The organism is Microbulbifer yueqingensis (assembly GCF_900100355.1).
GTDB lineage: Bacteria > Pseudomonadota > Gammaproteobacteria > Pseudomonadales > Cellvibrionaceae > Microbulbifer > Microbulbifer yueqingensis.
The window spans coordinates 1-56,533 of sequence record NZ_FNFH01000004.1 but is presented as its reverse complement, the minus strand read 5'-3'; the positions used below and the strand labels follow the sequence as shown (position 1 = coordinate 56,533).

The following is a 56,533-nucleotide window of genomic DNA, read 5'->3' as shown; positions in this document are numbered from 1 at the left end:
ACATTCGACGGATCGATATACACTACCGGGCCGATCGCCAAAAACTGCCAGGTGACTGTCACTTTCGAGCTTGCAGCCAGGGCTGTCCCGACAGCCTTCGCAATAGACTTCGTCAACCGAAGGCTGATCGGGCAAGCACCGAGATTTCCCGCCGGCCAAAAAAGGACTAATCCATTTGTCGTATGGGGTCTGGACAATAGTTCTTATGAGATCATTCCTGTTCCAGATGACTTTCCCTACTATGGCCTTTACGCATTTGATGATTCGCGGAATGAGGTGATATTGCCCTCATACCTGGATGGGCACCTTAATCTCACCGCGTTTGATCTGGATTCGAGAGCGCAGCGACTGCTACTGGGATATAGCCTCAACCTGGACCCGACAGAATGGTCAGGTGCCAGGATAACCGACATCAAAATGTCCCCTGATAATACCAGTCTCTATCTGATGCTGATATACGTTTCAGCGACTGGCGATTGGGCAAAAAACAATACTGTCATATTACGCTATGACTTGGCTGCAGACAGAATTAGCACGGTAATAAATGGATATACTCAGTCTGGAGCCAAGGTGTCTGCCAATTCATTTACATTGGCAGACGACGGCTTTTTGGTTATCGGGACCGAAGTGCCTGGCGCTATAGGAGGGGATGGTCGGCTGAGGCTGATTGATTATCAAGGTCAGGATATAAAAGAAGTTTCAGAACCCATAGATCTGCTTCCGGACCGAATCGACATTGCTGAGGGAAGCAGCACGGCCTATGTGGTCGGCTATGATGGTATCGCGAAGGTAAATATCGATAACGGGACCCAGCAGGTTATATCTCTCGAAAAAGAAGAATTGTTTTTCAATGTTGCCCGGCTCGGCGCTGTTTTTCTGGATACTGCCGGTAACCGCCTATTGGTGGGGGATTACGGCTTTGACTATATCTTTGCTATGGACCGGGATACGGGTTCACGAACAGAATTTGCTGCCAGCAGTGTTGGAGAGGGAAAGCGCCTGATATGGCCGAGAGCTATAGAGCTGGATGAGGGTAGCCAGCGGGCGTTCGTGCTAGATGACGGTGGCTACTCTGGCGAGGTTCTTGTTGAGATTGATCTGGTAACCGGGGATCGTACGGTACTAACACGGTTTAATTTGTTTTGCCGTTATGTTGCCCGAGATCTAATTCTGGATTTGGACGGCGGGCGACTGTTCGCAGTGTTCGAAAACGCGGCCTTTGAGGTTTCATTAAATGACGGGAATTTCACGCGGCTTGATTCGTCAGATTCCGGTGCCTGTGGTGGTAGTTACCGATTTGGTGGCGGCAGTCTCGATGCGGCCGCGAACCGCCTGCTATTGACGGACAAAATTACGGATTCTGTGCTCGCATTTGATCTGGCCACTAAAGCTGTGACGAGTATTCATTCGTCAGCGGTGATGGACAATCCGGCAGATGTCGAGTTGGATGTTGCCACGGGGCTGCTCTATATTCTGTCTCAGGGAAATGGAGAGCTGCATTCCTATGACCCGGCAACAGGTATAGCTGCAGTGCTGCTGGATAGCTGCCCTGAGAACGGCGGTGATACCAATATCGACTGGAGCCATGGGCTCGCCTTGGACCCAAGTAACCCATGGATATGGATTTCTGGGAACGAACTCATGCGGTACGACGTAGAGGCAAAGACATGCGAAGTAATGCCTTGGAGATACGTAGATTATGAGCTCGGTTCGAACATACATATCTTGGACGCAAAGGCAACCAATGGCGGACAACTGTACGGGACCAAGATCAACAACGTAGTTCAAATTGATTTCGCTTCCGGGGAATTGATCACGATCTCGCGTTAACCGCCGAAAGTTAAGGCTCGCAGCACGAGCCTCTAGGAGTTGTCTGTCTGGAGTAGTTCCGACAGTAGGGCGGTAGAGAACGCCCCGGCCGTTCACTTCCACATGTGTCTTGGGCGAGCTACCAGAATCAGACCCCCACAATCCGGGCGCGGAATTTGCGCCCTTTTATCTTGCCATCGGCAAGCTTGCCGAGCGCCTTCTTGGCAACCTTGCGCTCCACCGCGACAAAGGTGGAGAAGTCGAATACGCGGATCTTGCCGATCTGTGAGCCGTCGATGCCGCCGTCGCCGGTCAGGGCGCCGACCACGTCACCGGGGCGCACCTTCTGTTTCTTGCCGCCATCGATCTGCAGGGTGGACATGATGGGCCTGGCGGGCGCGAACCCCCGGGGCAGCTCCGGGATTTCCTGCAGGGTTATCGGCTGCCCCATAAGCTCCTCCAGCCGCTCCACCTTGTAGATTTCCTTCTTGCTGACCAGTGTTACCGCCAGGCCCTTCTGCCCCGCGCGGCCGGTGCGGCCGATGCGGTGCACGTGCACCTCCGGGTCGCGGGACAGGTGGTAGTTCACCACCATCGGCAGCTCCTCGATATCCAGCCCCCGGGCGGCAACGTCGGTGGCCACCAGAATGGAGGCGCTGCCATTGGCAAACAGGGCCAGGGTGCGGTCGCGGTCTTTCTGTTCCATGTCCCCGTGCAGCGCCAGCGCGGCGAAGCCGGCGCGCTTCAGCGTCTGCGCGGCCTCGTCGGTTTCCTTCTTGGTATTGCAGAAAACCACCGCGGAGGAAACATCGAAGCTGGCCAGCAGCTGGTACAGCGCCGCCGGCCGCTGTTCGTTGTTCTCCACCCGGTAGTATTTCTGCTCGATCGTGCCCTGGGTATGGCCCGTAGTCACTTCCACCTTCACCGGGTCGCGCAGAACCCGGGTGGCCAGCTGGTCTATGGACCGGGGGTAGGTGGCGGAAAACAGCAGGGTCTGCCGCTGCCGTGGCAGTTCCGCGACTATCTGGTCCAGCACCGCCTGGAAGCCCATATCCAGCATGCGGTCGGCCTCGTCCAGTACCAGGGTCTGTACCTCGCCCAGGTCCAGGTTGCCCTTGCGCAGGTGGTCCTCGATGCGGCCGGGCGTGCCCACCACTATGTGGGCCCCGTGCTTGAGGGAGCCGATCTGCGGCCCGAACGGCATGCCGCCGCACAGTGTCAGAATCTTGATATTGTGGATGGTCCGCGCCAGCTTGCGCAGCTCCTGCGCCACCTGGTCCGCCAGCTCGCGGGTGGGGCACAGCACCAGCGCCTGCACCCGGAACCGCTCCGCCTGCAGCCTGTGCAGCACGCCCAGGCCAAACGCCACGGTCTTGCCCGAGCCGGTCTTGGCCTGGCCGATGACATCCTTGCCGTCCAGGATCGCCGGCAGCGCCGCGGCCTGGATCTCCGTCATCTGGGAAAAACCCAGGTCCTGCAGGTTCCTTAGCAGGGCGGGCTGAAGGGGCAGGGACGGGAAATCGCGGGGGTGGTCAGTATCTGGGGTGGTCACGACGGGCACTCATTGGGGGAATAGCGGCGCATTGTAGGGAAACCGGGGCCAGGTTCCTATCGGAACCGACGGAGTGGTCCTTGCCCGGCTTTCGGCCAATACTGCGATGACAGCACGCGACCGAGCCCGCCCATGAAAAAGCTCACGCTGATCCGCCACGCCAAGTCCAGCTGGGCCGATCCCACCCTGGACGACTTCGACCGCCCCCTCAACAAGCGCGGCGAACGTGACCTGCCGGCCATGGCGCAGCGGGTGCGCGAGCTCGGCCTGGTGCCGGACCGGCTGCTGACCAGCGGTGCGGTCCGGGCACTCACCACGGCCCGGGCAGTCGCCGCTGCGCTGGAACTGGACCCGGACCAGGTAGTGGTGCAGCCGGGACTCTACGCCTGCAGTTACCAGGCAATGTTGCAGCACCTGCAGCAGCAGGACGACCGCTGGCACCACCTGATGGTGGTGGGCCACAACCCTGGGCTGGAAAACCTGGGCTGCTATCTCACCGGCGACCGGCTGGCCAGGTTCCCCACTGCCGCGGTGCTGCATATGCAACTGGGAATTACACGCTGGTGCGAACTGGCAGAATCCTGTGGCAGCGTCGAGCTTTTCGACTACCCGAAGCTGCATAAACAGGACTAATGGTTTTGGCCTGGGGTGGATTAAAGCCTGTGCAGGTTCCGCGCTCCCCCTGTGACCAGCCGCGCATTCTCAGAAATTGCAGTGAGAAACGGACCTCATATTCGGCCAAAAGCCCGGCAGATGAATAGACCGCCAGCCACGCGAGACACTAAGATAGCCGCCAAATCCATTTACCGCAGTATTCCCATGAAACTAAAAATCGCCCTGATTCTTTGCGCAGCAGCCTTTCTGAATGGATGCACAGTTGTTGGCCCCGGTGTCGAACTGAAGCCCGCCAAGGTAAAACTCCCTGGCGTCATTGTCGGCGGAAGCCAGCGGCACTGTCCGCCGGGACAGGCCAAGAAAGGCAATTGCTGATTCTCTGGGGCAGGCGCAGAAGCAGTGCCTGCCCTTGCTCGTCCTCCCCCTCCCCCTCCCCCTGAATTGGTCCGCCCGCAGCTAATGCAGCACGACCAAGCTGAATTCCACGTTCTTCCCCCAGGCGGTCATGCCCTGACCGACGACATCCTCTCCACCCAGAATCGCCGACAGGCCGGCGCGAATCAAAGCTCCCTGGGAATTTTTTAAATCGTCAGCAGCCTGTGTAGCTTCCGATGCCCGTGGTTTGCCAGAGGCCATTAACCTTTTTTAGCATGGTCGTTGAAGTTCCCTCGTAGTGTTCTCTGGAGAGAAAGAGTTCCTGAATGCCGTCGCCATCTATGTCGATATGACCGATATAGGCAGCAGTTCGGGAGACTGCATCGCCACCGCCACCCCAGAAATCTGTGAAATCTACTTCCCAGTTACCCTTTGGGTTACTTAGTAGGTAGAGCGCTGAATAGCCAACCTCTCTTTGTGTGTTCGCCAGGTTGTAGTTGACGACCACTAAGTAATCCTGGCTGTTGTCTGCATCGAGGTCTGCGTGGCCAATGCTCACAATTTCCTGAGATTCCTTGAGCGCCTGAAGCTCCTGTAGAGTCAAATGATCGAGCGCCATCGAGGATAGCTGAGCTTCAAACTTGTTTTTTAGGAGCCCTGAAATATCTCGGATAAGGGTGTCGTCCTGCTCTTGCTGGTACGGAGGGCGCTTGGAATCGGGGATGAAGTTCGCGGCAATACGGGAAGTTGAATCCTTTTCAGGGTTGCCGGAGATGGTCTGCGTGGATGCGGAAGTATCCAGAAGGCAGTTTCCATATTCCGCAAGCCGGCTTGAAGGCGCATCGCGCGAAACCTTCAATTCAGCGGATATTCCTCTATCGCTAAACAGGTGGTACTCGTTACCTTTACGGTGGAAAAACTCCAAGTTATTGCGATAGTTCTCCTCAGATAAGTCAGGATCAAAAAACGCTCCGTCCTTATAGTATGTGAGGGTCTCAACGCCGCTTCCTTTGTAGGCAAAAACCGCCTTCCAGCTTTCGGGATTATTGGCCTCGCCTGAAATTCGAAGAATCTCCTGCCGAATTTTGTTAGCCCTCTTTAATTCTCCCGTGCGGTCCAGCTCATCACCAAGAAGGGCAAGAATATCAGTATTGGTAGGCGCCATGGCTGCCGCTCTCTCTGCCCACTGCAATCGTTCCCCCGGAGCGCTTTGCTCCAGCTTTTTCAGTGCCAGTTCAACGGTGGGCTTTTCGGTGCTGACCAGTGATTCATGAATATAGCCACCGTAACCAGTTTCCGGGTCTGATACTTCAAGCCAGGGAAAGAATGGGCGAATAACTTCAAACCGCGTTGCAATGCCAACCTGCCTCAGGACTTGTGCCGACGGGGTAGGGGATTCCCTCAGATTAGCCCTTGAAGCCAGAACATATACATGCTCTCCAGACACCGCTTCTTGGGCTTTTGGGGCCCTAAAATATTTGCACCCTTCGCGTACGTTAATAAACGTCTCCGAAGCCCTCCAGTCATCATTGTCTTCGCTATAAACTACATCATATTCTTTTGCACTATTGTATGTCCCGGAGGTTATCTGATTGGATATAGCTATTCTTTTGGGCGATAAAATGGTAAGCGTCCAAATGTCGTCGCCTTCTTTCAGCTCCAGTCGGCTTTCAGATACAAACTTTGCCTCGCTAAAATATTCTTTTGGATAGCTCTCGCAGTAGTACTTCAATCGCTGTCCGTAGGAACTAAATATCGAACGCATATTGAATCGCTCATAAAGCTCCCTCGTAGATAGATCCTTAGATGAAGCAAGTCCAGAAATAGAAAAAATAGCAAACAACAATAGAATGGATCTCATTATTTCTCCTAACGCCCAGCGCAGGCGCAGCCAGCGTGGAGCACATTTTGTGTTAATTTTTGAGCGCCAGCGAGTAACACAAAAGGTGCGTAGCGTTGGCTGTCGCTCTGCCGCTGCTTGTTAGCCTGGTTCTGCAGTATACTCCTCTGCGTACTGCGGGCCGCGAACCCCACGGAGACCGGTTGTAATTTCTGCTTTACATGCAGGGCAAGTAAGGTAAATCCAGCCATCTTTATTTTTCGGATTAAGAATTACTTTTTGTCTTTGATGAAAGCAATTTGAACAAACCAGATGAGGAGGCTCGCCTTCAGACTCTGATTTCTTCAAAGCATATGCTTGAGCTGGCCCTCTCCAAGGCGACACCAAATAGTAGCGGCTCTTCTCATTTTCCCAGAAATCAATAGCTTCCAGCTTGCCTTCAAGCTCACGAATTCGTGATTTAAGCTCTTGATTCTCTTCCTGTAGTTCAAGGGCACCTTCTCGTAGACTCATAATTTGCTCTTGAGCTTCGAGTGTCGAGCCTTTTTTAAGTAACTCAACGATATCTTTATATCTTGGAAGCATCCGAATTTCTCTTAAAGGCTAACAGTTTATTCAAAGGACGCGTCTATATATCTCTTTATTCGGCAACAGCGTCTAATTTATTGAACAGAATAGAAGCTTCTTAAAATCAATAGCTTATATAAAGATCGAAATTATTCGACCAGAAATATCAAAACACGTCTATGTATCTTCTGTTATACAGGTGCCATCACTTGATCCTGGCTACGGGGTACTGTGAGACCGGCGCATTATCAGCGCCGGGCGCCTCCACTGTTATCGGTTCAACAATCCCTTAACCGCTTGTGGCAGATCCGCCGGTAAAATCACATTCTTCGCATTGTCCGACTGGGACAGCTCCGACAGTGCACTGATATAGCGCTCCCCCAGCAGGTACATCACTGGCATTTCCTGTTCGCCGATGGCGGAGGAGACGCGTTCGATGGCCTCGCGGCTGGCGTCGGCCAGGACTACCTGGGCCTTGGCGTCGCGCTTGGAGGCTTCCAGGCGGCCGTCGGCTTCCAGGATGGCGGCCTGCTTCTCGCCCTCGGCGCGGGTCACGGTGGCGCGGCGCTGGCGTTCGGCGGCAGCCTGCTCTTCCATGGCGGTCTGCATGGTCTGGGACGGGTTGATGTCCTGGATCTCGACGGTCTTCAGGTTGATGCCCCAGTCGGCGATATCGTCAGAGATACCTTCCTTCAGCTTGGCCTTGATCATGTCGCGGGAGGACAGTGCCGAGTCCAGCGACATTTCGCCGATGATCGAGCGCAGTGCGGTCTGTACCAGGTTCTGGATGGCGATCTCATAGTCCTCCACCCCGTACACCGCCTTCTCCGGCGAGACGATATTGATGTAGGCCACGGCGTTGGCAATGATGGTGGCGTTGTCCTGGGTGATCACTTCCTGCGAGGGAATATCCAGCACTATGTCCTTGGTGGTCACTTTGTAGGGCACCTGGTCGACATAGGGAATCACCACGTTCATGCCCGGGGTGAGGGTGCGGTGGTATTTACCCAGCCGCTGCACGATATGCTTGGAGCCCTGGGGCACGATGCGCACGCCCTTGGCGATGGTGATGACCACAAGCGCCACCAGCGCCAGTACTACATATAAACCTTCCACTTCTGTTTCCCCTCCCCGGGGTCTGTTAAAAAATCAGTTTTTAATTGGTGTTGTTTTCGGTATCGGCGGCGCGGGCTTAGTGGGGCACCACCATCAGCGCGTTGCCGGAAATATCGGTGACGCGCACGCGATCGCCGATGGCCACCTCTGCCGCGCAGATAAAGGTCCACTCGTCCTCACCCAGGATGGGCGCGGGGAACTTGAGCCGGCCGCGGCTCCGGCCGGCGTTGGATTCCAGCACCAGGCCCACCTGCCCCACCAGGGCCTCGTAGGCCATGCCGGCGGTGGTGCGGTCTTTCCAGCGGGGCTTGATGCTCTTCACCCAGATCACCACGAAGGCGACGGAGGCGAAGGCCCACAGGATCAGTTGCAGGGTAAAGGGAATGTCCACGGCCAGGGTCAGCACGCCCATCAGCAGGGCGGCCAGGCCGAACCAGAACAGGACGAAGCCGGAAACGAAGATCTCGGCGGTGACCAGCAGCAGGCCCAGGACGAGCCAGTGCCAGTAGGCGATATGCGCGTTCAGCCATTCCAGCATGATAATGTTCTTCTCTTTGGCGTGATTTGTGCCTCAGATTATGCCAAAAACCGCTTGCTTTGGGACGTTGTTTCGCTTCGGGGCAGGAAAGACAGGTTTGGCTCTGGTGAGGGATGCGGGCAGCGCTCGGGGGATGCCGGTTACGAATCCCGAGTTACGAATCCAGGGAGGGCTTCTTCTCACTGAACAGCTCGCCGGCCAGCCGGTCGATCTCCTCGCGCAGATCCTTCATACGGGCGTTCGCCAGGTCCAGCAGCGGGATCAGCTTGCCGGAGAACTCGCCGCTGCGGGGTGCCAGCAGGCTGCACAGCAGGTGCAGGTCGCGCCAGTCGCCCAGCGCGCGGGACAGGTCCCTGAGCGGCTTGCGCCGCTTCCCCAGCGATTTGTATTTTTTCTTCAGCAGGCGCGTGTGGTACCAGTGGTCTTTCACGCGCTTCCGGAAATCGTGGAAGGTCTCGGCGGATTCATGCTCGAAGGCCTTGTCCATGGCCTTGCGGGCGCGCTTGTAGTAGTCGCGGTAGCCGCGCCGGGCATGTTTCCAGCCCAGCTCATCCAGGGGCCACTCGTCGATGCGCTCCTCGCCCTGCTCGAGCATCGCCCCGGCCTCGGCCATCGCCTCCGGATCGGCATGCTGGTCGGCGCGTTGGTCGAGGAATTCGCGCACTTCGTCGAATTCATTTGCGGGTACGACCTTGAGGAATATGTCGCGCATGGACACGGCGTCGCGGCTGCCGGAAAGGGCGTCCGCCAGGGTGCGGTAGTGGGCGTTCTCGTAGCGGTAGAGGTTCTCGGTGTCCTTGCGCACCAGGCGCAGCAGGGCCCGCAGCTTCTTGCAGTGCTTGCGCACCTCGTGCACGGCCTCCTCCGCGGACAGCTCCTCCAGGGCTGCCTGCGCCGCCGTTACCTCGGCATGGGCCACCCGGCGCAGTGCCTCCGGCAACGGCTTCTTTTTGTCCAGCTTGTAGCCCATCGGGGTGTCTCGCGGCCGGAATTTACCCCTTTAAGTTTAGCGAGCGGCGGTGCCGGAGCGGTCGCACCAATGTACAATGCCGGCATAGTTTGGCAGAGCAGGCACAAGATGAAGGATCGCAAGACCACCCACTTCGGCTACCAGGAAGTCCCGGTGGAGGAGAAGGCCGGCCGCGTGGCGGACGTGTTCCACTCGGTGGCGGCGCGCTACGACGTGATGAACGACCTGATGTCCGGCGGTATCCACCGGCTGTGGAAGCGTTTCACCATCGAGATGTCCGCCGCCCGCCCGGGCCAGACGATCCTGGATATTGCCGGCGGCACCGGCGACCTGACCGCGCGCTTCTCGCGCATCGTGGGCCCCGAGGGCACCGTGGTGCTGGCGGACATCAACGAGTCCATGCTGAAGGTGGGCCGCGACCGGCTGCTGGACCGGGGCATCGCCGGCAACGTGGAGCCGGTGCAGGCGGACGCCCAGTACCTGCCGTTCCCCGATAACACCTTCGACTGCATCACCATCGCCTTCGGCCTGCGCAACGTCACCGACAAGGACCTGGCCCTGCGCTCCATGCTGCGGGTGCTGAAGCCCGGCGGCCGCCTGCTGGTGCTGGAGTTCTCCAAGCCCGAGTCAAAGCTACTGGAGAAGGTCTACGACCAGTACTCCTTCCGCCTGCTGCCGTTCATGGGCAAGCTGGTGGCCAACGACGCCGACAGCTACCGTTACCTGGCCGAGAGCATCCGCATGCACCCGGACCAGGAGACCCTCAAGCAGATGATGGCCGACGCCGGCTTTGTCGACTGCGAGTACCACAATATGACCGGTGGCGTCGTCGCCCTGCACAAGGGCATCAAGCCCTGATCCCGCGCTAGCGCCCGGCGGCCCCGCCGTCGGGACCAGGAAAACCATCACAGGGAATCAACGGGAGAGTCGCAGCCTTGGATCCCACATTTCGCGCCGGCTTTGACGCCGCGCTGGAAACCGCCATCAACGCCGCCCTGGAGTACGACCCGGGCACCCGCGCGCGCCTGGCAAAGCTCGACGGCCGCACGCTGGCGCTGGACATCACCGCCCCGTCGCTGACGCTGGTGCTGTGTATAGAGGGCGACCGGGTCGGCGTGCGCCGCCACTGGGACGGTGAAATCACCACCCGCCTGCACGGCTCCGCCATCTCGCTGCTGCGGCTGCTGCGCGACGCCGATGCCACCCCGGCTGGTCTTGGCGTGAGCATCACCGGTTCCAGCGGCTTCCTGGCAGAGCTGCAATCCATCATGCGCGACCTGGATATCGACTGGGAGGCGCCGCTGGCGCAGCTGCTGGGCGACGTACCGGCCCACTCCATCGGCGGCGCCCTGCGCTCCGCCGGGCGGTGGCTGCGCGACAGCCTGGACACGGCGCCCCGGGCCGCCGCCGAGGCGGTGAGCGAGGAGTGGCGGCTGACCCCACCGCGCGCCCAGTTCGAGGCCTTCGCCGAGGACGTGGCCGACCTGGCCCTGGCCACCGACCGGCTGGAAGCCCGGATGGCACTGCTGCAGCAGAGACTCGCGCGGGGGGACGACTGACCGTGCCGGTAATGCGCACTTTCACCATCCTGCGGGTCTCCATGCGCTATCGCCTGGATACCCTGGTGCCTGCCGAGCGCCGCCCCGTCTGGCTGCGGGTGCTGTGGGCACCGCTGGCGCTGCTGCCTGCGCCGAAGGCTTCCCGCGGCGAGCGGCTGCGGCGCGCGCTGGAGGAGCTGGGGCCGATCTTCGTCAAGTTCGGCCAGCTGCTCTCCACCCGGCCCGACCTGCTGCCCCCGGACATGGTCGAGGAGCTCGACCACCTGCAGGACAATGTGCCGCCCTTCCCGGTGGACCGCTGCATCGCATTGATCGAGGAGGCCCTGGGGGCGAAGGTCGACGACCTGTTCGCCGGGTTCGAGCGGCAGCCGCTGGCGTCGGCCTCGGTGGCGCAGGTGCACGGCGCGCGCCTGTTTGCCCGCGACGGCAAGCCCGGCGCCTCGGTAGTGGTAAAAGTGCTGCGGCCCGGCATCGAGGAGGTGATCGAGCAGGACCTGCGCCTGCTGCGGGTGGTCGCCGGCTGGATCGAGAAGATGGGCCCCGAGGGGCGTCGGCTGCGGCCGGTGGAGGTGGTCGATGACTATCGCCACACCATCGAGGGGGAGCTGGACCTGGTGCGCGAGGGTGCCAACGCCACCCAGCTGAAGCGCAACTTCGCCCACTCGCCGCTGCTGTACGTGCCGGACGTCTACTGGGACTACACCCGCGAGAATGTACTGGTGCTGGAGCGTATCGACGGCATTCCGGTTACCGACCTGCAACAACTGCATGCGCAGAATACCAACATGCCGCTGCTGGCCGAGCGCGGCGTGGAGATCTTCTTCAAGCAGGTGTTCGAGCACAACTTCTTCCACGCCGACATGCACCCGGGCAATATCTTCGTGTCGCGGAAGAAGCCGGACAAGCCGCAGTACATCGCCATCGATACGGCCATCGTCGGCAGCCTGAGCCGCGAGGACCAGTACTACCTGGCGCGCAACCTGCTGGCCATGTTCCGCCGCGACTACCGCATGGTGGCGGAGCTGCACGTGCAGAGCGGCTGGGTGCGCCGCGACACGCCCATCAGCACCTTCGAGGCGGCGATCCGGGCGGTGTGCGAGCCGATCTTCGAGAAGCCGCTGGGGGAGATCTCCTTCGCGCGGGTGCTGATCAGCCTGTTCCAGACCGCGCGGCGCTTCGACATGACGGTGCAGCCGCAGCTGGTACTACTGCAGAAGACCCTGCTCAACATCGAGGGCCTGGGGCGGCAGCTTTATCCACAGCTGGATCTGTGGAAGACTGCCCATCCATTCCTGGAAGGCTGGATGCGCGACCGGGTACACCCGCGCACCATCTGGCGCGAGGTGCAGCGCTACGGTCCCGAGTGGCTGGAGAAATTCCCGCAGATGCCGCAGCTGGTCTATTCCGCGCTGGAGCAGTCCCGCGAGGTGACCCCGCGGCTGGAGGCGATCGGCGACGAGCTGGCGCGCACCAACCGGGTGGGCCGGCGCCGCTACCTGAGGCGCGTGGCCGGAGTGCTGCTCGGCGCCGGCGCGGTGGCCCTGGCCGCGCCCCAGCTGGCCACCCAGATGCCACCGGCCGCCTGGGGCCTGGCGCTGGCGGCGGCGGCACTGCTGCTGTGGCCCTGAGCCACAACCGACAGCGGCGGCGAACCTACACTGGAAGAGTGAAAGAAGGGACAACGGATTGAGCGAGAACAGCGACAGCACCCATAGCACCCATAGCAGCGACAGCGAAATCCTGGCGCAGGTCAGCTGGAACAGCGACGGGCTGGTGCCCGCCATCGCCCAGGACGCCACCAGCGGGCGGGTGCTGATGATGGCGTGGATGAACCGGGAGTCCCTGCAGCTTACCCTGGAGGGCGGCCGTGCGGTCTACTGGTCGCGCTCGCGGGGCAAGCTGTGGCGCAAGGGCGAGTCCTCCGGGCACGAGCAGCTGGTGCGGGAGATCCGCCTCGACTGCGACGGCGACACGGTGCTGCTGCTGGTGGAGCAGAAGGGCGGTATCGCCTGCCACACCGGCCGCACCAGCTGTTTCTATCGCGTACTGGACGACAGCCAGTGGCGCGAGCGCGACCCGGTGATCCGGGACCCGGAAGCCATTTACAAGTGAATACCTATGAGTGACCTGCTGCGAGAACTGGATGCGGTGCTCGAGAGCCGCAAGCGCGACGCCGATGCCGGCGACTCCTACGTTGCCAGCCTGCACGCGAAGGGCCTGAACAAGATCCTGGAGAAGGTTGGCGAGGAGGCCACCGAGGTGATCCTGGCCGCGAAGGATGCCGAGCGCGACGGCGAGCGCCAGGCGCTGGTCGCCGAGACCGCCGACCTGTGGTTCCATTCGCTGGTGATGCTGTCCCACCTGGGCGCGGACTCGCAGGATGTGCTGCGCGAACTCGGCCGGCGCTTTGGCCTGTCGGGCCTCGAGGAGAAGGCCGCCCGCGGCACCTCCCAGCGCGGTACCTCCCAGTAGGTATAGAGAGAGGTCGCGAAAGTGGCTATAAGGCGGGGGCGCCTTCTGGCAACCGTAAGAATAGAATAACCATAGGGACGGCCGCCGCCGTCCACCACAGAAACCCGCACCGGAACAGCTGGCCCGGTAGCACAGTGATTATCAGGAGAAAATTATGGGTTTTGGCGGAATTAGTATCTGGCAGTTGCTGATTATTCTGGTAATCGTGCTGCTGCTGTTCGGCACCAAGCGGCTCAAGAACCTCGGTGGGGACCTGGGCGGTGCCATCAAGGGCTTCAAGAAAGCGATCAAGGACGAGGACAAGAAGGACGAGGACTTCGACGAGGAGTCGAAGGAGCCCGGTCGCCTCGGCCAGAACGAGAAGGAGCCGGCATCCGGCGAGTCCGTGAAGGACAAGGACAAGCAGTCCCGGGACAAGTAATCCGCGGACAACTAATCCGAGGACAAGTAAGGGGAGCACCGGCGCGTGTTTGATATCGGCTTTTTTGAACTCCTGCTGGTTGGCGTAGTGGGCCTGCTGGTAGTTGGGCCCGAGCGCCTGCCCGATGCCATCCGCACCACGGCACGCTGGTGGTCAGGGTTGAAGCGCACCCTGCAGAATGCGAAGGATGAGCTGGAGCGCGAGGTGGGCGCCGACGATATCCGCCGCGAGCTGCACAACGAGCGCATCATGCGCGAGCTGGAGGAGAGCCGGCGCGAGGTGGAGGAATCACTGCGCGAGCCGTCCCCGGCGGCTACCAGGCCGGAGCCCCAGCCGGTGGCGGAAACTGTCGAGTACAACCCCTCCCATCCCAGCGATGATGCCGAGGACTACCTGCCGGAGCAGGACGAGGACGCCGAAGACCTGCAGGACCCGGAGTATCCCGAGCACTGGCATGACTACGGCGACCCGGACCTGGTGGAGGACCACCCGGACAACCTGGCCCGGGCAGAGCGGGAAGAGGCTGCGGACAGCGCCGGGAACAAGGACAAAGACAGCCACTCATGAGTGACGAGCAATCGAACCAGCCATTCATCGACCACCTGATCGAGCTGCGCAATCGCCTGCTGAAAATCTTCGTGGTGGTAGTGGCGATCTTCGCCTGCATGGTGCCTTTCGCCGCAGAGATCTACGACTTTGTGGCCGATCCCCTGCAGGCGCGCCTGACCGAGGGCGCCGGCATGATCGCCACCGAGGTGACCTCCACTTTCCTCACCCCGTTCAAGACCACCTTCGTGCTGGCCTTCTTCATCGCGGTGCCCTTCGTGCTCTACCAGGCGTGGGCCTTTATTGCCCCGGGCCTGTACCGCAACGAGAAGCGGCTGGCGATACCCATCCTGGTCAGCAGTATCATCCTGTTCTATGCCGGGATGGCCTTCGCCTACTACGTGGTGTTCCCCATCCTGTTCGATTTCTTCATTGGTACCGCGCACGCCGACATCAAGGTGATGCCGGACATGCGCGCCTACCTGGACCTGGTACTGAAACTGTTCTTCGCCTTCGGCTTTGCGTTCGAGATCCCCATCGCCACCCTGCTGCTGATTGCGAGCGGCGCGGTGGACGCCGCCACACTGGCGCGCAAGCGTCCCTACGTGATCGTGGGCTGCTTCCTGGTGGGCATGCTGCTGACACCGCCGGATGTGATCTCCCAGTCGCTGCTGGCAGTCCCCATGTGGCTGCTGTTCGAGGTGGGGGTATTCTTCGGCCGCTGGGTCAAGGGCCGCGAATGGGAAGAAAATGCCTGAGGCGCCTGGCGCCGGCATCCCTCTCCCCGCCCGCGCGGGCCCCGCGGCCTGCCTCATCCCTCTTCTCCTGTTTCTGTCAGCCCTGCTGCCCCGCCCGGCAGTGGCCGGTCCCGAGTGCGTAATCCTGCTGCACGGGCTCACCAAGGATGCCGCCAGCATGGTACCCCTGCAGCAGCGCCTGGCAGCGGCGGGTTTCCATACCGTGAATATCGACTACCCCTCCCGCAAGGGGCCGATACAGGAGCTGGCGGTCGAGGCTGTGGAGGCCGGGCTGGCGCGCTGCGCGCAGGCCGGCGCGGCGCCGGTGAATTTTGTCACCCACTCCATGGGCGGCCTGCTGGTGCGCTACTACTACCGCAACAGGTCCGTGGCAGGGCTGGGGCGGGTGGTGATGCTGGCGCCCCCGAACCAGGGCAGCCGCGTGGGTGACTGGCTGGACCACATCCCCTGGATCAAGGATGTGAATGGCCCTGCCGGCCGCCAGATGGGCACGGGCGAGGGCAGCCTGCCCCTGCAGATGGGGCCGGTACGGTTCGAGCTGGGGGTAATTACCGGTGACCGCAGCCGCAACCCCTTCGCCTCGGCCATACTCGAGGGCCCGGACGACGGCCGGATCCGGGTGGAGAGCGCGAAAGTCGAGGGCATGTGCGCCTTCTATGTGGTGCCGCTGACCCACGGCAGGATCATGCTGGACGCCGATGTGATCGAGCAGTCGCTGCGGTTCCTGTGGCGGGGATATTTTGTCGGGGAGACGGCCAGGGAGTACGCCTGCGGGCACTGACCGGGGTGTCAGGGCGCGGTGCACTCGCCCAGCAGCACCTCGCCCTCGCCGTTGCCGGACCGGTGCAGGACCAGGGTGCCGCTGCGCCCCTTGGTGTGCCAGCGGTAGTCAGGGAAGCCCTTGTCGGCGACGAACAGCACACCCGAAGCCGCCGGCTCCTGGTGCATGGAGATAAGCTTGTTGCCGTAAGTCATGGTGGCCGCGGCGGGCCCCTGGGCGGGGATGAGGTATTTTACCTCCAGCTGGTCACCGCTCTCGCACCGGTAGACCCGCGTCTCGACGGCGCCGCCGCTCTTTCCGGTGCCGGAATCACAGGCGGCCGGGACCAGGATGGCACAAGCGGTCAGGGCAGCGAGGGCGCGATTCATGACGGTGGTTTCCCGATTACAGCAATGCTCTCTTGGAGCCCCCGGATCGGGAAAAATTCCGTCGCCCGCCGAATTCCTGTTTGCCGTTACGCGTCCCGGCCGTGCCCCGGGTTTACTGGCCCTCGTCCATTTTGCGCAGGGCAAACCGGGTCAGGTAGGCGCCCATCAGCAGGATGAAGCCGACGATGCCGAGGCTCAGCAGGCCGGAGAAGCTGGTGAACAGGTCGATCAGTGCGTCCATCTCTGGTTCCTCAAATCTTGTCTTACCTGCAGCAAGTGTAAGATCGGGCCAGGGAGCGGAATTGACCTGTATCAAGGGGTGGGTATTTTGGCACTTTGCCCGCCGGGGTCGGGTCGGGGTGGGATCAGAAAACGATAGCTATGCTGGAGAAGATCACTGCCGCCAGCACCAGCAGGAACAACTCGCGCTCCTCGCGCCAGCGGGGCGCCATGAAAACCAGGGCCAGTGGCGGCAGCAGTACCGCCACCAGCCCCAGCGCGGGGTGCTCCCGAAAGCATACCGCCAACAGCCGCAGCCAGCCGAGTGCGGCAAAGACGATGCCGAATACTGTCATTACCGCAGCGACGGGCTCCATGTCACTGTCCTCGGTCGCACTACAGGGATAGGGGTATAGCTGAGTGTATATCAGTCTCCGCCACAACCTTCGCCGCCTTTACCACCGGCTTTCCCGCGCCGCGCTGTGCGGTGTGGCCGGTGTGGCGCTGCTGGCCGCCGCGCTGCTCAGCGGCTGCGAGACCGCCAGCTACTATACCCAGGCCGCTACCGGCCAGCTGCGCATCCTGGCTGCGCGCCAGCCGCTGGAGCGGGTGATCGACGCAGACGACACCGACGTCGCGCTGCAAGAGCGGTTGCGACTGGTGCAGGCTATCCGCGGTTACGCCAGCGGCGAACTGAAGCTACCGGTAGGTGATGCTTACGGCGCCTACGTGAAGCTGGCCAGCGACTACCCCCTGTGGAATGTGCTGGCAGCGCCCGAGTTTTCCCTGGAGCCGAAGCGCTGGTGTTATCCCGTCGCCGGCTGCGCCAGCTACCGGGGGTACTTTGACAGGGAGGATGCGGTCGCGAAGGGCCGGCAACTGACGGAGGAAGGTTTCGACGTCTACCTGGGGCCGGTGCCGGCGTACAGTACCCTGGGCTGGTTCGACGACCCGGTGCTGTCCAGTTTCGTCAACTGGCCGGAGGATCGCCTGGCCGGCCTGCTGTTTCACGAGCTGGCCCACCGGCGTGTGTATATCGCCAACGACACGAAGTTCAACGAGAGCTTCGCCACCGCCGTGTCCCGCCTGGCACTGCCGGACTGGCGCCGGCGCCAGGGTATGACCGGACCTGCCCCGGACCGCACCGCCCAGGCACAGGCGGTGCGCCAGCTGATGGCCAGCGCCCGCAAACGCCTCGAAGTAATCTACGACTCGGGCATGGAAGAGCACATCATGCGCGCCCGCAAGCAGGAAGTGCTGGCCCGCCTGCGCGCCTGTTACCGCAAGATGTCGGCCGGCTGGCCCAACCCCACCCGCTACCAGGCCTATATCGACAAGACCAATAACGCCACGCTGGCGCTGGCATCGGAGTATGAGTCGCGGGTCCCGGCATTCGAGGAACTCTATCGCCGGTCGGGCAGCTGGGAGGCCTTCTACGAGGCCACCGAGCGGCTCGGCAAGCTGGAAAAGGAGGAGCGCAACCTCGAGCTGAATGCGCTGGCTGCCGGGAATCAGCTTTCCAGCAGGAAGGTCACCGGGCCGTCGTTCGACAGCGAGACCTGCATGTCGGCCGCGAACATGCCACTGGCAACCGCCGGCAGCAGGTCGCGGGCCCGCTCGACGAAATAATCGTAGAGCTCCTCAGCCTGCTGCGGGTTGGCGCCGCGGCTGAAACTGGGGCGCAGCCCCCTGGCAGTGTCGGCCACCAGGGTGAACTGGCTGACCACCAGCAGCCCGCCGCCCGCCTGCTGCACATTCAGGTTCATGCGCCCCTGCTCGTCGCCGAATACGCGGTAGTGCAGCACCTTGTGCAGCAGTTTGTCGGCGCTGGCGCGGTCGTCGACTGCCTCGACACCCAGCAACAGCAGCAGGCCGTGGTCGATGGCCCCAACGACCTCACCCTCGACTTCTACTTTTGCGTGGCTTACCCGCTGGATCAGGCCCTTCATTGCGCTCTATCTCCTGCTACTGTCGATAAATCTGAGGGGCCATAGGTTAGCCGACTGTCGGAGTGGAAAAAAGTTGAGGCGGAATTCGTGAGACAGGGGTTAATGAAGGGGCGTCCCCGCCCCTGACGGGGCGGGTCAATTGGGGGATCAGGGTTCTACCGAGAAGCGATCGATATAACTCGAGATCCAAACATCTGTGCCAGGCTCCTGACCGAACCGCTTTGAGTTATCCCTCTCCTGGTAGGTCCGCATAAAGTAGCCACCATTATCCCCCGCCAGTGGTTCAAACTCCCGGAATGACCACTCTACGCAATCGGGCTCACCCTCCGTGCATGTTGGTGGGGCAGTGTTGCCAGACCCGTCTACGAAGTAGCGCAGGTCCAGATAGCTGTCTTGCTGGGTCCATTTGAAACCTGACGTGCGTACATACGTGCCAGACATGCGGAAAAGCTGGTAGCCGGTATTGTCAGCCAGGAAATCGAACCCGAACCCGTATTCATAATAAGCAGAAGAGGTATCGCCGATAGCGAATATCGCATGGTCCAGCAACAGTTTCGAGGGCAGTGGCAAGGTAGGGGTGCTGCTAATCGGCACGATGAAATCACCACCCACAGATGCCGCGGAACCATCAGCGCGCTTCAGGACGCCGCGCACCCGGAGTGCGACACCATCCATTCCCAGGGGGACGTATTCTATGTAATCCCCCCTGTTCATATTGAGCGCCATACGTTCCCGCGGATAGGTGATGGCGCCGTTATCGGTATAGCCGCTATTGAAATCGAATCGCTGGGTTACCGAGCCGCTTGAATTTGGTTGCACGATCACCGCCTGCCAGAGATCAGAATTACCGTAGACCGTGGGATCCTTGTGGAGATAGGTGCCGATGGCAAAACTGTTCTGGGTGACGGACCGGATATCGCCCGAAGTGAAAGCGTTTACCTGGGCAAAAGAACGGTCGGTTTCAAAAGCCCCGTTGGTAGTGTCGCAGCTATAGATATCCACTATCTCGTATGCAGAGAAAGTGGCGCTATCAATGTACTTTCGGAGCACTTTGCCCGTCCGGGTTGCCGAATACTGTCCGTACTCGTTCGGGGCGCAGACTTCCCGGTTATCGTTAAACGTCTCGGATGTGTAGACTCCAGTCGTATCGACCAGTGTCTCCAGGCCTGACAGATGGAACGTAACAGAGTTGTCGTCCGTTTTGGCCATCAGACTTGTGGCTAGGTAGCCATTCCCACTGGTGCCACCTGATAACTGGACCACGAAGCCCCCGGGTCGGTTGAGCTCGGGATAGCTCTGTATAAAGAGCAGTTCCGCCTGATCGTAGCCGGCTACCGGTATCGCCTGGTTTTCGTCTTCAACTATGGCTGACAGATACGCTTCATACTTTGCGGAATCCTGGTCGCGCAGCGACTCGCCGATAAGGATCCCGGTGGGATAATCCTTGAGCAGGCCATAGGTATCCTGTTGGGTGAAAGTTTCCCATTTATCACCGGCGAGGATGGATTTGATTGCCACCGCGCCCTCAATAATGAGTTGCTGGGGCAGCATCTGGGAAGCGCCGATCAGTTCGCCAGCTACCTCCGGGATGCCGCCCGCCGCACGCTCGATAGCAGCGGCCACGCTGGTTGTGGCAGCTGAAACATAGAGGCCCGCTGCCTCCTTTTCGGTGACCTTGCCAGTGACGGCCAGCTCACTGAGCTTGGACGCGATGCCCGCGAACGACTTCAGCACGATCGGCTTGCCGATGTCGGTTTGTGAAAACTGTGCGTTTACGCTGACCACATCATCCGGTGAAGTGTCGGGAATTACCGCCGAGAAGCGATTGCCCTCGAGCCTGGCTGGGTAGGCTTGCCCTCCCACCGTAACAGTCACGGTGCCGGCTCCAGAGACCGCCTCACCGATCAGGCCGGAAACCGTAATATCCGCGCGAATGGTGACAGATACTGTCGCACTGGCCTCCTCCGCTCCATCACTGATGGTGTAGGTAAACTCATCTGTCCCGATGAAATCTGCAGGCAGGCCATAGCGGATCATGCCATTCTCGATAACCGGAGTGACTCCCCGGGCTGAATTACCAACCGAGGTGATGGTCAGCGTATCGCCGTCGCTGTCGGAGTCATTAGCGAGGACGTCGATGGCTAACTCCCCGGCCTTGTGGGAGATGGCAACCGCATCATCCATTGCAGACGGGGCAGAATTGGCCGGCGGTTGCTGGCCGGGATCTTGGTTATCACCACCGCCGCTATCGCCGCCTCCGCCACAGGCCGCTATGGCCAGGCAGAGCGGTAGGAAAGACAGGTTTTTAAGTAGCTTCTGTACTTGGATGAAAGGCAAGGTAAACTCCCCTATTCGAATTATTTTTGGTATTTTTGATAGGTCGGTGCGCAGCGAGGTTTAATGGAGTCGATCACGTACCGTCGTGCCAGAAATATATCGGATAGAACAGGTGGGCGATAGCAAATGAAATGCCCTGTAATCCTGTTGTTGGAAAACTGTGCGTCCGGTCAAACTATCTTTCCGAATTTATGACGAGTACTCTCGAATGATCCTTGCTGTATGGCCGGGTGGTATCGCTGGCGGCGCCGGGTAAGATGGCTGCCCGATCTGGCAGATCGACAACGACTAACCGCGAGAGCTTGAAAATGCACGCATTTGTCACCGGCGGCACCGGCTTTCTCGGTGCCAACCTGATCGAGCAGCTGCTGGCAGAAGGCTGGCAGGTGACCGCCATGCATCGCCCCGGCTCCGATACGCGCCTGCTCGACCGCCCCGGCGTCGCGCCGGTCGAGGCCTCGCTCGACGACATCGACTCGCTCCGCGCGGTGCTGCCCGCGGGCGTGGACGCGGTGTTCCATGTGGCCGGGAACACCAGCATGTGGCGCGGCGGCAATGCTCGGCAGTGGCGCGACAACGTGGTGGGCTCGGCCAACGTTGCCCGCGTTGCCCGCGAGAAAGGCGCCGGGCGCATGGTAGTGACCAGTTCCATTTCCGCCTACGGCTACCACACAGAGCTCATCACCGAAGAGAGCCCGCAGCTGGCCGATGACCCGCGCCACCACTACCTGTACACCAAGAAGCGAGCGGAGCAGGCCGTACGCGAGGAGATCGGGCAGGGCCTGGATGCGGTATTCCTGAACCCTTGCGCTATCGTGGGCAAATACGATACCGGCAGCTGGGCGCAGGCTTTCTACATGATCGCCGGGGACCGCCTGCCGGGGGTGCCGCCCGGTGCGGGCTCTTTTTGCCACGCGGCGGAAGTAGCGCGTGCGCACATCAGCGCGTTCCACCGCGGCCGTAGCGGGGAGAACTATATCCTGGCCGGAACGGACGCGACCTTCCTGGAGTTCTTTGCCACCATTGCCCGCCTGGTGGGCAAGCCGGCACCGCGGCGGACCACGCCTGCCCTGGCCATTCGCGCACTGGCGCGGATGAATGATTGGGTCTCGCGCCTCACCGGGCGCGAGCCCGCAGTGACGCCGGAGAAAGCGGCGATAATCACCCGGCGCGTAACGGCCAGCAGCGCAAAAGCTAGCCGTGAGCTGGGTTACCGGACTGATGTCGAGCTTGAGCAGATGCTGGCCGAGAGCCGCGACTGGCTTTTGGAACAGGGATTGCTGTCGGTGCCACAGGCAGGTGCGGCAACAGGGGACTTATGAATCGCAACAATATTGTCTTTATCCTGGTAATGGCGCTGCTGGTGCTGCAACTTATCCAGCACTATTTCTTCACCGGGACCCAGTAACTCCGCCCCGGCTAGTGTCCGGCTGTAGGAGCGGGCCATGCCCGCGATTCGCCCGCGGTCGTGCACGCCGAAGCCGGGGCCGACCGACAGATTTTTTTGAAGGCACGAGAACCATGGAAGAGAAACGCTGCGACTGGTGCCTCTCCACTCCCCTCTACCGGGAATACCACGACCGGGAGTGGGGCCGGCCCCTTATTGATGATCGCCAGCTATTCGAGTTCCTGGTTCTCGAGGGTGCCCAGGCGGGGCTGTCCTGGATCACCGTACTGAACAAGCGGGAAAACTACCGCACCGCCTTCGACGGCTTCGATCCGGAGAAGATTGCACGCTACGACGAGCAGAAAATTGAAGTGCTGCTGCAGGACCCGGGCATTATCCGCAATCGTCGCAAGGTGGAGGGTGCGGTAAAGAATGCCCGCGCCTACCTGGCGCTGCGCGAGCGCGGTGAGAGCCTGGCCGGGTTCCTGTGGCGATTCACCGACGGCCGCGTGCTGGTGAACGAATTCCGCAGCCTGGCGGAGGTGCCGGCCACCACCCCGGAATCCGATGCCATGAGCCAGGCGCTGAAGAGGGCGGGCTTCGCGTTCGTGGGTTCCACCATCATGTACGCCCATATGCAGGCCACTGGTATGGTGAACGACCACCTGCTCGGCTGCCCCGCGCGTGATCCGTGCCTGGAGCAGGCGCGGCAGATGGGCCTGCTCTGAGACATAGTGAAACGTGCAGCCTGAACAGGGTTTGCCGTATGCTGTGGCCCTGAGCTGATTTTTCCAGTGGAGAAATGGGAAGATGGATTTCAACCAACTCGTCGATGAGTACTGGCCGCAGCTGATGGCACTGGCTATTAATATCGCTGAAGCCATCCTGGTGCTGGTGGTTACCTTCATTGCCGCGCGACTCACGCGCCGCGGCGTGCGCAGGCTATCCGGCCGCCTGGACGCGACGCTGATACCGGTACTCGCCAATATGGCGGTGTGGGCTGTCTACATTGTGGGCCTGCTGGTGATCCTGGATCGCTTTGGGGTGAATACCACCAGCCTGGTTGCCCTGCTCGGCGCCGCCGGTATCGCTGTCGGCCTGGCCCTCAAGGACACGCTGCAGAACATTGCCGCGGGCTTTATCGTGCTGGGGCTGCGGCCGTTCCGCGTTGGTGACTTTATCCAGTTTGGCGACACCCTCGGCACCGTGCGGGAGGTGGGCCTGTTCACCACCCAGCTCGATACGGTTGACGGGCTGTATATCTCCGCGCCCAACGCCAACGTCTGGGGCCAGACGCTTACCAATTTCAGTCGCAATCCCACCCGCCGGATCGAGATTGTGGCCAGCATCGCCTACGGCGACAGTATCGGCACCGGTATCAGAGTGCTGCAGCAGCTGGTTGCAGAAGACGAGCGGATCCTGCCGGAGCCGCAGCCGGCCTTTGCCGTGCGCGCCCTGGCGGACAGTTCCGTCAACCTGCACCTGCGCGCCTGGACTCGCACCGACCAGTACTGGGATGTCTACTGGTCCCTGATGGAGAAGCTGAAGCCGGCGCTGGAGGCCGAGGGGCTTACCATCCCGTTCCCGCAACGGGAGCTGCATATCGTCAACCAGCCGGCGAAGCTGCCGCAAGAGAAGACCGAACATGAGTGAGTGGCTGACCATCGCCCCGTTGACGTGGGGCGGTGTGATAACGGCGATGTTGTGCGCCGGGGCCATCGGCCTGGAGCGACAGCTGCGCGGCAAGCCGGTCGGTATGCGTACCTCCATACTGATTGTGCTGGGCACCTACGCCTTCACCGCGCTGGCCGGCTCCCTGGGCGGCGGTGCCGACCAGGCGCGGGTACTGGGCCAGGTCATCACCGGCATCGGCTTCCTCGGCGCCGGTGTCATGCTGGCGCGCGATGGAGTTGTGGTGGGGGTGACCTCCGCGGCCACCATCTGGGTCCAGGCATCGATTGGTGCGCTGATCGGTTTTGGCGTTCCCGGGACTGCCGTCCTGCTCGCTGGGCTGGTGCTGTTCGTGCTGCTGGGGGTGGATATCCTCGAGAACTACTCGTCACTCATGACCCGCGGCGTGCACACGCGCTACAAGCGCTGGCGCCGCCGTAGGGACGCCGGCAGTGAGGCCGATCCCAGCGGCGGCTGACCCGGGCATTGCTCGCAGGCTGCTCTGCTGAAACTGTTACCCGTTCGTCGACTCTCGGGGCATTTCGTGTCAAAGTAGCCGCCGTTTAATCGCTGTATACAAATTGATCGAGGCAACGAGATGCGAACCAGACTGCATAGCCCCTTTATCCCCACCCTGCTGGCCCTTGCCATCCTCGGCGGTTGCCAGGGCGACGACAAGACCGCGGTAGCGCCCGAGCAGGCGCAGGGCCCCCAGGCCACCGAAACCGCAACCACTTCTGCCGACGCAGTTGCGGAGACGCAGCGCCTCACCGAGTGGTTCAACGAGCGCTACGAAGAGCAGCTGCAGTTCAGCCCCATCCAGCTCAGCTACCTGGGCCGCAAGGAGCTGTACGACCAGATCGACGACATGAGCGAGGCCGCGGACGAGAAGGAGCTGGCCTGGAAGGCCGAGACGGTGCGCGAACTCAAGGAGCAGTTTGATTACGACAAGCTGACCACCGCCGGCAAGGAATCCTACGACCTGTGGGTATTCCAGTACGAGCAGGCGAAGGCCAACAAGCCCTTCTGGGGCCATTCCTACTTTGCCAGCGAGCTGTATGGACCGGAAGCTTCCCTGCCCACCTTCCTGATCAACCAGCACAAGGTGGACACCGTCGAGGACATGCAGGCCTATATCGCCCGTATCGGCGGCGTCAGCCGGGCCATGAAGCAGCTGCTCGAGCGTGCCCAGCGTTCAGCGCAGGAAGGCATCCGCCCGCCGCGCTTCGCCTATGACCTGGCCGTGGAGCGGGCGCAGAAGGTCATCACCGGCCAGCCCTTCGGCGGTGAAGAGGATTCACCGCTGCTGGCCGACGCCAGGGGCAAGATCAAGTCGCTGCAGGAAGACGGCAAGATCGACGAGAAACAGGCCGGGGAAATGCTGGCCAAAGTCGAGAAGAGCCTCAACGAGGAATTCAAGCCTGCGTACGAGGCCTACATTGCCTGGGTGCAGGAAGATAGCGCCAATGCCAGCGAAGAGCCGAAGGGCGCCTCCAGCCTGCCGAATGGCGAGGCCTACTACAACAACCGCCTGGCCAACTACACCACCCTTGAGCTGACCGCCGACCAGGTGCACCAGATCGGCCTGGATGAGGTTGCCCGGATCCGCAAGGAGATGGAAGGCATCAAGGACCAGGTGAACTTCGACGGCACCCTCCAGGAGTTCTTCACTTTCATCCGCACCGACGACCAGTTCTACTACCCCAACACCGACGAGGGTCGCGAGGGCTACCTGGCCGAGACCCGTGGCTTCCTCGACGACATCGAGAAAAAACTGCCGCAATACTTCGGCATCCTGCCCAAGGCGGGCCTGGAGGTTAAGCGGGTCGAGGCTTTCCGCGAGGTGCCGGGCGGTGCCCAGCACTACCAGTCCGGAACCCCGGACGGTTCGCGCCCCGGTGTCTACTACGTGCACATGTCCGACATGAGCGCGCTGTCCACCACCGATATGGAGACGGTGACCTACCACGAGGGCAGCCCGGGTCACCATATGCAGATCTCCATCGCCCAGGAGCTGGAGAATATCCCTAAATTCCGCACCCAGGCCCACTTCACTCCCTACATCGAGGGCTGGGCGCTGTACTCGGAGAAGCTCGCCAAGGAAATGGGCCAGTTCGAGGATCCCTACAAGGACTTCGGCCGCCTGACTGCCGAGATGTGGCGGGCTATCCGCCTGGTGGTGGACACCGGCATGCACGCCAAGGGCTGGAGCCAGGACCAGGCAGTGGAGTACTTCCTGGAAAACTCCGCCATCCCGGAAGGCGCCGTACGCTCCGAGGTGCGCCGTTACCTGACCCTGCCGGGCCAGGCCACCTCCTACAAGATCGGCATGCTGAAAATCCTCGAGCTGCGCGAGAAGGCGAAGGAAACCCTCGGCGAGAAGTTCGATATCCGCGGATTCCACGACACCATCCTCGGTGGCGGCGCCCTGCCCCTGCCGATGCTGGAGAAGCGGGTGAACCGCTGGATCGAAGGGGTCCAGCAATCCTGATCACCATGATCGGATGAGAAAAAGCCGGGCAAAGCCCGGCTTTTTTGTGTCCGCCATAGCGGAGGCCCACTTCCCCGCTATTGGAATTTTGTGTTCTCCGGGCGCGCGCAGTAGCATCTGCGGACCGGGAAATTCCGTGAGGAGAGAAAAATGAAATACCTGTCGATGGTGGCAGCCCGCCTCGGATTGACGATGGCTCTATGTGTGACTATCGCTGGCCACGTCTCTGCTGCCGAGGTCGTCGAAAAGCGTATCGAGAGCGAGAAACACGACTTCCGCATCGTGAAGGTGGCCGGGGGGCTGCATCACCCCTGGGCCGTGACCCGGTTACCCGACGGACGATTCCTGGTTACCGAGCGTCGCGGGAAACTGGCGCTGGTCGATGACGGCGAGGTTAAGTATCTGGGCGGCACGCCGGAAGTTTCCGCCCTCGGCCAGGGCGGGCTGCTGGACGTGGCGCTGCACCCGCAGTACGGCGATGGCGAGCACGACTGGATCTACCTGACCTATTCAAAGCCCGGCGATGGCGGCACTGCCACTGCGCTGGCCCGCGCCCGCCTCGGTGACGGGCGGCTGGAAAAGGTCGAGGAGATTTTCGTACAGGACCGCTTCTCCTCGCCCGGCCGCCACTATGGTTCGCGCCTGGCCTGGCGCGATGACGGCACCCTGTTGATGACTATCGGTGACCGCGGCGTGGACCGTTCCCGCGCCCAGGACATCACCGACCACGCGGGCAGCGTGTTACGCCTGACGGAAACCGGCGCCGCACCTGAAGACAACCCTTTCGCCGGTGACAAGAAGGGCCTGGCTGAGATCTTCAGCTACGGCAATCGCAATATCCAGGGCCTGGTGGTTGCGGAAGACGGACGCATCTGGGCCAGTGAGCACGCCGCCCGAACCGGTGATGAGCTGAACCTGATCGAGCCCGGAGTGAACTATGGTTGGCCCAGGGCCACCCGCTCGAAAGAGTACAGCCGGGACGAGGCGATTGGCGCGAAGACGGCGCCCGGTACCCGCGACGCCGTGCACTACTACGAAGGCCGTTTTGCGCCCTCCGGGCTGGCCTATGTAAACAGCGCTATCTTTCCCAACTGGCAGGGAAACCTGCTCGCCGGTGGCCTTGGCAGCGAAAAGCTGTTGCGTATCGAGCTCGACGGGGACAAGGTGAAAGCTACAGAGACCCTTTTTGCAGGTAAGCTTGGCCGCATCCGCGATGTCTACCAGGCCCCTGACGGTTATATCTATTTACTCAATGACACTTCGGACGGCGGCCTGTTCCGCCTCGAGCCCGCAGGTCGTTGATCGCCATGGCACAGGGAGGAGGTATGTTGATGAAACCGGCAATGAAGATATTCGCGGTATTCGGTGTCGCGCTGCTCACGCTCGCGGGAGATATCGCCGCGGTACAGGCCGAGCCAACTGAGCTGGTGGTCCGCGCCAGGGCGAAGGATGCAAAATTTATCGGCACCTCCATCGGCGGTGCCAGGGTGATTGTGCGCGAAGCGGCCTCGGGGCGCATCCTTGCCGAGGGAATGACCAGTGGCAGTACCGGCAATACCGAGGTGATCATGAAGCAGCCCCACCGGCGCCACCAGCCGATTGCCGAAGGGGCTGCCGCCTTCCGTACCTCGCTGGAGCTGGACGAACCGAAACTCGTCACGGTCGAGGTGCTGGCACCCTACATCAAGAGGCAGGCGCGGGTGCTGGCCACCACACAGACCTGGCTCGTGCCGGGCAAGGATATCGACGGCGACGGGCTCGTCATCGAAATTCCGGGCATGGTCGTGGATGTCCTGAGCCCGCAGACCCATCGCTACGCGTCGCTCAGCGAGGGCCCATTCGAGATCAGGGCGAATGTGGTGATGATGTGCGGTTGTCCTGTTACGGACGGCGGACTCTGGGACGGCAGCAAGATGGAAGTGGCGGCCGTGGTCAAGAAAGACGGCGAAGACTTCAAGACAATTCCACTGAAGTTGACCGACGACAATACCTTCAGCGCCTCGCTGGAACCGACCCAGCCGGGTGTATACGAGCTGCTCGTATACGCTTTCGATGACCGCACCGGCAACACCGGCGTGGACCAGGTCAGCTTTATCGTACGCAAGTAGATAACCTCCCCGCATCCCGTCCCTGGTGAGCTCAACGGCTCGCCGGGGATATTTCCCCGCGACAATAACCGGGCCATGAGCGCCGGTTGACATAATTTCTGGAAAACCGGTAGATTTCCCCGCCCGGACTGGCCCGTGCACTCGCAGTGTTTCTTTTCTTTGCGGCGCGACCCAAGCGCGGCAACCCCGCCCCGGTGCCAGTCACTATTCTACCGGGCCCGTCCCCGTGACCGGCTCGATTCAGGGCGCAATTCCCGCGGGGGCCAGTACTTGATCCTGCCGGCACCCATAATGGCGGCTTGCGCCAACACATCAACCTGCACATTTTCGAAAGGAGGATAAGAGCCTATGAATGATGATCTGTACCCTTCCCGAGTCGGGGGCAGGGAACAAATCATCCCCAGACAAGACCCGGTCGTTTACCACCGCGAGCTGCCGCATGGCTTAGACCCGCTGGATCAGGAGGATCTGCGCCACTACGAGGAAAACGGCTACCTGGTTTTCCCGGACTTTTTGCCGGAAATGGTGGAGCCGATCCGCACCGAGGTGGAAGTTATGCGCACTGAACTGGCGGGCCGCCAGGAGCTGGTGCGCGAGCCACAGAGCAACGAACTGCGAACAATCTTCAACCCCTGCCGATTCAGCACCACGGTGGCCAACCTATTCCGCCATCCGCGCGTGCTGCCGATCGTGCGTCAGCTGCTCGGCTCCGATGTCTATATGATGCAGTCGCGGGTGAACAACAAGCCCGCCTTCACCGGCAAGTCCTTCGCGTGGCATTCCGATTTTGAGACCTGGCACGTTGAGGACGGCTTGCCGCGTATGCGCGCGCTTACCGCCTGGCTCATGCTGACGGAAAACCACGAGCGCAACGGCCCGCTCTATGTGATTCCCGGTTCACATCACCTGTATGTCTCCTGCCGCGGCCGTACCGGAGCCGACAATTACAGGACGTCGCTGCGCGAGCAGAAACTGGGCGTACCAGAGCCCGATACCATGCACGACATCCTGAACGAGCGGGAGATTCACGCCATTACCGGAGCGCCGGGTACGCTCGTGATACACGAATGCAACCTGCTGCATGGCTCCCCTGACAATATCTCCAACGAGCCCCGCCAGGTGGCTATGTGTGTCTATAACAGCGTGCACAATCGCCCGGTGGCGCCATTCGGCGGCCAGAAACCGCGCCCGGATTTCCTCAGCAGCCGCGACACAGCACCGGTCTCGGTGGCTATGGACTCTGCCAGTCCGTGTGACTGGAAAGAGGCGGTCTAAACTGCGGTAAGGGCGGCAAGCCGGCCAAACACTCGCAGGGAGCAAGAGATGGAAAATCAGGGCAGGGAAGCCCTGCGCCACCAACATCGGCCAGAAAATATCGCGCGCCGGCTACAGCAGAAGCCGCGTCCCCCCAAGCTCGCGGATTTCGTGCTGGGGGCCATCGATGGCTGTGTCACCACCTTTGCCATCGTCTCCGGTGCCTTTGGCGCTGGCTTCCCGTCGGTGGTGGTAATCATCATGGGTTTTTCCAACCTGTTGGCCGATGGCTTCAGTATGGCGGTCAGTAATTACGAGTCAGTGCATACACAGCTGGAGCATGCCCGTGCCGCCCGCCGCACCGAAGAACGGCACATCGACCTGGTGCCAGAGGGCGAGCGGGAGGAGATCCGCCAGATTTTCGCCGCAAAGGGGTTTAGCGACGATACGCTCGAAGAGGTGGTGGCGACCATCTGTAGTGACCGGCGCCTGTGGGTCGATACCATGCTCGCCGAGGAGTACGGTATCAGTTCCGTACCGGCCAAGCCGGTAGTCTCCGGACTGGTCACGTTTCTGGCCTTTGTCCTGATCGGGGCCTTTCCGCTACTGCCCTACCTGCTGCAGGCGGGGCCGGTGGACGCGAAGTTCTACCTGAGCTGTGCCCTGGCCGCGGTTACCTTTTTTGCCATTGGTCTCTGCAAGGGCTGGGTGAACGGCAATCCTCTGCTGCGGGCCGGCGCCAGGACGCTGCTGCTGGGTGGCAGTGCGGCGATGCTCGCTTTCCTGGTGGGCTTTCTGTTGCGGGGCCTGGTGCCGGTCAGCTGAATGCAGCAATGCGCGTGTGGACGTCGTTTTCAGCCCCTCGGGTGTAACCATTATGGATGAAGAAGGCAGCGTGCTCGCCTACCAACTGAGGGGTGGCGTCAACCTGGCGCTCACTGCGCAGCTGGAAATATACAGCGGCCTCCGCTGGCGACAGACAGACGATATGCAAGTGGCTGCCAGCCTCTTCCCGGCAGAATTCGAGCTGGCGGCGGACAGCCTGCTGGCAGAGATCGCGACGCGCTGGCAGTTCTGATGTGCATATCTCCGTCCCGCACCGGGCCCCGGCAAACGGGGGCTAACTGGCGCGGAATGAATCCTGAAAAATTATATTCAACGACTGGAGGAAAAGCGGCTGAGAGATCTATCGTTATTCATGATGCGTGTAAAAAGTTTCCTCCCTAAAGCATCGTCCGGCGTATCGGGCCATCTATCGGGAAAAAATTTCGCGCATTTACACGGAAGTAAGCGCGGGTGGAGGTCCGCAGTAAGCCTCACTGCGTAAATACCCCTGCGAATGGTCAATTACAGGATGTAATCATGTTCAGCAGCAAACTCATGATCGCGGCTGCAATGGCAGCCATGGCCTCTGTTTCCGCCCATGCGGAAAACTTCTATATAAGCGGCTCTGCCAGCTGGAACGACATGGATGATGTCGATACAGACGGACGCTTCAACAGTAACTTTGTCACCGGTGAGGGTGTTGTTATTCCAGCCGGTGTAGTCATTCCTGCCGGTACCCGCCTGCAGTGGGACACCGATGTTGATAACAGCTGGGGTGTCCAGCTGGCTCTGGGCTGGCGCATGGAAGACTGGCGTTTCGAGGCAGAGTACGCCTGGGCCGAGCACGATGTGGAGGGCCACAAGAATGTGCGCGTCGACGGTCTCAATATCGACGGCGTCGATGCCGCTGTATTGCTGAGCGGGGTGTTGACGCCGCTTGGCTTTACTGTGGGCGAGATAGTTGATGGTGGTCAAGGGGATATCAGCGCCGACTATCTCTTTTTCAACGCCTATTACGATTTCGATACCGGTACCCAGTGGCAGCCATATGTCGGTGCGGGTATTGGCAACGCCTGGGTGGACGTGGACTACAAGCCTTCCGATGTACGCATTGTCGATGACGACGACAGCGTGTTCGCGTGGCAGGTCATGGCGGGCCTCAACTACCTGTGCAGCGATGAGCTGACATTCTTCGGCGGCCTGCGGTGGCGCGAGGCTAATGATGCCGAAGTCGATTCCCGGTTGCTGCCGGCTGAATTCGACATCGAGACCGAGAGCCTGATTGTGGAGCTCGGTGTCCGCTGGAACTTCACCATGTATTGATTCGCACGGACGCTGGAACTCAGGCCGTAACCACCCGGTTACGGCCTGAGTGCTTGGCGCGATACATGCGTGCGTCAGCTTCGGCCAGCAGCTCGGACTGGGTGCGGTCGTCGTCCCCGGCTCCGGCCACACCGAAACTGATGGAGAGGCGCGCCGGTGGATCGTAATTCTGGCCGAGCCGTTCCACACGCTCCCTCAGTTTCTCGGCGAGTACTGCTCCCCCCGCCGCGTCGGTATTTGGCAGCAGGACAAGGAACTCCTCGCCACCCCAGCGGGCCACCAGGTCCCCCGAGCGCGTATTGCGGCGCAGCACCTTGCCCACATCCTTCAACACGCGGTCGCCAAAATTATGGCCGCGCGTGTCATTGAGCGACTTGAAATGGTCCAGGTCGCCAACCAGCACTGTGTAGCCGAGTCCGGCGCGCTCCAGCTCCTGTAGCGCGCGGTAGGCCTCACGCCGGTTTGCGAGCCCGGTCAGGGCGTCAGTGCTGGCGTGGTTTTCGAGTTCAACGGTCAGTGTATTGAGCAGTTTCTGTGCCTCGTCACGACTGCTGTCGAGCAGTGCCGTGAGCGCGGTCAACGCGCCGAATACCGCGACGAAGCGCGCGCGATAGGCCAGGTCGTATTCGGCCTTCAGGCCCGGGAAGTCGGGGTAGAAGAGTGCCAGGGCAGTGGCGGCACCCACCGCCATCAGTATGAGAGTGCCGTTACGGTAGCCGAACAGGTTGATGAACCCCGGCACCAGCATGACGGCCCACATCAGGCCGGTATTGTTCACACCCCCGGAGAGCAGAAGGTAGAAGTAGAGGATCAGCAGCAGGCAAGTCACAGCCGCCGGGGTCTTGCTGCTCGGTCCCAGCAGGTTGATGCCGATATAGGTAACGAGGATCAGGACGGTAACCCCGGACAGGGTCAGGGCCTGCCATATCGCGCCGTCGGTCAGTGCCAGCACTGCCATGGCTGCAGTAATGGCCAGCGAGAATATCAACATATATCCCGAGGCCTGGACCCGGCGGCGCAGGTCCAGTTCGGCCGCCCTGATGCTCGGATTTTGCGCGCTGCTGAACTGGTGCCCTGAGCCCATTGGTAGTTCCTGGAAGACGGACCAGCTACTCCATCGGTCCGCGACCCCGGCAGAACCCGGGTGTCGAATGGTTAACGCTTTCCGTGCGCCCTGTATCACCAAAACTGCCGGGACGAGTGGCGCGCTATTTGAAATATTTAAAACAGCCGCCAAGTATATTGCGAATTGTTGTGGTGCCAAAGCGATGGCTATAGTTTTAGGGAAAATTGAACAGGGAGTCCCGGACTCTTGGAACCGTTAAGGCTGACTTGCGGAAATATCCTGACATTGCGTGCCGGTGGACTGGTATGTCCGGCGCACAAGCACCTGGTGCGCGGCCGCGGGCTCTCGGCGCAGATCTATGAGCTTGGCGGCCCGCAACTGGCCGCGGACTGTAAAAATCTGCCAGAGTGCGGTATTGGCGAGGCGCGGATCACCCGGGCATACAACCTGCCGGCGGAATATCTGTTGCACACGGTAACCCCCCAGTGGAGCAGCGGCGACCAGTGGGGCGCTGAGGCATTGGTGCAGCTGCGCCGGTGCTACCAGAGCGTACTCGACCTGGCGCGCAGCAAGGGGATCGGTACGCTGCTGTTTCCCGCGCTGGGCGCCGGTACCAATCGCTTTCCTCACAGTATTGCGGCGCACCAGGCACTTGAAGTGCTGACCAAACGGGCGGGAGAATTCCAGCAGCTTACGGTATGCCTGCACACGCCTGCCGCCCTGGCAGAATGGCGCAGGGTGAAAGAAGATTTTTTCCCTGACGCCTAGCACCGGCGCCGGATATTCAGCGCGTCAGCACATCCGCCATGGACAGCATTATCAACAGCGCAATCCACAGCAGGCCGGCCACGGCCACAAGGCGCAGCATCTGGCCCGCAGAGCGAAGGCGCATGAAAACGATCATCACCAGCGCCGCCATCGCCACTGCGCACGACAGGTGCAGGGTATAGCGCAACGCGGTATTACCGAGCATGGCTGCCGCCAGGGTGGCTGCGAGCAGCGCCAGCAGGGCCAGCCAGCAAAGAATTGCAGAGCGATAGTTCACGTCAGGCTCGCAGTAGATAAAAACAGGTGAAAATAAAGATCCAGACCACGTCGATAAACGCCCAGTAGAGGCCGGCAATTCGCAACTGGCGATCAAGCCGGTCGGGCCGGCGCCATCCCCTTACCAGTACCAGCATCACAGCCAGCACGCCGAGCCCGATCAGCATATGGGCGGCGTGCAGGCCGGTGGCCACGAAATACAGGTTGAAGAAAAGCTCGGCCAGCTGGGGCTCTTCACCCGGGTAGACAAACGGCAGGCCCAGAACCGGCATCAGTTGCTCTTTGTATTCGCCGTACCACTCGACGCCCTTGAGCACCAGGAACGCCGTCCCGAGCGCGGCGGTGGCCAGCAACCACCAGATGGTGGGTCCGCGTCGCCGCGCGCCGGCGGCAAGTTCGGCCAGCACCATGGTCAGTCCGCTGGTGAAGAGCAGTGCGGTGTTAACCGCAGCCAGTACAAGGTCCAGGTGCTCCGCCGCCCCCGCAAAGGCGTCTGCATACCTGAGGCGGCAAATTACAAATGCTGCGAGCAGGCCGCCGAACAGCAGTACCTCGGTCAACAGGAACACCCACATGCCCAGCAGTCCTGCGTGTTGCTGCTGCTCGATATCGTCGAAGTGATCGGCGGGGGGCGTAGGGTCCGGGATATTACTCTCTGTATTCATAGGGCCCCCCGGTGACAACCGGCGTCTCCTTGAAGTTGTGCACGGGCGGTGGCGACATGGTCTGCCACTCGAGGCCCCGCGCATCCCAGGGGTTCGGTGGCGCCGGTTCGCCCCGGCGCAGGGACCAGGACAGGTATATGAGCGGCAGCAGGTAACCGATTGCCAGCACGCCCGCCCCCAGGCTGGACAGGACATGCAGGATCGCAAAATCGTCCGGATACGAATGGTAACGCCGCGGCATACCCGCGTAGCCCAGCAGGAACTGCGGATAAAAGGTCAGGTTGAGGCCGATCAGCAGTGCCACCGCGGCGGTACTCGCCCAGGCGCGTGAAAACATGCGCCCGGTCAGTTTCGGCCACCAGAAATGCAGCCCGCCCATATAGGCGGTGACGGCGCCGCCGACCATGATGTAGTGGAAATGTGCGGTTACAAAATAGGAATCGTGCACATGGACATCCAGCGCCAGCGCGGCGAGGAAGATGCCGGTGAGCCCTCCCACCGTGAACAGCTCCAGGAAGGACAGGGCGTAGATCATCGGCGCCGTGAACGAGATGCGGCCGCGGAACAGCGTTGCGGTCCAGTTCAGCGTCTTGATCGCCGAGGGCACCGCGACCAGGAAGCTGAAAAAGGAAAAGAGAATGCCGGCATACATGCTCTGGCCCGACACGAACATATGGTGTCCCCAGACCACGAAGCCGAACAGCGTGATCGCCATGATGGAAATGACCATGCCGGTATATCCGAACACCGGGTTACGCGAGAAGCAGGAGATGATTTCCGATATCACACCCATCGCCGGCAGGATCATGATGTACACCGCCGGATGGGAATAAAACCAGAACAGGTGCTGGAACAGCAGCGGGTCGCCGCCCAGCGCGGGGTCAAAAATGCCGATGCCGAGCCCGCGTTCCAGGCCCACCAGCAGTAACAGGGTCGCCAGCACGGGGGTGGCCAGGATCATGATCAGCGCCGTGGCGTAATTGGCCCAGACGAACAACGGCAGCCGCATCCAGGTCAGGCCCGGCGCACGCATGGTGTGTACGGTGACAACAAAATTAAGCCCGGTGAGGATCGACGAGAAACCGACAATAAATATGCCCACCGCCGCCGCCAGCACTGCCGAGTTGGAGAACAGCGTTGAATAGGGCGTGTAGAAGGTCCAGCCGGTATCGACGCCGCCGGCGATCACCGCGGCAAGGGTAAACAGCCCACCAAGGGAGTAGATGTACCAGGACAGCAGGTTGAGCTTGGGGAATGCCATATCCCGTGCACCCACCATCAGCGGAATGAGGAAATTACCCAGGGTGGCGGGAATGGACGGGATCAGGAAGAACCAGACCATCACTATGCCGTGCAGGGAAAACAGCCGGTTGTACTCCTCCGCGCTGAACAGGTCTCCTGCGGGCGTGATCAGCTCAAGGCGTATCAGCAGCGCGGCGGCGCTGCCGAAGAAGAAAAATACGGTAATCGACACGGCGTAGAGCCAGGCGATGCGCTTGTGGTCGACGGTGAGCAGCCACGAGCGGATACTCCAGCCGCCGCTGAGGTAATCGTCTGTACATGCCTCGCCGGCAACGGTCGGTGATTCAGCCACACTAGTCATTCTTTCCCCCATTCCCGAGTGACTGGATGTAGGAAATCAACTGCATGATCTCCTCTTCCGACACCTGTCCGGAAAAGCTCGGCATGATCGGCTGGTAGCCCGCCACCAGCTGCTTCTGCGGCTCGATGATCGAGTCGCGGATATAGGCCTCGTCGACCACAACCTCGCTGCCGTCGGCAAGCTCTGTGGTGCTGCCCATCAGGCCCTCCAGGGCTGGCGCCAGCTCACTGCTGCCGGGCTTGTGGCAGCCACTGCAGCCGAGGCGCTGGAACAGTTGCCCGCCCTCCTGCGCGCGGCTGGCGCCGGCGGCGCCACCGGCCAGCCATTGCTGGTAGTCGGCGCGGCTGAGCACCACTACCTTGCCGCGCATGCGCGCGTGATCGGTGCCGCAGTACTCGGCACAGAAGAGGCGGAAGGTGCCGGTCTGCGTCGGCGTGAATTGCGCACTGGTGTACATGCCGGGTACTGCGTCGCGCTTCAGGCGGAACGCCGGCAGCCACAGGCTGTGGATTACATCCTGGGAGGTGATGCGCAGCGCCACCGCTTCGCCCTGCGGTACATGCAGGGTATTGATCTCGCGGGTGCCGTCCGGGTGCTGGACTTTCCACATCCACTGCTTGGCCACCACGTCGATGGTGATATCCGGATCCGCCGGCGTGTACAGGTCCACATACAGTTCCGTGGCCCAGTAGAAAAGCCCCAGGAAAGAGAGGGTCAGCGGCAGCACGAAGCCAATCTCCAGGCGTCGCTCCCTGCTCTCCGCCAGCCCCGGGCCCCGCTCGCGCCTCACCCCGTGCCAGAAGCGCACGGCGAACACCACCACCAGCCCGAACAGCAGCGCCAGCAACAGTCCCGATACGCCGAGCAGGGCAAAATACAGGTAATCCACTGCGGCGGCGTACTCGGAGGCCTGGTCGGGAATCAGCTGCAGGCCAAGATCGGGATCCTCGATCGCCGGCGGCTTCGGGTCGGGTTCACTCATGGAGACCTCCTGCGCTTCAGGCCGAGCAGGTATGCCGCCAGGCCGAGCACGAACAGGCTGCCGAATACCTGCAGCAGCCGTGTCACCGCGAGGGTGTAGCGGCCGCTGTGCGGATCGAATTGATAGCAGCGCAACAGCAGCTGGTCCACGGGGCTGCCGAGGCGCCCGCGGCCGGCATCCACCAGTGCCAGACGCAGGTCGGGCGCCAGTGCGTCCAGCCGCAGCAGGTAGCTGTTGACCGTGCCGCCGGGAGCGACAACCACCAGCCCCGCCGGGTGGGCATAAGTGTCCCGCTCGGCGTCGTACACATAGCGGAAGCCCACCGCGTCCGCCAGTGCCCGGATCCCCCCGGCACTGCCCGACAGGAAGTACCAGCCTGACAGCGGCTCGCCATGGCGGCGCGCCAGCCTGCGGGCCAGCGCGGCCCCGCTGGGGGCCCCGGCGCGCGGGTCTATGTTGACCACGGCAACGCGGTAGTCGGTAGCGGGAAAGGGCAGTGCCGCGGTGGCCGCCGCCAGCTGGTCCAGCAGCGTCGGGCACAGGTGCGGGCAGTCGAACCACGCCAGTACCAGCAGTAGTGGCCGCCCGTCGGCGAGCCGCGCCAGTTCGACCACCCTGCCCTGCGCGTCGCGGAAGGCCGCCGAGGGGGGCAGTGACTGGCCAATACGCTGGTCGAACGCCACCTGGTCGAGGATGCGCTGCTGGGGGCTGTCTGCCGCGCGGGGTTCGGCCTGCGCAGCCGTGAGGGCCAGCAGGAAAACCAGCGGCGACAATGAGCGCAGCACCCTCACGGCTCACCCTCCACCGCGGACTCATCTGGCGCCGGCGTCTCGTCCGATGCCGCCTCCTCGTCGGTTGTCGGCGGGGCGGACGGCAGGCCCCGCTCGAGCAGCAGCGTCATGGCGCGCTCGATGGGGATGTGCACCACCCCTGCCTGGCGGTCCACCCACCCCGCGCTGTGCAGGCGTCGCTCGATCCGCTCGCGGTATGCCTGCATATCCGCGGGCGGGTTTTGCTGCAGGCGCGCCTGTCCCGGCGGGTCCGGCTGTGGTTCGAAGATCGGTGGCGGCACCTTCGGCCGCCAGCTCTGGTATGCCTGCCACAGCGGCCATGCGCTCACCAACACGACCGCGAGGGTAAACAGCATCGCGTAGACCACCAGTTTCACCGATGCCAGGTCCGGCTCGTGACTGCGCTGCTCAGCCATAGCGCACCTCCCGGGCGGCGCGTCCCTGGTCGCGGTGACGCCGCCGGTAAAGCGCAAAGAACAGCGCACCGCTCAGCGCGGTCAGCAGGCAAAGTAGCAGCAGCTGCCATAACCCGTCGTGGTCGAAAGCCGGCAACAGCAGCCAGCCGATCTGCAGCACATGCCCGAGCAGGCAGCTGGCCGCGGCGAGCATCAACCAGCCCGGCCGGCCCTTGGCGTGCCCGGAAAGCAGGATCAAAAACGGCAACAGGAAAAACAGGCCGAACGAAACAACGCTGACGGGGCGCCACACGCCCGCGCTGCGATGGATGTACCAGAGAATTTCATCGGGCAGGTTCGCCGACCAGACGACGATGTACTGGGAGTAGGCAAACAGAACCCAGCTCAGCAGGACCCCCAGCCAGATATTGGCGATATCGCGCCGCGCAGCAGCCTCCATCTCGCGCGCACCCAGTAACAGGATCCAGGCGAACGCGGCGGCGACCATGTTGGCACCCAGCATCAGGCCGTAGACGTCGGAATAGAATTCCGGCTCCAGCGACATGAACCAGTCGAATGAGAAAAAGGTCACCGCCAGCAGCCACAGCACCAGTCCGCCTGCATGCATACCCTCGCCGCGGGCCCGCCGTGCCGACAGCAGGTAGGCCAGCCAGAGCCACAGGGCGCAGTAGGCGAGGGTGCGCAGGATGAAAAACGTCGGGTTCAGGTAGGCCAGCTTGTTGCGCACCAGGTGAGACAGTTCCTCCGCGGGCAGGGTCCAGGCAAACAGCGCCGGCAAGCCCAGTAGCAGGGGCAGCAGTGCCGCCACCAGCAGCGGCAGCGTCGCCAGCACGGCCAGCAACAGCGGCCGGCCCTGCTCGCCCCAGCGGCCACCGGTAAGGCCGTGCACCATCAGTATCGGCAGTGCGCCCAGCGGCAGGGAGCCCCACACCAATACAGCAGCGAGCCAGGTGGATGCCGCGAGCTGCCCGACCAGCAGGGTGGCTGCCGCCGCCAGCGCCAGCAGTGCGATCCCGCCGAGCAGCAGTCTGTCCGGCTTCACGGCTGCTTCTCCAGGGCCTTGCGCTCGCCGGGCGCCAGGTCGTCGACGGTTGCGTGCTGCGACAGCTGCAGCGCGCGGATATAGACGGCAATGGCCCAGCGGTCCTGCGGTGGTACGCGCGCACCGTAGGCGTACATCCTGCCGATGCCCCCGGAGATCACGTCGTAGTAGTGCCGCAACGGCGCCGCGCGCAGGCGCTCGCTGTGCAGCGAGGGCGGTGCGGGAAAGCCCCGCTGTACCACCATGCCGTCGCCGTGGCCGCTACCGCCGTGGCAGGGGCTGCAGAAAATTCCGTAACGCTCGCGGCCGCGCTCGAGCTGTGCGCGGCTGAGTGCGGTGGGGGGTGACTGCGGGTCTGGGGCCATGCTGTCGTCCCGCGCCACCGTACCCTCCGGTGGCACACGCGCGGATTGATTGTGGGGCCAGCCCTGTGCTGCCGACAGGGGGTCGTAGCGTGGCTGGTCGCGCATGCTATCCCCACAGGCCGCGACAGCCATGAGTGCCACGATTACCGCTGGCATTCCCGCTTTCATGGCTGCAGCTCCCGCACAGATCGGGCGCCGCAACGTTGCAGCAGTTCCTCTGCCGCGCCCGGCTCGTCGCTGTGGACCACCAGGAAAAAACCGTCTGTGGAGGACTCGGAAAACTCCTTTTCGTCGAACAGCGGGTGGTGGAAACGGGGCAGGCGATTTTTCACCAGCATGGTAATGGCCGTGGCCATCACCGCATTGAAAATACCCACCTTGAAGGTTACCGGCAGGAACGCCGGCCAGCTGTTCAGCGGCTTGCCGCCGACGACAATGGGATAGTCGATCACCGCGCTGTACCACTGCATGAGAAAGGCAATGCCGGCGGTGATCGTGGCTGCCAGCAACGCGATGCGCGGGATGCCGTACTCGCGGTATTCCAGTACCTCCGCCAGGCCCGGCACGGGAAACGGGGCGTGGGCGTCCAGGCGGTGATGGCCGGCCGCGCGAAGCCGGCGGGTCGCCGCCAGCAGTTTGTCGCCGCTATCGAAGCGGGCGATCAGGCCGTGGTGCCCGCTCTCGCCGACCGTCATTCCCCGTCCTCCCGCTGTTTCTTTTGCTGCTCTTGTTGCTGCTCCTTTCGTTGTTCTTCCCGCCGGTGAATGGCGCTGCGCATATCGTGCATCGAGACCACCGGCGCCAGCCGCACGAAAGCGAGCAGGAAAAATGCGAACAATCCCAGGGAGGCGAGCGCCAGCAGCCCGTCCCATACCGTGGGTAGCGGCGTGCGCCAGTTGGCGGGAATGAAGTCGGCATGGGTACTGGTGAACAGGATCTGGTAGCGCTCCAGCCACATACCCACGTTGCTGGTGATCGCCAGCGCGAACAGCGCCCAGGGCGAGCGGCGCACGCGCCGGAACCACAGGAACTGCAGCAGCACCACGTTGCAGAAGATCATCGCCCACCAGGCGGGTGCATAGGGGCCGGTCCAGCGGTCGAGGTAAACCGCGCGCATATAGATATCACCCGAGTACCAGGCGGTGAATATCTCCTGGCTGTAGGAGTAATTCACGATCAACCCGAATAGCAGCATCATTCGCCCGAGATAGTCCAGGTGCCTGCGGGTGATCAGGTCCTGCAGGCCATAAAAGGAGCGGGTAACCACCGCCAGCAGGGCCACAGTGGCGAATCCGGAGAACAGCGCCCCGGCGACGAAATAGGGCGGGAAAATGGGGAAGTGGAAGCCCGGCACCAGCGACACGGCCAGGTCCAGGGAAATGATGCCGGTGACCGATACCACGATCGGCGCGGCCACCGCTGCCAGCACCCCGTTTGCCTGTTCGTAGCGCGCCCAGTGCAGCGCCGAGTTGCGCCAGCCCAGTGCCAGCACGCCATAAAATATCTGCTGCCAGCGGGAGCGCGCGCGGTCGCGCAGGGTGGCGAAATCCGGCAGCAGGCTGAAGTAAAGGAAGCCCAGGGTGAAGACGAAATAGGTGGAAATCGCAAAGAAGTCCCAGACCAGCGGGCTGCGCCACTGGGGCCAGAGGCCCATGGTGTTCGGGTAGGGCAGCAGGAAATGCATCAGCTGCGGCCGGCCCAGGTGCACGATGGCGTAGAAGCCGGCACAGACGATGGCGAACATCGCCATCGCCTCGGCCAGGCGCGCCACCGGCGCCCGCCAGGGCTGGCGTGTCAGCAGCAGCACGGCCGAGATCAGCGTGCCGGCATGGGCGATACCGATCCACCAGATGGTGTTCACGATCGGGAAGCCCCAGGCTACCGGGATATTGATGCCAAACAGGCCGACACCGGTAGCGAAGACGATCACCAGGCAGAGCACGAACAACAGTGCCAGCACCGCGGACACCAGGAAGGCCAGCAACCAGCGGCCGCGCGAGCGCGGCGCCAGCACCAGGCCGGCGATGCGCTCGGTCATGCTCGCGTGGGTCAGGTCCGCCGGCAGCAGGTTCTCCTGCGGATTCTCTGCCATGTCCTAGTCCTTGGCATCCTCGTCCTGTAACGCGGGATTGGGGTTGTGCACCGCGGCCAGGTAAGTGGTGCGCGGGCGGGTGTTGCGATCTTCAAGCATGGCATAGTTGAGCGGGTTGCCCCGCAGCCGCCTGACTTCACTGTCCGGCCGTGCCAGGTCACCGAAGACGATGGCCTGCGTGGGGCAGGCTTGCTGGCAGGCGGTCTGCAATTCCCCCTCGGCAATATCCCGCTGCTCGCCCTCCGCCTGCCGGCGCGCACCGACAATCCGCTGTACACAGTAGGTGCATTTCTCCATTACCCCCCGGGCGCGCACGGTGACGTCCGGGTTGTGCACCGCCGGTGGCGCGGGGTAGCGGGCCCCCTCGCCGGTGAAGTCGAACCAGTTGAAGCGGCGCACCTTGTAGGGACAGTTCTGCGAGCAGTAGCGGGTGCCGACGCAGCGCGGGTAGACCATCTGGTTGAGCCCGTCACCGGAATGCAGGGTTGCCCCCACCGGGCATACATACTCGCAGGGTGCGTTCTCGCACTGCATGCAGGGTACCGGCTGGAAAGTGGTGCGCGGCTGCAGTGCGGTGGGCGCAAAATACCGGTCTACCCGCAGCCAGTGCATCTGGCGCCCACGGGAGACTTCCTGCGCCCCCACCACCGGGATATTGTTTTCCGCCTGGCAGGCGGTCACGCAGGCATTGCAGCCGATGCAGGCCGACAGGTCTATGGCCATGGCCCAGGCATGGCGCCCCTCGCCGATGCCCGCAGGCTCCGGTTCCGGATAGAGCGATGCCTCCGGCGCATGCCCCCGGGCGAATCCCGGGTTGCGCCGGTATTCGCCCAGGTCCGCGGCGCGCACCAGGTCGCGGCCCTCCATGCTGTCGTGGACCTGGGTCAGCGCCAGGGTCTGTTCGGCGCCGCTGGGGGTGATGGTGGCGGCCGCGGCCCAGGGGTTGCCGCTCATGCGCAAGCGGTAGGCACTGACGCCCACCCCGGTGCCCACGCGCCCCGCCGCGGCGCGGCCGTAACCCAGGTGCAGGGTGAGCGCGGTCTCGGGCTGGCCCGGCAGCGGCAGCACAGGCACGGTGAGGCTGCGTCCGCCACTGGTGACCCTGACCAGGCTACCCACCTCCAGTCCCTCGCGCTCGGCGAGGCTGGGGCTCACCAGCAGCGCGTTGTCCCAGGTGAGTGCGGTGAGGGGGCGCGGCATCTCCTGCAGCCAGCCGTTGTTGGCATAGCGCCCGTCCCAGAGGGCGGCGTCCGGACGGAATTGCAGGGTGAGCCCGTTGGCTGCCGGCCGGGGGGCGGGCAGGCTGCTGCGCCAGTCCGCGCGCGGTGAGGCCTCTACCGGCGTGGCCGCGCTGCCGGACACCAGGCCCTTGCGCAGGGTGGTGCGCCAGAAGGTCTCGAAGTCCCCGCCCTCGCCCCGCTGCGTGAATTCCTCTTGCCAGTAATCCCGCACCAGCTTGCGCGCTTCCTCTTCGCCGTCCTGCCCGAGTGCGTGCAGGAACTGCAGCGCCGACCTGCCGCCGCGCAGCGGCCGGATCAGCGGCTGCAGCGGCGCCGTGCTGCCGTCGAAAGCACGCGTATCGCCCCAGCTCTCCAGCGGGTGCGCGGCGGGAATGTGCCACTGGCAGAGCCGTGCGGTTTCGTCCAGGTACTCGCCCCAGTGCAGCCGCCAGGGCACCCGCTCCAGTGCCTGCACGAAGTCGAGGTCCGCGGGGGCGGTGTAAACGGGATTGGTATCGAACAGCACCAGGCTGTCGATCTCGCCGGCGTTGATGGCAGTAATCAGGTCTGCCAGCGGCCGCGCCTGCTCGTCGAATCCCACCGGCGTCATCCATTCCACCGCAGCTGACCCAAAGGCACCCAGCTTGTGGTTGATGGCCTGCGCCAGGGCATGCACCGCCGCCGGCTGCTGGTCGCCGGGCACCACCAGCGCGGCACCGGCGTGGTCCTGCAGATCCCGCGCCAGCGCCTCTATCCAGTGCGCGGGTACCGGGGCCTGGAGGGGCGGCGGGATATCGATGCCCAGCGCAATGGCCAGCTGGCGCGCGGCGTCCTCCACCTGCGGGTAGGGCAGGGCCAGGCGGTGGTCGGCACTGGCGCCGGTGACACTGGGGGTGGATTCCAGCGCATACAGGCGGGCGAGCTTTTTCGCTCCCGGCGCATCTTTGCCAAGCCGCGGTGAGCGGCGCGCGGTGAAGTCACGCGCGTAGCGCAGGAAGCCCGGCTGTGCCTGCATGAAGTCCGCATCCAGCGACACCGCCACCGCCACCCGGTCGAACCGGTAGCGCGGCTCCAGGGCGCGGCCGAACAGCATTTCGCTGCCGGCGAAGACTCCTTCCCGGTCAACCGGCTCATGCACGAACCAGCGGGCCTGGGGCCAGCGCTCGCGCAGCGCGTCGATGCGTGCACGCTGGCTGGGTGAGGCTACCGTGCCGCTGACAAACGCCAGGCCGCCGCCGCGTCGCGCATTCCACTGCTGCCGCCGGTCGCCCAGCTCCCGCTGGAAATCGCCGTAGCTGGCAATCTCGCCGCGGTTGCGCACCGAGGCGGAGCGGTCTGGATCATAGAGCGACAGCACCGAGGCCTGGCTGATGGCGTCGCAGGCGCCGAGACTCGCGGGGTGGTGCGGGTTGCCCTCCAGCTTGATCGGCCGGCCCTCGTGGCTCTCCGCCAGCACGCCGTGGGCGTAGCCACCGACGAAGGCCGCGCTGGCGTAATAGCGCGGCAGGCCGGGGACCAGCTGCTCCGGCTGCTCTACGTAGGGCACCAGTACCTCGCGCGGTTCGCGGGTACAGCCGGGCAGCCCGGCCAGGGCCATGCTGGCGCCGAGCAGCTTGAGCAGGTTGCGCCGGCTGATGGTTTGGCTGTCGCCATCGCTGCACAGCAGCCGCTCCTCGCGCGTGGCGAGCTCGGTGAGGCGGCGCCAGTAACCGGCGCCGCGCTTGCCCTCGAGCCCGTCCGGTTCGCCGGCGCCATCTTGCGCTTCACCACGCTCTATCGGTGGCATGTTATGCACTCGGTCAGTCGGTTCGTGTGGATGGCATACTGCTTCAACAGCGTATGTCCGCTGGTGGCGGCCCGGGCTTCCGACGCCGGCTCGATACCCATGGCGGTGATCTGTCCCGGTGGGCGCAGGGAGGGCCCGGGATTGCGGTGGCAGTCCAGGCACCACTGCATGGTCAGCGGCGCCGCCTGGCGCATCAGCGGCATGCGGTCCACGCGGCCGTGGCAGCTTTCGCAGCCGATGCCGTTGGTCACGTGCACCCGATGATTAAAGTAGACAAAATCGGCCAGCTTGTGGACGCGGATCCAGCGCAGGGGAATATCGCGCTCGAGGCTGTCGCGCACCGGCGCGAGCATCTGCGCATTGGTCCACAGCTGTGAGTGGCAGGACATGCAGGTGTGGGTATCGGGCAGCCCGGCAAACGGGGATTTCTCCACCCCGGTATGGCAGTAGCGGCAGTCGATGCCCAGGCCCGCCACATGGTGCTGGTGGCTGAAGGGCACCGGCTGTTCCGGTACCGCGCCCTGGCCGGTGAGGTAGGGGGACCGGTCGATGAAATAGGCCACCACCGCCAGCGCCACAATGGCCAGGCCGCCGCTGGCGAGCAGTATGCGCACCAGCCCGTCCGTTCTGCGGTGGAATATCTGTGGCATGGAGTCCTTTCGCGCGGCGGGTCCCTTTTCCGGTACTAGCAGACTAGCGCATCTGGCGGCGGGCGGTTTGCGGCGGCGGTGGCGGCGGGCAAATACCGGGCACAAAAAAAGGCGGGCACCTGGCCCGCCTTTTTCTGTGGTTGCTGAGCGCTTACTTCTTGGCGCGCTTGCGCATGTTCTCCTGCAGGATCTTCTTGCGCAGGCGCAGGTGGTTCGGGGTCACCTCCACCAGCTCGTCGTCCTCGATGAACTCCAGCGCCTGCTCCAGGGTGTGGCGGATCGGCGGGGTGAGGGTCAGGGCCTCGTCCGTGCCGGCAGCGCGCACGTTGGTCAGCTGCTTGGCCTTGGTGGGGTTTACCACCAGGTCATTGTTGCGTGAGTGAATACCCACTATCTGGCCCTCGTAGACCTCCTCACCGTGACCCAGGAACAGGCGGCCGCGGTCCTGCAGGGCGTACAGGGCGTAAGCCAGGGTCTTGCCCTTGACCATGGAGACCATTACGCCATTGATACGCTTGCCCACGTCGCCCATCTTCACCGGACCGTAGTGGTCGAAGATGCTGGTCATGATGCCGGAGCCGCTGGTCATGGTCAGGAACTGCGAGCGGAAGCCGATCATGCCGCGCGACGGCACGATAAAGGTCAGCCGCACGCGGCCCTTGCCATCCGGTTCCATGTTCTTGAGTTCCGCCTTGCGCAGGCCCAGCTCTTCCATCACCGCGCCCTGGTGCTGCTCCTCGACGTCGGCCACCACCTCTTCAAAGGGTTCCTGGATTTCGCCGTCGACTTCTTTCTGCACCACTTCCGGGCGGGAAACACCCAGCTCGAAACCTTCCCGGCGCATGGTCTCGATCAGCACCGACAGGTGCAGTTCACCGCGGCCGGAAACCTTGAATTTCTCCGGGGAGTCGCCCTGCTCCACCCGCAGCGCCACGTTGTGGATCAGCTCCTGTTCCAGGCGCTCCTTGATATTGCGCGAGGTGACGAACTTGCCGTCCTGGCCGGCGAAGGGCGAGTCGTTGACCTGGAAGGTCATGCTCACGGTGGGCTCGTCCACGGAGAGGGCCGGCAGCGCCTCGGGGTTTTCCGGGTCGCACAGGGTGTCGGAGATGTTCAGTTCGCCCACACCGGTGATGCAGACGATATCGCCGGCGCTGGCCTGTTCCACTTCCACCCGCTCCAGGCCCAGGTAACCCATCACCTGCAGTACCTTGGCCTTGCGCTGGTTGCCCTCGCGGTCCAGTACTACCACCTGCTGGTTGGGCTTGAGGGTGCCGCGGGTAATGCGGCCCACACCGATTACGCCCACATAGCTGTTGTAGTCCAGTGCGGAGATCTGCATCTGGAAGGGACCCTTCTCGTCGACCCTAGGCGCTTCCACCTTGTCCACGATCATCTGGAACAGGGGCGTCATGTCGTCCGCCATATCGGTGTCGTCCAGGCCAGCGATGCCGTTCAGGGCGGAGGCGTAGACCACCGGGAAGTCCAGCTGCTCGTCGGTGGCGCCGAGGCTGTCGAACAGGTCGAATACCTGGTCCATGACCCAGTCCGGGCGCGCGCCCGGACGGTCGATCTTGTTGATCACCACGATCGGGTTGAGACCCTGCTCGAAGGCCTTCTGGGTCACGAAGCGGGTCTGCGGCATGGGGCCGTCAACGGCATCCACCAGTAGCAGTACCGAGTCGACCATGGACAGCACCCGCTCCACCTCGCCGCCGAAGTCGGCGTGCCCGGGGGTATCGACGATGTTGATGCGGTAGTCGTGCCAGCGGATGGCGGTGTTCTTGGCCAGGATGGTGATGCCGCGCTCACGCTCCTGGTCGTTGGAGTCCATCACACGCTCCGCGCCCTCGTCGCGGCGGTCCAGGGTGCCGGACTGCTGCAGCAGCTTGTCCACCAGGGTGGTCTTGCCGTGGTCTACGTGGGCGATGATCGCAATATTGCGCAGGTTGTCTATCACTATGAACCTCTGAGGGGTAAAGCGCGCAGTCCCCTGACTGTCGCGTCAAATGTATCGGGGCGGGGGCTGACGGGCAGCGGCTCTCCGGCCAAAGGCGGCGATTATAGTGGCCAAGCGTGACAACTGCGAGCAAAGATCGCGTAAAAATTCACCAATTTGGCCGGGAGGGCGCCCGGATAACCCGCTCCGGGGGAGCGGGGGTGGGAAATCAGTCGGGCCGATGCGGCAGGTGCGGGCGCAGCACGGCCACGTTGCGGTAGCCGGCGTCCAGCAGGTGTGAGGCGTGCAGCTTGCTCATCACGCCGCGGCTGCAGTACAGCAGGTACTTCTTCTCCGGGTCCAGCTGGGCGAAGGCGTTGTTGAGCCGGTAGAAGGGAATGGTCTCCACTTCGCTGCCCTCCAGCTCCAGCGGGTCTACCTCTTCCTCGTCCGGATGGCGGATATCGATCACTACCGCATCGCCCGGCTCCTCGACCACCTCCACGTCGGGCGTGCCCTCGGCGACCTCTTCCATCACCCGGTCGATGTTCTGCAGCTCGCGCTCGCTGATGGCGCGGTCCAGCACGCTGAAATCGAAGTGATTCTCCACTTCCAGCACCCGCTCCATCTTAGCGCGGGTGGTGGGCTTGACCGAGATGACGCCGCAGTACTCGGGCATGTTGGCCGCGAACTCCTCGGTGCCGATCGCGCGGGCGGTGCGGATGATGTCGCTCTTGTCGCTGGTAATCAGCGGGCGCAGTACCAGGGTGTCGGTGACGCTGTCGATGACCTTCAGGTTCTTGAGGGTCTGGCTGGAGACCTGGGCGATGGCCTCGCCGGTCACCACCGCATCCACCTCCAGCTCGTTGGCGATGGCGGTGGCAGCGCGCAGCATCATGCGCTTCAGCACCACGCCCATATAGGAGTCGTCCACATTCTCCAGGATCTCTGCCACCACGCCCTCGAAGGGCACGGTGACGAACTTCACCCGGTGGGAAGAGCCGTAGCGGTTCCACAGGTAGTAGGCCACCTCCTTCACGCCCAGCTCGTGCTCGCGCCCGCCCAGGTTGAAGAACAGGTAGTGGGTGCGGATGCCGCGCTTGATGGTCAGGTAGCTGGCCACGGTGGAATCGAAGCCGCCGGACACCAGTGACAGCAGCGGGTCCTGGGTGCCCAGCGGGAAGCCGCCGAGGCCAGTGTGCTGCTGCTCCACCACATTCAGCTTGTCGTGGCGTATCTCCAGCCTGACGGTCACGTCCGGGTTCTTCAGTTTCACCCCGGCAGCATTGGTGTTCTTGTTCAGGCCGCCGCCCACATACTGTTCCACGTCCAGCGACTGGAAGTCGTGCTTGCCGCTGCGCTTCACCCGCACGCAGAAGGTCTTGCCGTCCAGTTTGTCGCCCCACACCGACAGCGTCTTCTCGTAGATGTCGTGCAGGTCGCCGAGCGGGTACTGGCGCACGCGGGCGAAATTGGCGATGCCGGGGGTGTGCGCCAGCACCTCCTCGATGCGGTCGGACAGGTGGGCCACCGCGTCCGGCGCGATCACCTCGATTTTCTCCCAGTCCTTCAGCACCTTGATGCGGTCATCCAGGCGGTGCAGCAGGATGCGCAGGTTGTCCTTGAGCTGCCGGGACATGCGCTTGCGCACCGGGTTGCTCTTGATGGTGATCTCGGGGAAAAACTTGACGACAAAATGCATATTGGGCTGCTGACCGGGTACCGCGGGTTGATGATGAGCACGGAATTATAAACAGTCTGGCTGTAAATTCACCGGGCGATGAGCGCGCACCCGGTGGCGCTGGCGACATGTTGATTGATGTGCTGCACTGGATTTGTGCGACACGGCGCGATTGCGCGCCATTTTGGTGCGTTCGTCGGTGGCCGGCGCTGGAATTTCCATCTAACCTGCTTCAATCGGCACCGCCACCGGGCACCGTGCAGCGGCAGCCGTGGCCCCGGCGCCATTGCCCCAATTTGGCACACTCCTTGCTTCAGTACTGACCACGAACAGTACGCCGTCGCTCGAGAGTCGAGCCTCACCAAGGGCTAACGTTCAGCGACCTACAACCTTTCAAGACCTGGAGGACAGCAATGTCAGCTAAAACGCTCGGTTTGATCAAAGAGAGTGAAGCCAAATGGGTGGACCTGCGCTTCACCGATTCCAAGGGTAAGGAGCAGCACGTCTCCCTGCCGGTTTCCGAAGTCGACGGCGAGTTTTTCGAAGAGGGCAAGATGTTCGACGGCTCCTCCATCGCCGGCTGGAAGGGCATCAACGAGTCCGACATGATCCTGATGCCGGATGACGAGTCCTCCTTCCTGGACCCCTTCACCGACGAGCCGACCGTGATCGTACGCTGTAACATCGTCGAGCCGTCCACCGGCCAGGGTTACGAGCGCGACCCGCGTTCCATCGCCCTGCGCGCCGAGGAATACCTGAAGTCCACCGGCCTGGGCGACACCGCACTGTTCGGTCCGGAGCCCGAGTTCTTCGTATTCGACGACATCACCTGGGGTGCCGAGATGGGCGGCGCCTTCTACAAGATCAACTCCGAGGAAGCGGCCTGGTCCTCCGGCATGAACCTGCCGGAAGGCAACATCGGTCACCGCCCGGGCGTGAAGGGTGGCTACTTCCCGGTACCGCCGGTCGACTCCCTGCACGACATTCGTGCCGCCATGTGTTCCGCCATGGAGCAGATGGGCCTGCAGATTGAAGTGCACCACCACGAAGTGGGCACCGCCGGCCAGTGCGAGATCGGCGTCGGCGCCAACACCCTGACCAAGAAGGCGGACGAGGTGCAGATCCTGAAGTACGCGGTGCACAATGTGGCCCACGCCTACGGCAAGACTGCCACCTTCATGCCCAAGCCGCTGGTGGGCGACAACGGTTCCGGCATGCACATCCACATGTCCTTCAGCAAGGACGGCGTGAACCAGTTTGCCGGTGACGGCTACTCCGGCCTGTCTGACACCGCCCTGTACTACATCGGCGGTATCATCAAGCACGCGCGTGCCATCAACGCCTTCGCCAATGCCTCCACCAACTCGTACAAGCGACTGGTGCCGGGCTTCGAGGCGCCGGTGATCCTGGCCTACTCCGCGCGCAACCGTTCCGCTTCCATCCGCATCCCGTATGTGGCGAGCCCGAAGGGCAAGCGCATCGAGGCCCGCTTCCCGGACCCGACCGCCAACCCTTACCTGGTGTTCGCCGCCATGCTGATGGCCGGCCTGGACGGTATCAAGAACAAGATCCACCCGGGCGACCCGGCCGACAAGGACCTGTACGACCTGCCGGCGGAAGAAGTGGCCGAGTACCCGACCGTTGCCTCCAGCCTGGAAATGGCCCTGGACGCGCTGGACGAGGACCGCGCCTTCCTGACCGAGGGTGGCGTGTTCTCCGACGACGCCATCGACGCCTACATCGAGCTGAAGCGCGCGGAAGTAGAGCGCCTGAACATGACCACCCACCCGGTCGAGTTCGACATGTACTATTCCGTGTAAAAACGCTGGTCCATGTAAGCACGCCCGCGTGAACAGAAAGCCCGCACCGTCTGGTGCGGGCTTTTTTATTGCGGGTAAACTAGCCTTTTAGCTAGCGGTATCCGCGGCAAGCCGAGCGGCATGCGGCAAAGCCACGGCGGAACCGCCACCGAGGCAGGAGTGCCTATGTATACACACCAGATCATCACCGCAGCCCTGGTTGCGCTGCTGTCGGCAGTCGCGCTGGCCGGGGATTCCGGCGAGTCTTCCGACGCCGATGCGGGTGCCGAGCGCGCTGCCGGCAGTTCTATCTACCGTGTGGTGGGGCCGGACGGCAAGGTCACCTTCACCGACGTGCCGCCAAAAGACGGCAAGGCCCAGCGCGTGGAGGTAGGCCCCACCAATATCCAGCCCATCGCCCGCCCGCGCCCGCTGCCGACGCGCAAGCTGTCTCCCCGCGACCAGGAAGACCGGGAGCGCCAGAGGCCGCTGGGCCCCATCAATTTTGCGATCGTCAGCCCCCAGAGCGGCGCCACCATACCGCCGGGACAGCGTCTGATCGTGCTGCGGGTGGCCATCGACCCGGTACCGGTAGGCGGCTACCAGTTCTTTGCCGTGGTGGACGGCCAGCGCTGGCTGGGCAGCTCTTCCGGCACCAGCCTCGACCTGTCGGCGCTGGAGCGCGGCACTCACGATATCCAGGCGGTGCTGACCGACCTGGCCGGCCGGGTGCTGGCCCGCTCCCAGCCGATCACCATCTTCGTAAAGCGCCCGGGCGCCACCCTGCCCGATGCCCCTGCGCCCCAGGCCAAGCCCGCGCCCCAGGCGCCGGCAGCTCCGGGAGTACCCCAGCCCAAGCAGCAGCGCCGCTCGCGTAACTGATCCCCCTGTCCTCCTGTCCCCGGGGCGACCCGGGGGACACCAAAATAAGGCATCCCCGCTGGCTATTTTTCACTCAGTGCACCATAATGGTGCGCTCGGGCAGGCCGCGCAGTGCCCCTGCCCCCCGGAACCCCCCGCGTTCCCCTTTGTGCGCCATTTTGGTTTGCTTTTTGCACTGTCATAAACAGTGCTGACTTGGCGCGACACCTGCCGGTAACCGGCAGTCGTCGCCGCCCGCCGATTCATCCTGGGAAATTTGCATGCTGAATGACCGCCAGTTGCGTCAGCTATTGGACAACCTGTCATCCGCAGTGCTGGTGCTCGATGAGCACCTGGCGCTCTGCTACCTGAATTCTGCCGCCGAGGACCTGCTGGCCGCGTCCAGCACGCGGGTGAGCGGCCAGCCGCTGGAAGAGGTGGTGCGCGAATCCGATGCCGCCCAGCGGGCCATGCGCGGCGCGCTGGCCAGCGGGCAGAAGTACACCGTGCGCCGGGCCACCTGGCGGCTGCACAACCTGGAGACCTGTACCGTCGATTACTCGGTGAGCCCGGTACAGGAGCTGGGCCTGCTGCTGGTGGAAGTGCAGACCATGGACCGGCTGCTGCGCATCGCCCGCGAGGATGCGCTGATCGACGCCCAGGAGACCACCCGCAACCTGGTGCGCGGCATGGCCCACGAGGTGAAGAACCCGCTGGGTGGTATTCGCGGCGCGGCCCAGCTGTTACAGCGGGAGCTGCCGGACCCGGATCTGGCGGAGTACACGCAGATCATCATCGACGAGGCGGACCGCCTGCGGAACCTGGTCGATCGCCTGCTGGGCCCGCACCAGCCGGCCAACATGCGGCCCACCAACGTGCACGAGGTGCTCGAGCGGGTGGCGCAGCTGATCGACGCCGAGTGCGATGGCGAGCTGGCGATCCGCCGCGACTACGATCCCTCGATTCCGGACCTGCCGGCAGACAAGGAGCAGCTGATACAGGCGCTGCTGAATATCGCCCGCAACGCCATGCAGGCCATCGACGAGAGCATCGGCCTGCCCGAGGGCCGGATAGTGCTGCGTACACGCATCCAGCGGCAGTTCACCATCGGCAAGCGCCACTGCCCGCTGGTGTGCCGTATCGAGATCGAGGACAACGGACCGGGAATCCCGGAGGACATCCGCGAGCGGATCTTCTTCCCGATGATCTCCGGGCGCGCCGAGGGCTCCGGGCTGGGGCTCTCCATATCCCAGAACATCATCAACCAGCACCGCGGACTGATTAAGTGCGACAGCCAGTCGGGGCAGAGCGTATTCCAGGTTTACCTGCCGCTCGATACCGAATAAACGTTTGAATATTGGACCGAGACATGAGTAATCGCGTTTGGATTATTGACGACGACCGATCGATTCGCTGGGTACTGGAGCGGGCACTGGGCCGCGCCGGTATCGAGACCAAGAGCTATGAGAGCGGCGACCGCGCGCTCGACGATTTCTACAGCGACTCACCCGACGTGGTGATCAGCGATATCCGCATGCCCGGCTCCGACGGCTTCAAGCTGCTGCAACGCTTCCAGAGCGAGCGCCCCTCCCTGCCGATCATCATCATGACGGCCCATTCCGACCTGGACAGCGCGGTTGCCGCCTACCAGGGCGGTGCCTTCGAGTACCTGCCCAAACCCTTCGATGTGGACGAGGCAGTGGCGGTCACCCGCCGCGCCCTGGCCCATGCCAGCGAGCAGCAGGCCGGCGAACAGGCCAGTGTCGAGAGCGCCAACGGCAGCAAGGAAATCATCGGCGAGGCGCCGGCAATGCAGGAGGTGTTCCGCGCGATCGGCCGCCTGTCCCATTCCAACATCACCGTGCTGATCAACGGTGAGTCGGGTACCGGCAAGGAGCTGGTGGCCCAGGCCCTGCACAATCACAGCCCCCGCAGTAGCAAGCCCTTCATCGCGCTCAACATGGCCGCCATCCCCAGGGACCTGATGGAATCCGAGCTGTTCGGCCACGAGAAGGGCGCCTTTACCGGCGCCACTGCCCAGCGCGCCGGGCGCTTCGAGCAGGCCGATGGAGGCACCCTGTTCCTGGACGAGATCGGCGATATGCCGCCGGAGACCCAGACCCGCCTGCTGCGCGTGCTGGCCGATGGCGAGTTCTACCGCGTCGGTGGCCACACCCCGGTCAAGGTGGATGTGCGCATCATTGCCGCCACCCACCAGGACCTGGAACAACTGGTGGAAAAACACCAGTTCCGCGAGGACCTGTTCCACCGCCTGAACGTCATCCGCATCCATATCCCGCGCCTGGCCGACCGCCGGGAGGACATCCCGCGCCTGGTGCGCCACTTCTTCAACAGCGCCGCCGAGGACCTGGGAGTGGAGCCCAAGATCCTGCTCAAGGAAACCGAGGAATACCTGGCCGGCCTCGACTGGCCCGGCAACGTGCGCCAGCTGGAGAACACCTGCCGCTGGATCACCGTGATGGCATCGGGGCGCGAGGTCCACATCGAGGACCTGCCGCAGGAGCTGCACCAGCAGACCGCCGGCGCCCAGGCACCGCAGGACTGGCAGAAGGCCCTGCGCCTGTGGGCCGACCAGGCGCTGGCCGACGGCCGCCGTGAAATCCTCAGCGAGGCCGTACCGCAGTTCGAGCGCGCCCTGATCGAGATCGCCCTCAAGCACACCGCGGGGCGCAAGCGCGACGCCGCCGAGCTGCTGGGCTGGGGCCGCAACACCCTGACCCGCAAGCTCAAGGAGCTGGGCATGAACGGTGATACCGAATAGCGCCCATGGAACAGCCGTGATGCTGTAACCTGAATAAAAAGCCGCTCCCGAGAGCGGCTTTTTATTTCGCTGTTGCCGTGCGTACTCGTGCGCTGCCTCCGGTCACCAATTACATCCAATTCCTACCCCGACTTAATCCCGGCATGCCGCCAGAACAACGTGCCACCGCACATATCTGTCGGTACAGCCCCCACGCCTTTTACTTTCAGGCCGGTTGAAATATCCTCAAGGGCCAGATGTTGAATTGACCGCCTTGAGCCGCTGGCTCTCTGTTTCGGACTTTGTTCAAGACCTGTAAGGCGATTTCTGAAGGAGTGAATAATAATGATTTCAATATCATCCGGGGCTGAGGGGGCTTCATTAAATCGCCCAATCCGTGCCCTGCTGACCGTCGCCCTTATGCTGGGCGCGATGTTTGCCCCCATTCCCTTCCCGTTCAAGGTTCCCACGTTTGCTTTGGTCGCCCTGGCCTGGATCTGGATAGAAAACCGCAGCCTGGCGCCCGTCGGGCTGCAACCGTCGTTCCGCCCACGGTCCACCTTCCTGTGGACTTCCCTGGCAGTAGTTGGCGTGGTTGTCGTACTCGGCTACCTGATCAACCCTGCTTTGGAATGGATGTTTTCCAAGGAAGCGGACCATTCTGAATACGGCCCGTTGTACGGCAACCAGGAGCTTGCACTTAAACTATGGGCCTCCGCGCTTTTGAGTGCGGCCATTGCGGAGGAGATCATCTATCGTGGCTTTCTCCTGAATCAGCTGTCGATTCTCTTGCCAAAGGGCAAGGCCAGCGAGTGGATCGCCATTTTGATCGGTGGATTGGCCTTCGCTGTCCCGCACTATACGCAAGGCGTCGTTGGCTTTATCTCTATCGCCCTGGTTGGAATCTTCTTTGGCTGGATCTTTTTCCGCAGCGGCCGAAACTTGTGGTGCCTCTTCTTGGCCCACGCCCTGATCGACACCTGGGGTATCTATTCTCTCTATCGGGGATGGTAACTTACAGTGATCGGGCCTCAGGGAAAGCCGTATTCCTTGAATCCGTTATGCCTGGCCCGGGGTAGAGCCCGCACAACAGCCCTGACAGGGTAACCTGAACAATAAGCCGCTCATCATCAGAGCGGCTTTTTCGTAAGACTACTTACGTTCACCCGCGTAGCCGAGCCAGACTTCGCACCCGCCTGCCAGCGCCGCCGGGCCAGCCGAGACATTCAACCGCTTCCCCGCCTTATGGGCCGTTCTGGCCTGAAATAATGTGCCGCCGCTCATTTCTACAGACAGCAATTCGCAAGTCTTTGAATTTAAGGGCAATTAACATATGCTCAAGAGCCACCTGTTGAATGGCCCGACTTGAGCCGGTGGCTCTTTATTTCCGGATAAATATTGATCGGAATCTTGTAGTTGCCTGAAATAAAAGAATTTATTGCCCGTAGAATAAAGCGTCAATCTGGAAATAGTAGCGAAAGATATAGTGAGCCTGTGGCTCTTTAATAAACTGTTATGCATCTGAGATCGAAAGCTAAGCTGGAGTAAGCATGAGGCGTCTTACACCATTAATTCATTTTATTATTGGACTAGGGGTTATCTTAATCTGGTATTTCTGGCCGCCATTCATCGGCTACGCACAGAAATTGTCCAATCATCTTTCGGAAATTTTCGGCGGTGAATTTCTGACATTTGTAGGCCCGTTCCAAATCATGTTTTTAGTGATGGGGCTTATTACAGGGTATTTATTCGGAAAGGCAGCTTTTGGTCTTGCTTTATTGCAAGTTTTACCTTCGTTTGTATTGTTTGGGTTGCTGAACTTCTCAGATGCTCCTTTTTACTTAAAACTACTTTACGGAGCTTCGCTTGTAGTCGCTTCATTGTTGGGTGCATATTTGGGCGGGGCGGTTCGTCCTAGA

57 protein-coding genes (1 of these 57 cut by a window edge) are annotated in these 56,533 nt (G+C 62.4%); 31 read left to right on the top strand and 26 right to left on the bottom strand.

Features of this window, described 5'->3' with window-relative positions; genetic code table 11:
- On the top strand, positions 1-1,830 hold the 3' portion of the coding sequence (locus BLT26_RS10795) for a hypothetical protein (protein ID WP_139169510.1). Its footprint begins 252 nt before the window's first position; only the last 1,830 of its 2,082 coding nucleotides appear in the window; the start codon falls outside the window, past its left edge; its stop codon occupies positions 1,828-1,830.
- Between the two features lie 127 nt (positions 1,831-1,957).
- On the opposite strand, the gene dbpA is transcribed toward BLT26_RS10795, so the two are convergent.
- Complete coding sequence (gene dbpA, locus BLT26_RS10790) at positions 1,958-3,361, bottom strand: ATP-dependent RNA helicase DbpA (protein WP_091513592.1); 1,404 nt, start codon at positions 3,359-3,361, stop codon at positions 1,958-1,960.
- Positions 3,362-3,493: 132 nt separating this feature from the next.
- On the opposite strand from dbpA, the gene BLT26_RS10785 reads away from it, so the two are divergent.
- Both BLT26_RS10785 and BLT26_RS16495 read left to right on the top strand, forming a co-directional pair.
- Complete coding sequence (locus BLT26_RS10785; protein ID WP_091513589.1) at positions 3,494-3,994, top strand: SixA phosphatase family protein; 501 nt, start codon at positions 3,494-3,496, stop codon at positions 3,992-3,994.
- A 186-nt stretch (positions 3,995-4,180) separates the two neighbouring features.
- Complete coding sequence (locus BLT26_RS16495; protein WP_175453092.1) at positions 4,181-4,351, top strand: hypothetical protein; 171 nt, start codon at positions 4,181-4,183, stop codon at positions 4,349-4,351.
- Between the two features lie 214 nt (positions 4,352-4,565).
- On the opposite strand, the gene BLT26_RS10780 is transcribed toward BLT26_RS16495, so the two are convergent.
- The 5 genes from BLT26_RS10780 to BLT26_RS10765 form a co-directional block, all read right to left on the bottom strand.
- Positions 4,566-6,212, bottom strand: coding sequence for a hypothetical protein (locus BLT26_RS10780; RefSeq protein WP_139169508.1), 1,647 nt, complete (start codon positions 6,210-6,212; stop codon positions 4,566-4,568).
- A 120-nt stretch (positions 6,213-6,332) separates the two neighbouring features.
- Positions 6,333-6,776 carry a hypothetical protein gene (locus BLT26_RS16320; protein WP_139169506.1) on the bottom strand — a complete coding sequence of 148 codons (444 nt, stop codon included), beginning with the start codon at positions 6,774-6,776 and terminating at the stop codon, positions 6,333-6,335.
- Between the two features lie 252 nt (positions 6,777-7,028).
- Complete coding sequence (locus tag BLT26_RS10775; protein ID WP_091513582.1) at positions 7,029-7,874, bottom strand: SPFH domain-containing protein; 846 nt, start codon at positions 7,872-7,874, stop codon at positions 7,029-7,031.
- A 76-nt stretch (positions 7,875-7,950) separates the two neighbouring features.
- On the bottom strand, positions 7,951-8,412 hold the full coding sequence (locus BLT26_RS10770) for an NfeD family protein (RefSeq protein WP_091513579.1): 462 nt from the start codon (positions 8,410-8,412) through the stop codon (positions 7,951-7,953).
- A gap of 154 nt (positions 8,413-8,566) precedes the next feature.
- Positions 8,567-9,382 (bottom strand): CHAD domain-containing protein, encoded by an 816-nt coding sequence (locus BLT26_RS10765; protein WP_091513576.1) that lies wholly within the window; start codon positions 9,380-9,382, stop codon positions 8,567-8,569.
- Between the two features lie 108 nt (positions 9,383-9,490).
- Between BLT26_RS10765 and ubiE the strand changes: the two genes are divergently transcribed.
- The 9 genes from ubiE to BLT26_RS10720 all read left to right on the top strand — a co-directional run bounded on the left by ubiE (position 9,491) and on the right by BLT26_RS10720 (position 15,919).
- Positions 9,491-10,240: a bifunctional demethylmenaquinone methyltransferase/2-methoxy-6-polyprenyl-1,4-benzoquinol methylase UbiE gene (gene ubiE, locus BLT26_RS10760; RefSeq protein WP_091514329.1), complete on the top strand. Its 750-nt coding sequence runs from the start codon at positions 9,491-9,493 to the stop codon at positions 10,238-10,240.
- 77 nt (positions 10,241-10,317) lie between these two features.
- Positions 10,318-10,941, top strand: a complete 624-nt coding sequence (locus tag BLT26_RS10755; RefSeq protein ID WP_091513574.1) for a ubiquinone biosynthesis accessory factor UbiJ — start codon at positions 10,318-10,320, stop codon at positions 10,939-10,941.
- A gap of 11 nt (positions 10,942-10,952) precedes the next feature.
- Positions 10,953-12,569: a ubiquinone biosynthesis regulatory protein kinase UbiB gene (ubiB, locus tag BLT26_RS10750; RefSeq protein WP_091514326.1), complete on the top strand. Its 1,617-nt coding sequence runs from the start codon at positions 10,953-10,955 to the stop codon at positions 12,567-12,569.
- A gap of 58 nt (positions 12,570-12,627) precedes the next feature.
- The gene (hisI, locus tag BLT26_RS10745) at positions 12,628-13,053 is read left to right on the top strand and encodes a phosphoribosyl-AMP cyclohydrolase (protein WP_091513572.1); all 426 of its coding nucleotides are present in this window, start codon (positions 12,628-12,630) and stop codon (positions 13,051-13,053) included.
- A 6-nt stretch (positions 13,054-13,059) separates the two neighbouring features.
- Positions 13,060-13,413, top strand: coding sequence for a phosphoribosyl-ATP diphosphatase (locus BLT26_RS10740; RefSeq protein WP_091513566.1), 354 nt, complete (start codon positions 13,060-13,062; stop codon positions 13,411-13,413).
- 154 nt (positions 13,414-13,567) lie between these two features.
- Positions 13,568-13,834, top strand: coding sequence for a twin-arginine translocase TatA/TatE family subunit (gene tatA, locus BLT26_RS10735; protein ID WP_091513563.1), 267 nt, complete (start codon positions 13,568-13,570; stop codon positions 13,832-13,834).
- A gap of 45 nt (positions 13,835-13,879) precedes the next feature.
- Positions 13,880-14,401, top strand: a complete 522-nt coding sequence (gene tatB / locus BLT26_RS10730) for a Sec-independent protein translocase protein TatB (RefSeq protein ID WP_091513558.1) — start codon at positions 13,880-13,882, stop codon at positions 14,399-14,401.
- Positions 14,398-15,138: a twin-arginine translocase subunit TatC gene (tatC, locus tag BLT26_RS10725; RefSeq protein WP_091513551.1), complete on the top strand. Its 741-nt coding sequence runs from the start codon at positions 14,398-14,400 to the stop codon at positions 15,136-15,138. The genes tatB and tatC overlap by 4 nt, the downstream gene beginning before the upstream one ends.
- On the top strand, positions 15,131-15,919 hold the full coding sequence (locus BLT26_RS10720; RefSeq protein WP_217631425.1) for an esterase/lipase family protein: 789 nt from the start codon (positions 15,131-15,133) through the stop codon (positions 15,917-15,919). Before tatC ends, BLT26_RS10720 begins: the two co-directional genes overlap by 8 nt.
- A gap of 8 nt (positions 15,920-15,927) precedes the next feature.
- On the opposite strand, the gene BLT26_RS10715 is transcribed toward BLT26_RS10720, so the two are convergent.
- The 3 genes from BLT26_RS10715 to BLT26_RS10705 all read right to left on the bottom strand — a co-directional run bounded on the left by BLT26_RS10715 (position 15,928) and on the right by BLT26_RS10705 (position 16,883).
- On the bottom strand, positions 15,928-16,287 hold the full coding sequence (locus BLT26_RS10715; RefSeq protein WP_091513546.1) for an MliC family protein: 360 nt from the start codon (positions 16,285-16,287) through the stop codon (positions 15,928-15,930).
- Between the two features lie 112 nt (positions 16,288-16,399).
- Positions 16,400-16,528, bottom strand: a complete 129-nt coding sequence (locus tag BLT26_RS10710; protein WP_091513539.1) for a DUF3149 domain-containing protein — start codon at positions 16,526-16,528, stop codon at positions 16,400-16,402.
- 124 nt (positions 16,529-16,652) lie between these two features.
- The gene (locus tag BLT26_RS10705; protein WP_091513536.1) at positions 16,653-16,883 is read right to left on the bottom strand and encodes a hypothetical protein; all 231 of its coding nucleotides are present in this window, start codon (positions 16,881-16,883) and stop codon (positions 16,653-16,655) included.
- A gap of 43 nt (positions 16,884-16,926) precedes the next feature.
- Between BLT26_RS10705 and BLT26_RS10700 the strand changes: the two genes are divergently transcribed.
- Positions 16,927-18,135, top strand: coding sequence for an aminopeptidase (locus tag BLT26_RS10700; protein ID WP_245720682.1), 1,209 nt, complete (start codon positions 16,927-16,929; stop codon positions 18,133-18,135).
- Here the strand turns inward: BLT26_RS10700 and dtd are convergent.
- The gene (dtd, locus tag BLT26_RS10695) at positions 18,018-18,455 is read right to left on the bottom strand and encodes a D-aminoacyl-tRNA deacylase (protein WP_091513529.1); all 438 of its coding nucleotides are present in this window, start codon (positions 18,453-18,455) and stop codon (positions 18,018-18,020) included. The genes BLT26_RS10700 and dtd overlap by 118 nt on opposite strands.
- 147 nt (positions 18,456-18,602) lie before the next feature.
- Positions 18,603-20,792: an Ig-like domain-containing protein gene (locus BLT26_RS10690; protein WP_139169504.1), complete on the bottom strand. Its 2,190-nt coding sequence runs from the start codon at positions 20,790-20,792 to the stop codon at positions 18,603-18,605.
- 308 nt (positions 20,793-21,100) lie between these two features.
- On the opposite strand from BLT26_RS10690, the gene BLT26_RS10685 reads away from it, so the two are divergent.
- From BLT26_RS10685 to BLT26_RS10635, 11 genes are all read left to right on the top strand, one after another.
- Positions 21,101-22,114 carry an SDR family oxidoreductase gene (locus tag BLT26_RS10685; protein ID WP_091513522.1) on the top strand — a complete coding sequence of 338 codons (1,014 nt, stop codon included), beginning with the start codon at positions 21,101-21,103 and terminating at the stop codon, positions 22,112-22,114.
- Between the two features lie 199 nt (positions 22,115-22,313).
- Complete coding sequence (locus BLT26_RS10680; protein WP_091513519.1) at positions 22,314-22,907, top strand: DNA-3-methyladenine glycosylase I; 594 nt, start codon at positions 22,314-22,316, stop codon at positions 22,905-22,907.
- A gap of 82 nt (positions 22,908-22,989) precedes the next feature.
- Positions 22,990-23,832: a mechanosensitive ion channel family protein gene (locus BLT26_RS10675; RefSeq protein WP_091513514.1), complete on the top strand. Its 843-nt coding sequence runs from the start codon at positions 22,990-22,992 to the stop codon at positions 23,830-23,832.
- On the top strand, positions 23,825-24,328 hold the full coding sequence (locus BLT26_RS10670; RefSeq protein ID WP_091513510.1) for an MgtC/SapB family protein: 504 nt from the start codon (positions 23,825-23,827) through the stop codon (positions 24,326-24,328). The genes BLT26_RS10675 and BLT26_RS10670 overlap by 8 nt, the downstream gene beginning before the upstream one ends.
- 120 nt (positions 24,329-24,448) lie before the next feature.
- Positions 24,449-26,341: a DUF885 domain-containing protein gene (locus BLT26_RS10665; RefSeq protein ID WP_091513507.1), complete on the top strand. Its 1,893-nt coding sequence runs from the start codon at positions 24,449-24,451 to the stop codon at positions 26,339-26,341.
- 150 nt (positions 26,342-26,491) lie between these two features.
- Positions 26,492-27,643 (top strand): PQQ-dependent sugar dehydrogenase, encoded by a 1,152-nt coding sequence (locus BLT26_RS10660; RefSeq protein ID WP_091513503.1) that lies wholly within the window; start codon positions 26,492-26,494, stop codon positions 27,641-27,643.
- 23 nt (positions 27,644-27,666) lie between these two features.
- Positions 27,667-28,449 carry a hypothetical protein gene (locus tag BLT26_RS10655; RefSeq protein WP_245720681.1) on the top strand — a complete coding sequence of 261 codons (783 nt, stop codon included), beginning with the start codon at positions 27,667-27,669 and terminating at the stop codon, positions 28,447-28,449.
- Between the two features lie 348 nt (positions 28,450-28,797).
- Entirely contained in the window at positions 28,798-29,724 is a 927-nt protein-coding gene (locus tag BLT26_RS10650) for a phytanoyl-CoA dioxygenase family protein (RefSeq protein WP_091513498.1), read from the top strand.
- A gap of 48 nt (positions 29,725-29,772) precedes the next feature.
- Complete coding sequence (locus tag BLT26_RS10645) at positions 29,773-30,528, top strand: VIT1/CCC1 transporter family protein (RefSeq protein WP_091513495.1); 756 nt, start codon at positions 29,773-29,775, stop codon at positions 30,526-30,528.
- 52 nt (positions 30,529-30,580) lie between these two features.
- Positions 30,581-30,781 (top strand): hypothetical protein, encoded by a 201-nt coding sequence (locus BLT26_RS10640; protein ID WP_139169502.1) that lies wholly within the window; start codon positions 30,581-30,583, stop codon positions 30,779-30,781.
- A 284-nt stretch (positions 30,782-31,065) separates the two neighbouring features.
- Positions 31,066-31,851 (top strand): outer membrane protein, encoded by a 786-nt coding sequence (locus BLT26_RS10635; RefSeq protein WP_091513489.1) that lies wholly within the window; start codon positions 31,066-31,068, stop codon positions 31,849-31,851.
- A 19-nt stretch (positions 31,852-31,870) separates the two neighbouring features.
- Here the strand turns inward: BLT26_RS10635 and BLT26_RS10630 are convergent, their stop codons facing one another.
- Positions 31,871-32,935, bottom strand: coding sequence for a GGDEF domain-containing protein (locus BLT26_RS10630; RefSeq protein WP_091513485.1), 1,065 nt, complete (start codon positions 32,933-32,935; stop codon positions 31,871-31,873).
- 267 nt (positions 32,936-33,202) lie between these two features.
- On the opposite strand from BLT26_RS10630, the gene BLT26_RS10625 reads away from it, so the two are divergent.
- Positions 33,203-33,685 (top strand): macro domain-containing protein, encoded by a 483-nt coding sequence (locus BLT26_RS10625; RefSeq protein ID WP_245720680.1) that lies wholly within the window; start codon positions 33,203-33,205, stop codon positions 33,683-33,685.
- 16 nt (positions 33,686-33,701) lie between these two features.
- On the opposite strand, the gene BLT26_RS10620 is transcribed toward BLT26_RS10625, so the two are convergent.
- The 14 genes from BLT26_RS10620 to thiI form a co-directional block, all read right to left on the bottom strand.
- Positions 33,702-33,962, bottom strand: coding sequence for a cytochrome C oxidase subunit IV family protein (locus tag BLT26_RS10620; protein WP_175453091.1), 261 nt, complete (start codon positions 33,960-33,962; stop codon positions 33,702-33,704).
- A gap of 1 nt (position 33,963) precedes the next feature.
- Positions 33,964-34,626 carry a cytochrome c oxidase subunit 3 gene (locus BLT26_RS10615; protein ID WP_217631424.1) on the bottom strand — a complete coding sequence of 221 codons (663 nt, stop codon included), beginning with the start codon at positions 34,624-34,626 and terminating at the stop codon, positions 33,964-33,966.
- Positions 34,610-36,220, bottom strand: coding sequence for a cytochrome c oxidase subunit I (locus BLT26_RS10610; RefSeq protein ID WP_217631423.1), 1,611 nt, complete (start codon positions 36,218-36,220; stop codon positions 34,610-34,612). Before BLT26_RS10610 ends, BLT26_RS10615 begins: the two co-directional genes overlap by 17 nt.
- 1 nt (position 36,221) lies before the next feature.
- Positions 36,222-37,211 carry a cytochrome c oxidase subunit II gene (coxB, locus tag BLT26_RS10605; RefSeq protein ID WP_091513472.1) on the bottom strand — a complete coding sequence of 330 codons (990 nt, stop codon included), beginning with the start codon at positions 37,209-37,211 and terminating at the stop codon, positions 36,222-36,224.
- On the bottom strand, positions 37,208-38,002 hold the full coding sequence (locus BLT26_RS10600) for an SCO family protein (RefSeq protein ID WP_091513468.1): 795 nt from the start codon (positions 38,000-38,002) through the stop codon (positions 37,208-37,210). The genes coxB and BLT26_RS10600 overlap by 4 nt, the downstream gene beginning before the upstream one ends.
- On the bottom strand, positions 37,999-38,418 hold the full coding sequence (locus BLT26_RS10595; protein WP_091513466.1) for a hypothetical protein: 420 nt from the start codon (positions 38,416-38,418) through the stop codon (positions 37,999-38,001). Before BLT26_RS10595 ends, BLT26_RS10600 begins: the two co-directional genes overlap by 4 nt.
- Positions 38,411-39,460: a hypothetical protein gene (locus BLT26_RS10590; RefSeq protein ID WP_091513463.1), complete on the bottom strand. Its 1,050-nt coding sequence runs from the start codon at positions 39,458-39,460 to the stop codon at positions 38,411-38,413. The genes BLT26_RS10595 and BLT26_RS10590 overlap by 8 nt, the downstream gene beginning before the upstream one ends.
- Entirely contained in the window at positions 39,457-39,993 is a 537-nt protein-coding gene (locus tag BLT26_RS10585; RefSeq protein ID WP_091513459.1) for a c-type cytochrome, read from the bottom strand. The genes BLT26_RS10590 and BLT26_RS10585 overlap by 4 nt, the downstream gene beginning before the upstream one ends.
- A complete protein-coding gene (locus BLT26_RS10580; RefSeq protein WP_091513455.1) occupies positions 39,990-40,520 on the bottom strand; it encodes a DUF3341 domain-containing protein in 531 nt (176 codons plus the stop codon). Before BLT26_RS10580 ends, BLT26_RS10585 begins: the two co-directional genes overlap by 4 nt.
- Complete coding sequence (gene nrfD, locus BLT26_RS10575; protein ID WP_091513451.1) at positions 40,517-41,917, bottom strand: NrfD/PsrC family molybdoenzyme membrane anchor subunit; 1,401 nt, start codon at positions 41,915-41,917, stop codon at positions 40,517-40,519. The genes BLT26_RS10580 and nrfD overlap by 4 nt, the downstream gene beginning before the upstream one ends.
- A gap of 3 nt (positions 41,918-41,920) precedes the next feature.
- The gene (locus BLT26_RS10570) at positions 41,921-44,923 is read right to left on the bottom strand and encodes a 4Fe-4S dicluster domain-containing protein (protein WP_091513447.1); all 3,003 of its coding nucleotides are present in this window, start codon (positions 44,921-44,923) and stop codon (positions 41,921-41,923) included.
- Entirely contained in the window at positions 44,911-45,573 is a 663-nt protein-coding gene (locus tag BLT26_RS10565) for a cytochrome c3 family protein (RefSeq protein WP_091513444.1), read from the bottom strand. Before BLT26_RS10565 ends, BLT26_RS10570 begins: the two co-directional genes overlap by 13 nt.
- Positions 45,574-45,724: 151 nt before the next feature.
- The gene (typA, locus tag BLT26_RS10560) at positions 45,725-47,533 is read right to left on the bottom strand and encodes a translational GTPase TypA (RefSeq protein ID WP_091513439.1); all 1,809 of its coding nucleotides are present in this window, start codon (positions 47,531-47,533) and stop codon (positions 45,725-45,727) included.
- A 208-nt stretch (positions 47,534-47,741) separates the two neighbouring features.
- Positions 47,742-49,214 carry a tRNA uracil 4-sulfurtransferase ThiI gene (thiI, locus tag BLT26_RS10555; RefSeq protein ID WP_091513437.1) on the bottom strand — a complete coding sequence of 491 codons (1,473 nt, stop codon included), beginning with the start codon at positions 49,212-49,214 and terminating at the stop codon, positions 47,742-47,744.
- 392 nt (positions 49,215-49,606) lie between these two features.
- On the opposite strand from thiI, the gene glnA reads away from it, so the two are divergent.
- From glnA to BLT26_RS16315, 6 genes are all read left to right on the top strand, one after another.
- Positions 49,607-51,013 carry a glutamate--ammonia ligase gene (glnA, locus tag BLT26_RS10550; RefSeq protein WP_091513434.1) on the top strand — a complete coding sequence of 469 codons (1,407 nt, stop codon included), beginning with the start codon at positions 49,607-49,609 and terminating at the stop codon, positions 51,011-51,013.
- 165 nt (positions 51,014-51,178) lie between these two features.
- Positions 51,179-51,874: a DUF4124 domain-containing protein gene (locus BLT26_RS10545; RefSeq protein WP_091513431.1), complete on the top strand. Its 696-nt coding sequence runs from the start codon at positions 51,179-51,181 to the stop codon at positions 51,872-51,874.
- Between the two features lie 260 nt (positions 51,875-52,134).
- The gene (gene glnL, locus BLT26_RS10540) at positions 52,135-53,199 is read left to right on the top strand and encodes a nitrogen regulation protein NR(II) (RefSeq protein ID WP_091513429.1); all 1,065 of its coding nucleotides are present in this window, start codon (positions 52,135-52,137) and stop codon (positions 53,197-53,199) included.
- A 23-nt stretch (positions 53,200-53,222) separates the two neighbouring features.
- A complete protein-coding gene (gene ntrC / locus BLT26_RS10535) occupies positions 53,223-54,635 on the top strand; it encodes a nitrogen regulation protein NR(I) (protein ID WP_091513426.1) in 1,413 nt (470 codons plus the stop codon).
- 324 nt (positions 54,636-54,959) lie between these two features.
- On the top strand, positions 54,960-55,628 hold the full coding sequence (locus BLT26_RS10530) for a CPBP family intramembrane glutamic endopeptidase (RefSeq protein ID WP_091513423.1): 669 nt from the start codon (positions 54,960-54,962) through the stop codon (positions 55,626-55,628).
- Positions 55,629-56,164: 536 nt separating this feature from the next.
- On the top strand, positions 56,165-56,533 hold a 369-nt coding region (locus BLT26_RS16315; RefSeq protein WP_139169500.1), incomplete at its 3' end, for a hypothetical protein.

What these genes read in the sequence shown, in the direction of transcription:
- BLT26_RS10785 (WP_091513589.1), top strand. Translation starts at nt 3,494, where the DNA reads ATGAAAAAGCTCACGCTGATCCGCCACGCCAAGTCCAGCTGGGCCGAT.
- BLT26_RS16495 (WP_175453092.1), top strand. Translation starts at nt 4,181, where the DNA reads ATGAAACTAAAAATCGCCCTGATTCTTTGCGCAGCAGCCTTTCTGAAT.
- BLT26_RS10780 (WP_139169508.1), bottom strand. Translation starts at nt 6,212, where the DNA reads ATGAGATCCATTCTATTGTTGTTTGCTATTTTTTCTATTTCTGGACTT.
- BLT26_RS16320 (WP_139169506.1), bottom strand. Translation starts at nt 6,776, where the DNA reads ATGCTTCCAAGATATAAAGATATCGTTGAGTTACTTAAAAAAGGCTCG.
- BLT26_RS10770 (WP_091513579.1), bottom strand. Translation starts at nt 8,412, where the DNA reads ATGCTGGAATGGCTGAACGCGCATATCGCCTACTGGCACTGGCTCGTC.
- BLT26_RS10765 (WP_091513576.1), bottom strand. Translation starts at nt 9,382, where the DNA reads ATGGGCTACAAGCTGGACAAAAAGAAGCCGTTGCCGGAGGCACTGCGC.
- ubiE (WP_091514329.1), top strand. Translation starts at nt 9,491, where the DNA reads ATGAAGGATCGCAAGACCACCCACTTCGGCTACCAGGAAGTCCCGGTG.
- ubiB (WP_091514326.1), top strand. Translation starts at nt 10,953, where the DNA reads ATGCGCACTTTCACCATCCTGCGGGTCTCCATGCGCTATCGCCTGGAT.
- BLT26_RS10740 (WP_091513566.1), top strand. Translation starts at nt 13,060, where the DNA reads ATGAGTGACCTGCTGCGAGAACTGGATGCGGTGCTCGAGAGCCGCAAG.
- tatA (WP_091513563.1), top strand. Translation starts at nt 13,568, where the DNA reads ATGGGTTTTGGCGGAATTAGTATCTGGCAGTTGCTGATTATTCTGGTA.
- tatC (WP_091513551.1), top strand. Translation starts at nt 14,398, where the DNA reads ATGAGTGACGAGCAATCGAACCAGCCATTCATCGACCACCTGATCGAG.
- BLT26_RS10720 (WP_217631425.1), top strand. Translation starts at nt 15,131, where the DNA reads ATGCCTGAGGCGCCTGGCGCCGGCATCCCTCTCCCCGCCCGCGCGGGC.
- BLT26_RS10715 (WP_091513546.1), bottom strand. Translation starts at nt 16,287, where the DNA reads ATGAATCGCGCCCTCGCTGCCCTGACCGCTTGTGCCATCCTGGTCCCG.
- BLT26_RS10710 (WP_091513539.1), bottom strand. Translation starts at nt 16,528, where the DNA reads ATGGACGCACTGATCGACCTGTTCACCAGCTTCTCCGGCCTGCTGAGC.
- BLT26_RS10705 (WP_091513536.1), bottom strand. Translation starts at nt 16,883, where the DNA reads ATGGAGCCCGTCGCTGCGGTAATGACAGTATTCGGCATCGTCTTTGCC.
- dtd (WP_091513529.1), bottom strand. Translation starts at nt 18,455, where the DNA reads ATGAAGGGCCTGATCCAGCGGGTAAGCCACGCAAAAGTAGAAGTCGAG.
- BLT26_RS10685 (WP_091513522.1), top strand. Translation starts at nt 21,101, where the DNA reads ATGCACGCATTTGTCACCGGCGGCACCGGCTTTCTCGGTGCCAACCTG.
- BLT26_RS10680 (WP_091513519.1), top strand. Translation starts at nt 22,314, where the DNA reads ATGGAAGAGAAACGCTGCGACTGGTGCCTCTCCACTCCCCTCTACCGG.
- BLT26_RS10675 (WP_091513514.1), top strand. Translation starts at nt 22,990, where the DNA reads ATGGATTTCAACCAACTCGTCGATGAGTACTGGCCGCAGCTGATGGCA.
- BLT26_RS10670 (WP_091513510.1), top strand. Translation starts at nt 23,825, where the DNA reads ATGAGTGAGTGGCTGACCATCGCCCCGTTGACGTGGGGCGGTGTGATA.
- BLT26_RS10665 (WP_091513507.1), top strand. Translation starts at nt 24,449, where the DNA reads ATGCGAACCAGACTGCATAGCCCCTTTATCCCCACCCTGCTGGCCCTT.
- BLT26_RS10660 (WP_091513503.1), top strand. Translation starts at nt 26,492, where the DNA reads ATGAAATACCTGTCGATGGTGGCAGCCCGCCTCGGATTGACGATGGCT.
- BLT26_RS10655 (WP_245720681.1), top strand. Translation starts at nt 27,667, where the DNA reads ATGTTGATGAAACCGGCAATGAAGATATTCGCGGTATTCGGTGTCGCG.
- BLT26_RS10650 (WP_091513498.1), top strand. Translation starts at nt 28,798, where the DNA reads ATGAATGATGATCTGTACCCTTCCCGAGTCGGGGGCAGGGAACAAATC.
- BLT26_RS10645 (WP_091513495.1), top strand. Translation starts at nt 29,773, where the DNA reads ATGGAAAATCAGGGCAGGGAAGCCCTGCGCCACCAACATCGGCCAGAA.
- BLT26_RS10640 (WP_139169502.1), top strand. Translation starts at nt 30,581, where the DNA reads ATGGATGAAGAAGGCAGCGTGCTCGCCTACCAACTGAGGGGTGGCGTC.
- BLT26_RS10635 (WP_091513489.1), top strand. Translation starts at nt 31,066, where the DNA reads ATGTTCAGCAGCAAACTCATGATCGCGGCTGCAATGGCAGCCATGGCC.
- BLT26_RS10630 (WP_091513485.1), bottom strand. Translation starts at nt 32,935, where the DNA reads ATGGGCTCAGGGCACCAGTTCAGCAGCGCGCAAAATCCGAGCATCAGG.
- BLT26_RS10615 (WP_217631424.1), bottom strand. Translation starts at nt 34,626, where the DNA reads ATGAATACAGAGAGTAATATCCCGGACCCTACGCCCCCCGCCGATCAC.
- coxB (WP_091513472.1), bottom strand. Translation starts at nt 37,211, where the DNA reads ATGAGTGAACCCGACCCGAAGCCGCCGGCGATCGAGGATCCCGATCTT.
- BLT26_RS10595 (WP_091513466.1), bottom strand. Translation starts at nt 38,418, where the DNA reads ATGGCTGAGCAGCGCAGTCACGAGCCGGACCTGGCATCGGTGAAACTG.
- BLT26_RS10585 (WP_091513459.1), bottom strand. Translation starts at nt 39,993, where the DNA reads ATGAAAGCGGGAATGCCAGCGGTAATCGTGGCACTCATGGCTGTCGCG.
- BLT26_RS10580 (WP_091513455.1), bottom strand. Translation starts at nt 40,520, where the DNA reads ATGACGGTCGGCGAGAGCGGGCACCACGGCCTGATCGCCCGCTTCGAT.
- nrfD (WP_091513451.1), bottom strand. Translation starts at nt 41,917, where the DNA reads ATGGCAGAGAATCCGCAGGAGAACCTGCTGCCGGCGGACCTGACCCAC.
- BLT26_RS10570 (WP_091513447.1), bottom strand. Translation starts at nt 44,923, where the DNA reads ATGCCACCGATAGAGCGTGGTGAAGCGCAAGATGGCGCCGGCGAACCG.
- BLT26_RS10565 (WP_091513444.1), bottom strand. Translation starts at nt 45,573, where the DNA reads ATGCCACAGATATTCCACCGCAGAACGGACGGGCTGGTGCGCATACTG.
- thiI (WP_091513437.1), bottom strand. Translation starts at nt 49,214, where the DNA reads ATGCATTTTGTCGTCAAGTTTTTCCCCGAGATCACCATCAAGAGCAAC.
- glnA (WP_091513434.1), top strand. Translation starts at nt 49,607, where the DNA reads ATGTCAGCTAAAACGCTCGGTTTGATCAAAGAGAGTGAAGCCAAATGG.
- BLT26_RS10545 (WP_091513431.1), top strand. Translation starts at nt 51,179, where the DNA reads ATGTATACACACCAGATCATCACCGCAGCCCTGGTTGCGCTGCTGTCG.
- glnL (WP_091513429.1), top strand. Translation starts at nt 52,135, where the DNA reads ATGCTGAATGACCGCCAGTTGCGTCAGCTATTGGACAACCTGTCATCC.
- ntrC (WP_091513426.1), top strand. Translation starts at nt 53,223, where the DNA reads ATGAGTAATCGCGTTTGGATTATTGACGACGACCGATCGATTCGCTGG.
- BLT26_RS10530 (WP_091513423.1), top strand. Translation starts at nt 54,960, where the DNA reads ATGATTTCAATATCATCCGGGGCTGAGGGGGCTTCATTAAATCGCCCA.